Raw genomic sequence first — 55,785 nt, forward strand, 5'->3', positions numbered from 1 at the left:
CCGCGCTGGGCTTACCGCCACTGGAATTACGTGGTGGCTGCGGCGCGATAATCGGCTTTCCGGGCAGGTATGGCGTTGAGCGTGACGAGGCGTTTGCGCCCTGTGGCTGTCAGTGGCGCCTTCGGCTTTCCTGCCGGTTGAAGGCGCGGACGGAAGTCGCGGAAGACGAAGCAGCGGCGTGGGCCCGCTGGTCAGCGGTGTGATGGAGACACATGACTTCCCACTTGGCGATCTCGACGCGTTAGCGGGGCGGGGCAGCTCCGTCGCCTGCGCCTGGGGAGATCCGCCTGGCGAGCGCCGAAACTCCAGACCGGTGGTGTTCTTTCAGGCCTTAAATGAGGGCTCACGTTGCAACCGACCGTGGGGCGGCTGGTTGTCAGGTTTCACCCCGAAACATCCCGCCCAGGAAAGATCATGACAAAGATTAGCTTTTTCTGCGTGTTGGGTCTGCTCGCAAGCAGCCCAGCCTTAGCCCAAGGCTTGCCCGCCCCTGGGCAGTCCGGCGCGACAGGAGTTGTGATCCAAAGACAACCTAACACCACCGGAAATGATCGTGACATAGTTATAGCCCCCGGCCCCACAGGAGCGAGCACAATAACGACCGACTCCGCGGCCGGCGGCAATGCGGGCCATCCCGAGCGGGCGGTCCCGAACGGAAGCGCCAACGGGGGCGGCAGTCGGTAGTCTTCTACCCACGTTTGCTGGGATAGAGCGGAGACGGCGAGCGGCAACTGGCCAGGCCGCTCCGCCTCAGTGACGAAGCGCACCTTCTCCTCGCGTGTGAAGCGGCGGCGCTCCGGCCCGGTTCTCGGCACGCACCAGGCGGGGGAACGACAAGAGGTCGGAGCGGGCAGCGTCGGTTGCAGACAGCAGCTCGGCCTCGCTCAGCGGTTTGGCACCAGGGATATCCCTGAGGCGTCGGGAGGGGGCGAGCGATCGACGAGGAGTAGGCGACACGGACTTCGAAGTTCAAGGCAGGGACATTCAGACCCGGGGCTCGAGCGCAGGCAGCTCTCTGAACCGATGTGAACCCAGCCTTCCGAACAGCATACCGGCCCGTGGCGTCATCGAAGGCCACATCGTGAGGCCTGACACACGTCCGATCGAAGACCCCGCCGAAACATCGAAGATCAAGCTTGCCAGACAGGGGGCATCCATACACGCCCCTGGCGGCGATGTTCTTCGCGGGCTTCCTGCTGCTGCTCCTGCTCGAGGGAATGATCGGCTAGGCTGGATCCGGAATGCTGGCCGCGGGCGAAACCAAGTCCCTCCCGGACGAGGCCCACATCCTCCTCGTCGAGGACGACGACGGCATGCGCGTGCTCGTCAGCCGCATCCTGCGGGAGAGCGGCTTCCGGGTCACGGGCTGCCGCGGCGGCGCCGAGATGTGGTCGCTCCTGCCCGACACGCCGGTTGACCTCGTCCTCCTCGACGTCATGCTGCCGGGCGCGTCCGGGTTCGACCTGCTCAGGGCCCTGCGGGCGAAGGGCACCGTCCCGGTCATCATGCTGAGCGCCCGCAACGAGGAGGCAGACCGGGTGCTCGGCCTGGAACTGGGCGCCGACGACTACGTCGCCAAGCCGTTCGGGCGCCCGGAACTCCTCGCCCGGATCCGGGCGGTGCTCCGCCGGTCGGCCCTCGCGCCGGTGCCGAGCGCGGCGTCGCGGCCGGAATCCCTCGCCTTCGCCGGCTGGCGGCTCGACCTGCGCAGCCGCGCCCTGACCGATCCCGAAGGCGCCGCCGTCGACCTGTCGGGCGCCGAGCACGACCTGCTGCTGGTGTTCCTGGAACACCCGGGCCGGGTGCTCGGCCGCGAGCAGATCCTGGAGATGGGCCGCGGGCGGCTCGCCGCGCCGTCGGACCGCAGCGTCGACACGCTGGTCAGCCGGCTGCGGCGCAAGCTCGAACCGCCCGCGGGGACGGCCCCCGTCATCAAGACGGTGCGGGGCTCCGGCTACATGCTGGCCGCCAAGGTCGAGCGGGCATGAGGAGCCTCCTCGGCCTCGCCCGCAGCCTGGAGGGGCGCACCGTCGTCGTCCTGCTCCTGGCCGTGCTCCTCGTCCATGGCGGTGCGCTGGCGATCTACCGCCTCTCGGCGGCGGCCGCGGCCGACGAGGCCTTCGCCACCGAGGTCGCCCGCCAGCTCGTCATCGCACGCGAGGCCGTGTCGCGACGCCCGCCGGAGGAGCGGGCCGACGAGGCCAAGGCCCTCTCGTCGAAGCATTTCGAGGTCGGCTGGGAGCGGGGCCCGCCCGCCGAAGCCATCGGGACGGACGCGGCGCTGCGCGACCTGCGCGACCGCGTCCTCGAGGTCGAACCCGTGCTCGGCCCAGGGCTGGCGCTCGCCCTGGCCGCGCCGGACGAGCCGCTGCGCCAGCGGGACCTCCGCGGCGCCTTCCCGCTCCCGGACGGCGGCTACCTGACCTTCCGCTCTGCCCATGCGCCGGGCCTCGCCCGCCTAGGGCCGTGGGCCCTCCTCGCGACGGCGATGGCCATCCTGGTCGGTGTCGCAGCCGTGGTCGTGGTGCACCGCATCGCCGGGCCCCTGCGCGAGTTGACCCGCGCCACAGGGCGGATCGGGCGGGGGGCGGTCGTGCCGGTGCCGGAGGTCGGGCCGGACGAGACGCGCGGGATCGGGCGCGCCCTGAACGCAATGCAGGCGCGCATCCACGGCCTCGTGGCGAAGCGGACGCAGGCGCTGGCGGCGGTCTCGCACGACCTGAGAACGCCCATCGCCAGGCTGCGCCTGCGCCTCGACCGGGTCGAGGACGCCGACGAGCGCCGCGCGATAGCGGCGGACCTCGACGAGATGCAGGCCATGGTCGAGGCCACCCTGGCGTACGTGCGCGGCGGCGATGACCCGGAGGCGCAGCAGGTCGCCAACGTCGCGAGTCTCCTGATGGCGGTGGCGGACACCTCGACGGACGCCGGCCGGGATGTCGCGTATGCCGGCCCCGGCCGGGCGCTGGCGGAGGTGCGGCCGGTCGCCCTCCGGCGGGCGTTTGAGAACCTCGTCGACAACGGCGTGCGCTACGGCGGCCGCGTGCGCATCGCCCTGGGCTTCGACGACGACGCCCTCGTGGTCCATGTCGACGACGACGGCCCCGGCATCCCGCCGGGGGACGTCGCCCGGGCGTTCGAGCCGTTCGTGCGGCTGGAGGCGTCGCGGAACCGGAACACCGGCGGGACCGGCCTGGGGCTGACCATCGCGAGGCGGGCGGTCGAGGCCGAGGGCGGCCGCCTCGGCCTGTCGAACCGGCCGGGGGGAGGCCTGCGGGCCGAGATCCGCCTGCCCGGGACGGGGGGGCGCGGCCGCGGCGGCGTCCCCCCGGCCGACCCTTAGCGCGCGGTCGCCGGCGCGTCGGGGTGCGCGTCCGGCTGCGCCGAACGCTCGTTGGACACGTAGGCGCTACCTGGCAGTGCCAGAGTCAGGAGGAAGGTGGCCCCCGCCAGCGCCGCGGAGAGCGCGGCTGGCACGAGGAAGGCGTCGGGCCCGAGCAGCCTCTGCAGGAAGCCGCCCGCGACCGCACCCGAGGTCAGGCCCGCCCAGAGCGGCGCCTGGAGCCAGAAGGAGGGCGCGGGCTCGTGCAGGATCATGTTCGCGAGCCCGGTCCCGAAACGCACGACCGTGCCCGTGACGTAGGTCAGCGCCAGGCTTCGGCCGCCCTCGTCCTGCAGCGTCGCGTTAAGGATGCCCAACGCCAGGACGACCGGGTATGCGTGCAGCGGGAACGCTTCCGGCCCCTCTGGCAGGAAATTGCCGATGGACAGCAGCACGGCCTGGACGCCAAGCAGGACTGACAGGCGCCACCGGCCGGCCCAAGCCGCCAGCAGCGTCCCGGCGAAGGCGCCGAAGCAGAACAGCGAGATGGTGCTGCCGAAGCGTATGGCTCCCGACCAGTCGAACCCGCTGGCCGCGACCCCGAAGCGGGTTGTGTTCCCGCTCATGAACGACATGAACAGCTGCGAGTGCTCGAGGAACCCGATCGAGTCCGCGGAGCCCGCCAGCGCAGCCAGCGCAATGGCGAGCGGCACGCGCGTCGCGGGGCTCGACGGGAAGGATTTGTCCATTTGTGACCTATGATCTTCGGGGGGCTTCCGGCCGCGCTCGGTCGCGCCGGGGGCCCCTTGGGTTAAGCCCGCCCCTTGGCCGCGGCTTTTCCGGACGGTGACGAAGTGTGTCGACGCAATCGTCCGGGCGGCGAACCGAATCCGATGCCCGTGCGCAGGGCGGACACACTTCGTCACGAACGTGGCGACCGACAGACATACGGGCCGTCTATCTCGGGTCCTGAAGCGGTCGATTCGGCCGCGGACCGAACAGGAGATGGACCCATGAAGAGGACGCTCGCTGCCGCTCTCGCCGCCGCGACGCTCGCGGCGGCCGCGATGCCCGCGCTCGCGATCGACGGGCACGGAAACGCGGCGAACCCCGAGCGCGCGGTCCCGAACACCGGCGGCGTCTCCGGTGGACCCGCCCACCGCGACGATCCGCGGGTCCGTGAGTCGCAGGAGAGGCGGCCTGACGGCACGCCGGCGCACGGCGCCAACGACGGCCACGCCCACGGGCACAGCCAGGACGTTACCGGCAAGAGGTGACAGCCGCGTGGGCGGTGGGGGCGAGGGGTGGAGATGACGTCATGCGACTGCTGCCCCTCCTCGTCGTCTTCGCGGTTCTCGCTGCGGGCATCGGCTACGCGCTCGCTTGAGCCGACTCGCGCGACAAAGGGTTCACGGTGTGTAGTCTGCCCCTCAAGCACGCCGTGGAACGCCCGCCCCGACGCGAGTCGGGGCGGGTACGTCGGGGTGCCCGGACACCCTCGCCCCGGCCGGCGCCCTGGATGGCGACGGCTTGCGGTAAAATCCTCGAATTGGTCATAAGGGCGGTGATGCCAGCGACGCGGAGCCATAGGTCCTTCGGGGCGATCACGGGGTGGTGGGCGACCGACGCGCGTGCGCTTGCCCTGGTCCTAGCGTTCGTCGTCGCGGCGCCGACCGCCGGACTGGCCGCCGACCTAGCGTAACACTAATGATCAGCAGGGGCACGATCACATGGAGCTCGCCGTGGCATCGGAGGGGGCGGTCAGCGAGAAGGCCGTCGACCCGGGGGTGCATTGCCGCTGCCATGGCGCCGTCAATCCGCATGGGCCGACTGCGGCCACGCCGGACCTGGCCTGGCGCCTGAGCTTCGCGCGGCTGGCCGCGTCCGTCCGCTCGGTCTTTCCGGGCCGCCTGCCGAGACCCCCGCGCGCCTGAGTCGACGCTGCCTCGGGCGCGCCCGCGTCGAGCTGACTGCTTCCGGAGCGTCGCTGCACGTCACCCAGCATAAACGACCGCGCCGTCCGTGACGGCGCACGGTCTCGGCCGAGCGTGGTCCGCTAACGAGGTGTCTCACTCAACCATCGGGCGCAGGGGATGCAGGCTGCGATTAACTCTTCACTAACTATGATCGCTAACTATTCATTGAGACATTGCGGGTTCAGACTCCGATCCCCTGCTCGGTTTTCGGGAGAGCGTGGATGGCAAAGGCCGAAGGCATCACGGGGTCTGCCGTCGCGGCGGCAGGCCTGCGGGTGCAGCAGGGCCGCCTGCGGGTCATGACCGAGAATCTCGCCAACGCAAACAGCACCGCGAGCACGCCCGGCGGCGACCCCTACCGGCGCAGGATCGCGGTATTCGATCCGGTCGGGGCTGACGCAGAGCCGGTCGGTCGCGTCGTGCACGACACCAGCCCGTTCCGCTCGATCTCAAGTCCCGGGCATCCCGCTGCCGACGAGCAGGGCAATCTGAAGCTGCCAAACGTCAACCCTGCCAAAGAGATGGCCGGGTTGCGCGCAGCGATGGGGGCCTACGAGGCGAACCTGAGGGTGATCGCAACCCTCGACGATCTCAACAGCCGCACAATCGACCTGCTGAAGGTCTGAGTTCCGTCACCCCTTCGAGATACTTTTACCGTTCGACAGGGACTGCGCGAGATCGGCCCGGCGACGGCGTTTGTCGGCCAGGGCGTGCAGCACCGCCCTCCACACCGGCTCGGGCCGCTCGGGGTCGAGAAGCTCGCCTTCGCTCAGCGGCGGCACGACCTCATGACTTGGCCCGTCGAGCGGAACCAGGGTACGCCCGGCTGCCTGGCGCAGCACCTCGATCGCGGCGATCAGTGAGCCCGTGTGGGTGCGCGTTCTCGCCACCTCCTCCGGCGAAACGCCGAGGTGCTCGCCCAGAAGCGCGTGGCGCAAGCCGAGGATCCCCGCCGTAACCGCTTGATCGATCGCATGGCCAGGCACGGCTTCGACGGCCAGATCGCATTCCGTATCCAGACCCATCGAGCGGTTGTTCAGGTTGGATGAGCCGATTTTGAGCAGGCGGTCGTCGACGATCAGCACCTTGGCATGCACGTAGATCGGCTGCCCGGCTGCGGTCACGGGACGGTAGATGCGGAAGCGTCCGAAGCGGTCCGCGGAGCGGATGTGCGCCAGCGCCCGGTCCCGTCCCCGTCCCATGGCCGCTTCCTCAAGCCAACCCATGGCACGGTCGGGATTGATCACGACGATCTCGGGCCCGTCCGGCTCCCGCAGACGGGCCGCCATGGCCTCGGCGATACAGCGTGCGGCAAAGTACTGGCTCTCGATGTAGATCGTGTCGCGCGCTGCCGCGATGGCGGCGAGGTAGAGTCGTTCGATCTCATGCACGTCCGGGCGGCCGTGATAGGCCGGCGCGGTCCGAGCAATTCCCACCTCCACGTCGCGCAGAAGCGGCCTCAGCCCGTCGGGCCACGGATCTTGCGCCGGTGGACCGGGCGGCGCGATCCGCTCGCCGGTGGCGTGATACCAGCGCTCGCGCGCTAGGGCACCGAGGGCTGCGGCGGCGGCGCCGTCGACTGCGACTGTGGCGTCGTGGAAAGGCGCGTAGCCGTGTCCCGACGGACGCACCCGGCGCGCGTCCTGGTCGGCATGGTCGCGGGTGTCCCAGCGGTCGTCCGTCATGTCGATGCCGCCGCAGAAGGCGAGCACGTCGTCGATCACGACGATCTTCTGGTGATGCGAGGCCCCGGGCGGGTGGGCGCTGTCGAGCCGGAACCGGAAGCCGCGGGCCCGCATCCAGTTCATGAGGTAGAGCGGCGTCGTGCCGCGCGCCAGCGTCCCGAGGACCCCCAGGTTCCACTGCAGCACGCGGATGCTCAGCTCCGGTCGACGCCGGCCGAGTTCGGACAGGAACGGGCCGAGTTCCTCCGGCAGGCCCGGCAATGGGTGGTCGGGGTCGAGCTTGATGCGGGTGTCGAACTCCCAGCCGATAAACAGGACCGCGTGGCGGGCGCGTAGGAGGGCGCTGCGCAGATGCGCGAAGTAGGCGGCGGCATCCACGATCGGGGCAAAGCGCGTCGCCCGCTCGATCCGCCAGCAGGTCAAGCCGGACTGCAGCAACGTCGGTGTGCCGAAGACGGGTGCCGTATGGGATGGATGATGCATCGGTGCGTTCAACTCCCAGGCAACGCTCGGTCCCCTAGCGTCCGGCGATGAAGCGCCGACAACTGTTCGAGCGTCCGCGTGTGAACCCGCCTTCGCTTAGTGCGTTCCCGATCCGAGCTGTGGGGGTGCTCGACCGCCACGCAAGATTGCGTCCCGAGGAGGATCCGCTGGTCGATTGGATCGTGACCGCGATCGAGCGGGCCGGCTACCTCGGCGTCTTCCTGCTGATGTTGATCGACAACATCTTTCCGCCGATCCCCTCCGAGGTGATCATGCCACTGGCAGGTTTTGCCGCGGCGCGCGGCCAGCTCAGTCTCGTCGGCGTGTTCCTCGCCGGCACCGCCGGATCGCTCTGCGGCGCGCTGCTCTGGTACGGCGTGGGGTGCTGGCTCGGACGCGAGCGCCTGCGGCGCTTCGCGGCCCGGCACGGGCGCTGGCTGACCCTGGGCCCGGCCGAGGTCGATCGGGCCGGTGCCTGGTTCGCCCAGCGCGGCGGCGTCACCGTCCTGGTCGGTCGCGTCATCCCAGGCGTGCGCAGCCTGATCTCGGTGCCGGCCGGGGTTGCCGGCATGCCGCTCACGCCCTTTCTGGCCTACTCGGCGCTCGGCACGGTCGTCTGGACCGGGCTGCTGACGGGGGCCGGCTACGGGCTTGGCGAGAATTACCGTCTCGTGGGCCGCTTCGTCGAGCCGATCGGCAACGGCGTGCTGATCCTGGCTATGCTGCTCTACCTCTACCGCGTCGCCACCTTCGAGCGCGGGAGCGATGCCCGGGGCTGAGGCACGGCAAGCCCTTGCCGGGGCCGGCAAGGGGCGAGTTGCAGAAGCGCGGACGAGCGAGCCGTAACGTTCTGCGGAGGAGTGTGGGTGAGACGCTTTTTGATCCTGGTCGCCCTTGCGGTCACGGCGACCCTTCCGGCCGTCATCCTGCGTTTGGGCGGCTGGCAGCCGAGCCCCTTTGTCGATGTCGCCGCCTTCGGCATCGCCATCCTGGCCGCGGGTTTCCTGCTGTCCTGGGGAGCGGAGACGGCCGAGCAGCACATCTCGCAAGGCCTCATCCTGGCAGCCGTCGCCCTGGTGACTGTGCTGCCGGAATATGCGATCGACATCTACTACGCCTACATGGCTGGCGCCTCCGGCCCAAACTCGCAGTACGTCCAGTACGCGGCCGCCAACATGACGGGCGCCAATCGGCTGCTCGTCGGCCTGGCCTGGCCCCTGATGGTGCTGCTGCACTGGATGAAGGACCGACACCGCTCGATCGACCTCGCGCCCGGCAACGCCGTCGAGGTCGGGTTCCTGCTGCTTGCCAGCCTGTACGCTTTCGTGATCGTGCTCAAGCGCAGCATCTCGCTGCTCGATTTCGTCGTGCTCATCGCGATCTTCGGCGCCTATGTCTGGCGCGCGCGCAATCTGCAGAAAAGCGACAACCCGGAGGAGGCGGAGGAGCCGGGGCCGGCCGCGGCGCTGAACACGCTCTCTCCCGGCCTGCAATGGACCGCCATGGTTGGCCTCGTGGCCGTGGCCGGCGGCGTCATCCTGGTCTCGGCCGAGCCCTTCGCCGAGGCGATGGTGAGCACGGGCCGCCTCATCGGACTCAACGAGTTCCTGCTGATCCAGTGGCTGGCGCCCCTGGCCAGCGAGGCGCCGGCGATCACGGTGGCGGTGCTGTTCGTGCGCGCCAATCGTGCCGGCGACGGGCTGATCGCCATGATTAGCGACAAGATCAACCAGTGGACGCTGCTCGTCGGCATGCTGCCGCTCGCCCTGAGCATCGGCGCGGGCGCGATCAGCCCCTTGCCGCTCGATGCGCGCCAAGGCGAGGAGTTCTTCCTGACAGCTGCCCAGTCGCTGCTCGGCATCGCGCTCCTGCTGCGCCTGCGCCTCGGGCTCTGGTCCGCGCTGGCGCTGGCCGCGCTGTTCACCGTCCAGGTCGGGCTGGCCTTCGTCTACCGCAACGACGAGGCACGTACGATCGCGACGCTGACCTGGTTGGCCTGGGCCTACCTCGGGCTGGCCGGCCTTCTGTTCCTGATCGATGGGCGGCGGCTGTTTACCCTTCTGCGCGGTGCCGTCATGGGCGATTTTTCGAAGCTCGAGCCGCCCGGGAGCGAAGGCGACTCGGACGTGCAGCGGAGCGAGCGAGAAGCCAGTTCCATCGCGGGCTGACCCGGTACGATCCGGGCGGAGCGCAGGCCCCGCCCGGGTCTGTCATGCCTTACTTGTTCGGCATGATCTTTCCGTCGGCCCCAACCCTGATCTCCTGCGACTGGCTGCCGGTCACCACCGTGATCTTGTACTGCACACTGTCGGCCGCGCGCTCGACCTCCGCCTCGGCCGCTTTGCCGCCCGCCTTCTGCTCGGCGGTCGCCACCGCCTGCTTCAGGCTCGCGGGGGCATTCTGTACGTCGGAGGGCTTCAGACGGATGAAGTAGCTCTCGATCGGGTGGTTGTCGCTCTTGATCACCTGACCCGAATTGGCGTCGATGTGGTGATCGGTGAGCTTGCCGTCGCTGCCGAGCACCTTGATCTCGTAATACGATTTGCCGCCCTCATTCTCGAAGTCCGCCTCGATCGCGCGGCCCGGCCCCTTGCTCTCGGCCGTGTCGAGAGCCTGGGCGAGCGAGACCTTCGCGGCCTGTAGGCCCTCGTGCTCGCGCTCCTTGTGACCGGTGGTGCCGTGGGCGGGTTGCGCAGCGCCCGGAGGTGTGGCGGCAGGAGCGGGCGCCTGAGGCGCCGGACCCGTCTGGGCCGCGGCCAAGCCGGTCAGGACGAGAAGCGGTGCGAGAGAAAGGGCAAATCGGGACATGGCGTCTCCTGTGGCTCAGTGGACAGCCGCAAAGCTGTGCCGCCTCAACGCAGGAGGGACAGGGCGGTTCGCAACCGCGGCTTTCCCGTGCGATGATGAAGCGAAATCCGGCTTGGCGGTACCGTACACCGGGCTACGCGTTCAGGTTCGGCTCCGGTGCCCGGAGCGGATGTTCGGGACGGCTGTGACCGCGACCAGGGGCAACGGAACTGCGACAAGCCGAGCTGGTGAGGACGGTTCATCCGCGAGAATACAGATGCCGAACATCAACTACGCCTTCGTCGCCGGTCTCATCATGCTCGCTTCGGGCGCACCCGGAGCACAGGGCGCGCGCGCTCAACCGCTGGATGCCTATGAGGCTGCGAACGGCTTCCGTGGCTCAGATGTCGCGTCTGTGATCACCCGCATCGTCGAGCGTCAGTTGCTGGCAATCCCGGGGGTGCGTTCTGTCCACGACCTGCATGTGCGCTCGATCACCTCCGGCATCGACACCATGAGCGCCCACGTCGTCGTAGCCGACATGGCCGAGGCCGCGCGCATCCTCAAAGCGGTGCAGCAGATCATGGCGGCCGAGTTCAACACGCGCCACGTCACCGTGCAGGTCGAGAACGAGGTTCTGCAGGAAGAGGAGAAGCTGCGAAAGACCTGAGCGCGTGCGAAAGCCGCCTGCTCGGCCCTATGAAAACGACATCGGATGGCCGATCTGCTCGGCTGCTGTCCCGTGTTCCGAGAGCGTCCATTGCCGCAAACCTTCATGCTCGACTGGCCGGCAGTAGCAGAAAACGGCGCACTCCCATTTCGGACGGCATGATCAACGAGGGAGCGATGCGGAAAGGCTTGCTCTATACCTGCCTCGGAGCATCGCTGCCATTCCTATCCAGCTGTGGCGGCGCGGCGCTGCCCGGTATTCAGCTTGGCTTGGGCGACAGCGGCAGTACGTTTGGCTTCGACTCGCTACCTTTCGAGATCCGGCGTGCGGACGACAGCGTCCTTACGGGTCACGCGTCCGTCCGCCTCTTGCGCCTCGCCTTTTTCACTCGCAACGCGAAGGGATTGGTCGCGTGCAGCGGCGGATCTACGCTCGATCTCAAGGGCTCGCCTGTACCTGTGAGCGTAGACTGTACCGGTAGCGGCATCCTGTAAGGGACCGTGACGACGGCGCGCGCTGATCGCGGTGAGGGTACCTTCACCGAGCCGTCCAGACGTATCGCTACGTTCCGCTACGGTGCACTGCTCGCATCGACTGCGGGCGACTGAAGGAGCCTGTGAGAGGATCGCAAGCGATGGAAATGTGGACTCGACCGCTATCATAGGGATGTCGTTGCCACTGACGGATCGGAGTTCATGTTAGATCACCACCACGACCACGGCGGCCAGCACGACCATGCGGACCACCCTCACGGACACGGGGCAGGTCATAGTCATGCGCCTGCCGACTTTGGCAAGGCGTTCGCCATCGGCGTGGTCCTGAACGTCACCATCGTTCTCATTCAAGCTGTTTACGGCTATCTCAGCAACTCCATGGCATTGTTGGCGGATGCCGCCCACAATTTTTCAGATGTGTTGGGCCTACTCGTCGCTTGGTCGGCAGCAATCCTCGGCAAGCGCGCGCCGACGGCGCGCTTCACGTATGGTTTGAAGGGGACATCCATTCTCGCTGCGCTCTTCAACGCCGTCTTCCTTCTCGTGACGATTGGGGCCTTGAGCTGGGAAGCAGTGCAGCGCCTGTTCCACCCCGAACCCGTCGCCGGCAAGACCGTCATGATCGTAGCTACGGCAGCCTTGGTCCTCAACGGCTTCACGGCGTGGCTGTTCGCGTCGGGACGAAAGGGCGATCTCAACATCAGAGGCGCCTTTCTGCACATGGCAGCGGATGCTGGCGTTTCAGCCGGTGTCGTCGTTGCCGGATTGGTAATTCTGCTGACGGGCTGGCTCTGGCTTGATCCCGTGGTCAGCCTCGTCATCAACGCGGTCATTGTCTGGGGAACCTGGGGCCTTCTGCGTGACAGCGTGACGATGTCGCTGGCAGCCGTTCCCCCCGGCATCGAGCTCTCCACTATCCGTGACTATCTCGCCTCCCGGACCGGCGTGAGGGAGTTGCACGATCTCCACGTCTGGCCCTTGAGCACAACGGAGACAGCGCTCACAGCTCACCTTATCATGCCGGATGGCTATCCGGGCGACCAGTATTTGATACAAATAGGTCGATAACTCCAAGAAAAGTTCGCGATCAATCACACAACATTACAAGTCGAAACTGATGAGTCATCGGTCTGTCCTCTTAATCGGTCCGGGGCGGCCTAGGTACAAGCCCGTGCTTTCCCATATCGATCCTGCTGAGATCGGGCAGGCCGGAAAGGACCAACTGTGCTGAAGAGAGGCGGCAACAGAATAGCCACGCGTAAACCTCGCTCCCTCCAGCGGGTCAGTCGTTTGGTCCGGCTGCAGGCGATGATTTTGTCTGCTCTGGCCCGTTGCATCAAGGGCACGGTCGTGTGGGGTCTCCGAACCGGCCTATTCGGGATCGCACCTGCCATGATCGGGTTGCGTGTCACCTGGAGGCTGCGACGACGCGTTGTAGGCCTTTTCGCGGTCCGCCGCGGAAGCCGTTCGGCGCTGGCCGATCAGAACTCGGTACCCTCCATGTCTGAAGAGCGCCTCGCCGCAGCACGCCTGCGCATAGCACAACTCAACTATGTAAGGATAACCCACATTATTTCCAAGTTTGCTCTTCTGAGCCTGTTTGCAGTTTTGTCGAAGCCGGAGACGGCAGCCAAGACCCTTGCAAGCTTGCTTTTCATGTCTGCATTTCTGAGCGCTGTGCTTGCCTTGCATTCCCGAGCGAGACTTACGTCTTCTGTTCTGAGTTGCTGGGACGAGACGGCATTTTTCCTGTTATTCGCGTTAATCGTTCGCAGCATGACCGTCGCGCACGCGATTTAGGTTATTTATCTATGGATATTTATTCGGCGCAGCAAAACATCACGTGCTTGAATATCTTCAGACGCTCGATCCGACCTGCTACTGGGCTCGTTGATCAGGGTATTGTGATCGCGCCGAGCCAGCACGTCCAGGTTCTGCTGCAGGCCGGTGTACCGCCCTCAATTTCCGAGAGATCGATCTGAAGCCTATGCGGTCAAGGTTGTGGGTAGAAGTTGCACGATGCGGATAGCGGGTGGCGATAACCTGCACCTCGGGCGAGCGCGCCGGCTCGACCGCACCCGGCCGCACGATCATCGAATCGTCCGAAGCCGGACCTATCCGCCACGCTCCTGCGTTAAAGCCCGGATCCTCTGCAACGCGCGGGTAAATCATGGCGATCGATGTCCAGTCCGAACTGCGTCGCCCCTTAACCTTAAGTCTAGCCGTCGTGGCGGCCGTTCTTTTAGTCTGGCTGGTCATCGTCACTGCCGTGCATGCCAAGCACCGCCGAGCTTTCGAGCGGAGCATCAGCTCGCTCCAGGCGGAGCAGGTCAACCTGCAGAACGAGCTGGCTCAGCAGCGACTGACCACTGGCACCTTGTCGACCTTGCAGGCCAGGATCGCGACGGCAGAACAGCAGGGGCGTCAAGCCACTCAGGACGTCGAGCAGCTGCAAGCCCGGCTCGCGACGCTGCGCCAGGATCAGGAGGCAGCCGAGCGGAAGACGAGTGCAGCAACTGAAGAGCAGCAGGCGCAGATACAGCGCCTCAGCGATCTGCAGGCTCAGATTCAGGAGGCCGAGCAGAAGATTGCGCCATTGCGTGAGGTCGCGGACAAAGCCGATCAGGCTGCCAAGACCCGTACCCAAGATCTGGCGAATGTCGGAGCGCGGCTGGAGGAAGCACGCGAGCAGGAGGCCTTGCTACGGGGCAGCCTCGCAACCCTGATGCAGGAGAGCGCGGTCAAGTCGGCGGAACTCGCCCAGGCCGAGCAGAGCCAGCAGACGGCTCGCGAGGGGTCAGCAGCCGCGCAGAAGGCGCTTTCGGACGCGAAGGCCGAGATTGAGAAGGCATCCAGGCAACGCGCTGACCTCGAGCAAGTGATCAGTAGCTTGAGCGCCGACCGGACTAAGCTGACGGCCGATATCGATCAATCAAGCCAGCAGCTTCAACAGGCTCGGAACAGTCTCACATCTGCGCAGAAGGATGTGGCCACCGCTCAGGCGGACCGCGACCGTGTCGCCGTTGAGCGCAGTCAAACTGAGGCTGCGGTCAAGAAGCTTCAGGACACTCGGGACAGGTTGAGCACGGAAATAGAAGCTCTGCAGAACCGGCAGGCTGACGCGCAGGCCCAACTGTCCACGCTTAGCGACAGCATGGCTCGACGAAACACGGAACTAGCGGATCTTGACAAGCAGATACACTCAGTCCGCCAGGAGCTGGCAGATGTTCAAAGCCAGCTGGCAGGTCGTCGCAAGCAGCTCTCCGAAGAGCCTGCTCCTATAACGCCACCAGAGCATCAGGCGGCTGAACCGAAGCCACAATGAGTGTAACCGTCAGGCCGAGATACGTTCGCTGACGGCTTATCAACGGGTACCGAAGTCTGGTCCTCCTTCATGCGGAGAGCGCCAGGCCACGACGCCGTTTTCCCCTCGTTCTCGGGTCTCTTAGTATCATGCATGTTGAACCGGTCAGCGACGCGGTCGTCATCAAGGTCGCGCCTCGCTCGGCCTGCACGCGCTGATCGGGATGGTAAATGCCGTCGCAGCGCCACCACGGGCTGACGGCGAGGACGCCGCAGATCCGCTCCACCAGAGCCGACCCTCTTGAATAGGATTAAGCAGATGCCTCCCGGCTGACCTGTTCAGCGGCATCTTGCACGGCGCGCGCCCAGTGCGGACAGGTGTGTGACTTGAGATCAGCTCGGTGCCTTCGTTCCTGAACGTGCTGGCAGCGTTGCACGAACGCGTCCGTCCACACCGCGGCCGCCGCAAGCCCATCTTCCGCCTGCGGGTGGATCTCGAAGTCCGAGAGTCCGCACACGGGGCATACGATTGATCCCATGAGAGCCTCCACTCACACCTCGACCTCGGTGCCGACCTCCATCACCTGACGGGCCGGCACGCAAAAGTAGCTCGCCGTCTCCTCGGCATTGCGCTGCATCAGTGCGAAGATCTCCTCGCGCCAACCCGCCATACCGGGATGCTTCTCAGAGGCGACGACCGTCTCGTGGCTGATGAAGTAGCTCAGGCGGTCCACGTCGACGCCCGGCAGCCTACCGTCCTCTCCCGCCCGCCTCAAGGCGCGCGGGACGTGCACGGTGTCCATGAAGCCGAAGCGCAGGATGACCCGCGTGACATCCTGAGCGATCGGCACCACCGCGACCTGCTCGGCCTCGGAGGCATGCGGCACGTCCAGGGTCTGCACCGTGATCAGCAGCACGCGCTCGTGCAGCACCTCAAGGTGGCGCACGAAATTCATCAGCGGCAATGGCATGCCATCTTCGGCCGAGGTCAAGAACGCCCCTGTGCCCGGGATGCGCGGCAGATGCTTGGCTTCGGCCCGACGCAGGAATTCTTCCTCAGGCATGCGCAGCTGCACCCGAGCCGCTTCCACAAGCTGCGTACCGCGCCGCCACGTCAGCATCAGGAAGGCCACGCCCGCCGCCAACAGCAGCGGAAACCAGCCACCCTCGAACAGCTTCAGCGTGTTGGCGCTGAAGAAGGTCAGATCCACGAGCAGGAAGGCGCCATTGACGGCGAGCACGAGGGCGAGGTTGAAGCCCCAGTGCACGGCGATCAGCGCCGCCAAGACGGTGGTGATCACCATCAGCAATGACACCGCGATACCGTAGGCGCCCGCGAGCGCGTCCGACGAGCCGAAGGCCAGCACAGCGCCCAGCGTCGCGATCGCCAAGAGCCAGTTGACGATCGGCACGTAGATCTGCCCGGCTTCCTCGCCGGAGGTGTGGACGATGCGCATGCGCGGGAAGAAGCCAAGCTTGATCGCCTGCTCGGTCAAGGAGAACGCACCGGAGATGATGGCTTGGGAGGCGATCACCGTGGCGAGCGTGGCGAACGCCACGAGCAGGTAGTGGATCCAGCCCGGCGCGAGCTGGAAGAACGGGTTGTCGACCGCCTCCGGGTTCGAGAGCAGCAGCGCGCCCTGGCCGAGGTAGTTCAGCACGAGGGCGGGCAGCACGATCGTGAACCACGCCATACGGATCGGTGCGCGCCCGAAATGGCCGAGATCGGCGTACATCGCCTCGCCGCCCGTGACCGCCAGGAAGGCCGCACCCAGCATGGCGAAGCTGACCGGCAGATGCGCGGTGACTAGGTAATGGACGGCGTGGAACGGGTTCAGAGCCGCCAGGATCTCTGGGTTCTGTCGGATGCCGGCCGCGCCAACGACCGCGATGGTGGCAAACCACAGCAGCATGACGGGTCCGAACAGGCGCCCGATGAAGCCGGTTCCCTTCCGCTGGACCGAGAACAGACCGATCAGGATGACGACGGTGGCCGGCACCACGAAGGGCGTCACGCCGGGGGCATCGACCTTCAAGCCCTCGACGGCCGAGAGCACCGAGATGGCCGGGGTGATCGCTCCGTCGCCGTAGAGCAGCGCGGCGCCGATCAGGCCGACGACGAGCAAGAGGGCGCGCCAAGAGCGGGGAGGTGCGTGCCGGGCACCGAGCAGGGCGAGCATGGCCACGATGCCGCCCTCGCCATGATTGTCCGCGCGCAGGATTAAGATGGCATACTTAAGCGCGACGATGAGGAACAGCGACCAGAGAATGAGGGAGACGGAGCCGAGCACCGCGTCTTGCTGGAGGGGGCCACTTGCGGCTGCGACCTTGACGGTCTCCTTGAGCGCATAGAGCGGACTGGTGCCGATATCGCCGTAGACGATGCCGAGTGCGCCCAGGGACAGAGCGACGGAGGCGGTTCGTGCCGGGAGCTGTGCTTCGTTTGCCTGGATCGCGACAGCCACCGGTTGAACTCCGCTCACGACGAGCCGAGCGCGACGGGCGCTGCGCTTGAGGGCTCTCCTGGGTTCAGACGCCTGGAGAGCCGAAATAGATCCGCGCGATCGGCGGCGGATATGCCCCAATGTCCGCACAGCTCTCCAGCCGTCAGATCGGGAAAGGAGAAGTTGGTGTTTTAGGCCCTTGGACCGATCATCTCAGAAAGAGAATTTGAGTCTATTACCTGCTCTGTTATCTATTCAAAATTTTTAAGAGGTTGCCGGGGAGGGACTGCGAGCCGGCCGGTTAAGTACATCGCTGTCGATGAACTAGGCCGGATTTTGTAATGTTGGATAACGCTGTGCGCTCGCCCCCAAGCTTATCGGATGAGCTGAACCTCGACGCCGACTGCGCCGGCAACCTCGGCCAACCAGGCGTTGGCGGTGAGCGCGACCGCGGTCGTGCGGGCGGCCAGCGCGAGGCAGAGCCGGTCCCCGATCCCGGGTCCCTTAGACAAGATCAGCGGCTTGAGCAGGGCCGCGCGAACAGCCAGGTCGTCGACCGGCGTAAGAGGGTACACGAGGCCATCCCGTAGCGCCCGCACCGTTGCCTCATCGGCCCCGTTGCGCACCATCCATCCGGCGACCTCGCCGAAGCTCACGCTCGTCATCGTAGTGGTCCCAGTAAAGGCTTGACGCACCTGCTCCCAGCCAAGCTCCTGGCGGCAGATAGGTGAGCAGCGCCGAGGCATCGAGGACGCTACGCGTCACGAACAAGCTCCGCCGTGATTGCGCTCACCTGATCTTGCGTGCCTACCGATGTCTCCTCTTCCGGACCGGCCTCCGCGCGGCGAGCCACGAGGAAGGCGGCGACCGAGGCGTCGTCACCGGCCAGGTATGAAGAAGCCTGGGCCTGCAGCGCCGCCATGGCTGTGGCGACAGAACGAACCCGCAGCTCACCGTCCACCAGGGTCAGCACGACCGGACCTCCGTAATCCAGATCGAGAGCCCTGCGAGCCTGAGCAGGGATGATCAGGCGACCAACTAAGTCGATCTTGGAAAGTGTGGTGCTCAGGACGTGATACCTCGCTGTGCACGATGTGATCGGCCTTCCATCATGAGCTGGTATGGTCAGCACTCAGTATCTACCATAAATCGGCATAATGGCATTCTCGTCGGATCCACCATGGTTCTCATCCGCAAGGGCATGGCCGGAACCGACCGGTTTCGGCCATGCCGTATGTGATTGGCCGAAATATAGCCTTGCGGTGGTTTCGGCCACGGTCTAGTTTCGGCCACTGTTTTCGGCCGAATCTCGATCATGCCCCGCACCTTCGCCTACCTCCGTGTGTCGACTCTCGGACAGACCACCGACAATCAGCGGCAGGAGATCGCGGCCGCGGGCTTCCAGGTCGAGCAGCAGCGGGTGATCACCGAGACGGTGTCGGGCAGCGTCGCCACCGACCAGCGTAAGGGCTTCGTCCGCCTGCTCGACCGGCTCGAGCGGGACGACGTCCTCGTCGTGACCAAGCTCGACCGATTGGGCCGCAACGCCATGGACGTCGGCGGCACGATCAAGCGCCTCGACGCCCTCGGGGTGCGGGTGCACTGCCTCGCTCTCGGCGGCGTCGACCTGACCAGCTCGACCGGAAAGCTGACGATGGGCGTGATCAACGCGGTTGCCGAGTTCGAGCGCGACCTCTTGATCGAGCGCACCCAGGCGGGTCTCGCCCGGGCGCGCGCCGAGGGCAAGACGCTCGGCCGGCCGGCGAGCCTGACGCCGGAGCGGCGGCGCGAGGCCGAGCGGTTCCTGCGCGAGGGCCGGGGCGCCTCGGCCGTGGCGCGCGAGCTCAAGGTCAGCCGGACCACGATCCGGCGCGTGCAGGAGGGGCTGCGCGCACGCGAGACTCAGGAGCGATCTGGCTAAACGGCGACCGGATGGCCCGCTGATCGCTGCGATGACATACTGGCGTCGGCTGCAGCGGAGGATTCACGTCATGCGCGAGCCGAAGTTTGAGAGCGTGCGCGAGATGATGCTCGCGATGATGAGCACCACGCTCACGCAGATCGTCGCCACGAACGCGCGGGCGGACGAGTTGGTCCAGGCTGCCCACGAGAGTGCCGATCCCTCCCTCGCCGCAGCGATGCAGGATCACGGTCGCCGCTACCGCATCGAGGTCTTGGAGCTGCAAGGTCGGCTGGCGACGCTGAGCGGCGACTACACCCGACGCTTCCACGCGGAGATCTGAACCGTGCTGTCTTCTGATGAGGATGAGAACTCCAACCCGCCAGGATCCCAAACCTACCGGCGGCTTCGTGAGATCGCCGATCTGCTCGGCAAACCCGTAGGGGCGTTCCTCGGGTCGCAGCCTGACGAGGATATCGCGCTGCTCGAGCTGCTGCGCTTGTGGGGAACGATCACCGATCCCGTGGGTCGGCGGCGCGTTCTTGACCTCGCGCGCCAAGAGGCGAAGTGCAGCAACTACGAGGACGATAGCTGAACCCGGTCGGCGGCCATACCATAGCACCGGAGGACCGGTTCGATACTTGTCCCGACAGCCGTAATTTCGGGGGAATGATGAGGCTGCAGGAGCAGGCCGCCCGTGGAAAAGCCAGTGCTATGTACGGGCGTCTTGATCCTGCCTCGCGACCAATCCTCTGCAACGTTTAAGATGGCTTCCCGTTGTTGCGCGGGCTGCTACCGCGCAGCCTGACGTGCGGGGTTCGCCGATGACATCTTCGAAGCTTGATCGCACCCCGCCGAGCCGGGAGCAAACGAACGCTCTCATATGGACGGTAGGGCTGGCCACCGCTCTTCTCGGCGTCGTGGCCCTGCCGCGGCGTGGAGCCCGTACAAGCCCCGCCGAGCTCCCGCGGCGCGGAGACGATCAGGCTAAAGCGGCACGGAAGCCTTCCCCGTCTCACACCGGCACCGCGGCTCAGGAGGTGGCGCGCACGCAGGCCGACCGCGGCCGACGAGCATCGAAGCCGACCGAGATCCCCGTCAAGGGCTGGAAGGACATCGCTCTACGTACCTATCACGACATCGGCGAGAACCGGCTGTCGCTGATCGCGGCGGGCGTCACCTTCTTCACACTGCTGGCGATCTTCCCGGCGGTGGCGGCTCTCGTGTCCTGCTACGGGCTCATCGCCGACGCCGCGACCATCAACGAACAGCTCACCAGCCTTCAAGGCATCCTGCCCCAAGGGGCCATCGAGATCATCGGCGACCAGGTCAAGCGGCTCAACGAGAATGGCAACACCACCCTCGGCCTCAGCCTGATCATCGGTGTCGCCCTGTCGGTCTGGAGCGCCAACGGCGGCGTGAAGCACGTCTTCGACGCGCTCAACCTCGTCTACAATGAGCGCGAGAAGCGCAATTTCTTCGTGCTCAACCTCATCTCCCTCGCCTTCACGGCAGGCGCGCTGCTGTTCCTCGTTCTAGCGCTGGCGGCGATCGTGGTCCTGCCGATGGTGCTCGCGTATGTCGGCATCGGCAAGGAAGCATTGTGGCTGAACCTGCTTCGCTGGCCTGTGCTCCTGCTCGCCGTGCTCGGTGGCTTGGCGGTCCTCTACCGCTACGGGCCCAGCCGGGACGCGCCGCGCTGGCGCTGGGTGACGCCGGGGGGCGCCCTGGCGGCCGTGTTCTGGCTCGTCGCCTCGGCCCTGTTCTCCTGGTACGTCGCCCATTTCGGCAGCTACAACAAGACCTACGGCTCGCTCGGGGCGGCGATCGGCTTCATGACCTGGATCTGGCTCTCGACCATGATCGTGCTGGCCGGCGCCCAGGTGAACGCCGAGACGGAGCACCAGACCGCCGAGGACACCACCGTCGGCAAACCGCAACCCCTAGGCGCGCGCCGGGCTCGCATGGCCGACACGGTGGGCACCGCCCCAGAATAGAAGCATCTCGCCGATCCGGACGTGACTCGTTCTAGACACGCCTCACTTGGATGAGCGGTCCCGAAATTTTGGCCGACCGGCATCGAACTCGCCGGGATTGTTCGATCCCTCGGAGCGATCGCGCGTCGGGTGTCGAACTACCGGTAAGCGGTTCGTCTCGGTCTTGCGACGCTTGACGTGCGTGCCCGGTACGCCGAGACCGAATGACTTGGTCAAGGTGGAGCGCTGCTCGGCGTAGCTCGGAGCGACCATCGGGTAGTCCGCCGGCAGGCCGTAATGCTCCCGGTAGCTGCGCGGGTCGAGCCCGTGGCTGGTCAGGTGGCGCTTGAGCGTCTTGTAAGTCTTGCCGTCGATGAAGCTGACGATCCCGTCGTGCCGGACCGACTTGCGGATCTGAGTCGCGCTCGGCTTCTCGACACCCGTGGCTGGTTTCCTTGCAACTGCAGTGCCGCCAGAGGTCAACCCGCAAATCGCGCTGTGTACGCTCCCAAGTAGGTTCGGAAGCTCAGATGTGGATACGGAATTGTTAGAGACGTAAGCGGCCACGATACCGCTGGCGAGTTCGATCAAATTGGGGGCAGGCCCCATGGATTCTTCCGTCACTTTATTCCTGCCTCAATCCTATCTCTCTCTCGCGAACGTGCGGAGGGCGATCTGTACATTACTATCTACGCTATGAAGTCAAGATGCTAAACCGCGATAGACTTGTGATCATTTTACAAACCAATTAGCTTGTCCGCGCTGGCATCGCTAGGCAGTGCTCGCTACGTGAGCCTCATTCCCCCATGGAATGAGGCGGGATCGGCCGCGGGTTGCTGCGCCGATCGGCTTCGTCGATCTCCGGCCTCAGTCGATCGATGCGCTGATATGCCCGTTGGGGCAGCAGGCAGCTCTTGCGGTACCATAGTCGTTCGGCAACGACGCTGGTAGACTCCACGGATGTCTGGCTGTGAGGCCTCCCTTGCCTTCAGCGCGCTTTCAAATGCGGTCCACGTGTTGTTCGGACGGCCGAACACGTCGCGCGGAGTCTGGCGATCTCCTCGATCGTCCCGGAACTGCGGGTGCACAACTCGATAAGCAACGGCTCATAGGCGTCACCAGCTCGGCACGCCTTCTCGACTCTTCGGCACAGGTCCGCCAGCGAGCAGAAGCCGACCATGCTCGTCGCCGAAATCATGGCGTGAGCATCCCCGGCGACCTGTTCACGATCATGCGCCAGCGACGACGGTCCGAACCGCTGGGCGAGTTCATCCGCCAGCATCGTCAGAAGGCCGACCATCCGCTCGTGACCGACCACCTCCTTCAAGTCCTCGAACACTGGGAGGTCGATCGTCGCGCGCGTCTCACCGCTCGCGTTGCCTCCTACCGTCCAGCGATCGACAACAGCCAACAACGCGTCGCGCCGGAAGGGCTTGCCGACGTGATCGTCCATACCCGCCGCTCCGAACTCGGCGACCTGCTGCGGAAGGACGTTGGCCGTGAGCGCCACGATCGGCACCCGCGTTGCCTTATCGCCGAGCGCCCGGATCTGCCGCGTAGCGGAAAGTCCGTCCGTCCCGGGCATCTGCACGTCCATCAGCACGAGGTCGTAGGCGTTCGCCTGCACGGCCGCGATCGCGGCAGCACCGTCGCCAACCACGTCTACTGAGTGCCCGGCTCGCTCCAGGATCACTCGGGCAAGGTCCTGATTGAGTGGCACGTCCTCGACCAGCAACAGACGCCTGCCCGCGCGGGTACCCCTGATGGATGACGTCTCCGCGGCAATGGCTGGTCCGGTTGCGAGGGGCAGGTCGAGTGCGAACCAGAACGTCGAGCCGCGGTCTAACTCGCTCTCAACCCCGATCGAACCGCCCATGCGTTCGACGAGTGCCTTCGAGATCGCCAGCCCCAGCCCGCTCCCGCCGTAATCGCGCCCGATCGAGCCATCCACTTGGCTGAAGCGCTGGAACAGACGGTCGCGCTTGGCCGGCGAGATGCCGATGCCGGTGTCCTGGACCGAGAAGCGCAGGTGGACCCCACCGCCCGTGACCTGCGCATCGATGCGCAGGTCGATGCAGCCCTGTGCGGTGAATTTCACGGCGTTGTTAAGCAGGTTCAACAGCACCTGCCGCAAGCGGTCCTCGTCGCCCAGCAGCCATCCAGGCACAGCAGGATCGAAGCTGACGCCGAGCGCTAGCCCCTTCGCCTCGGCTGAGCCCCGCACGATCGAGACCGTGTTGTCGATCAGCGCGGCCGGCGCGAACGGCCGCGGCACGATTTCAACCTGTCCGGCCTCAAGCTTCGAGAAGTCGAGCACGTCGTTGACCACGGTCAGCAGCGCTGAGCCTGCGGTTCGGATGCGCTCGGCATGCTGGTGCGCGCTCGGACTCAGGTTCGGCTCCTCGCAGAGGAGGTCAGCGTATCCGATCACCCCGTTGAGCGGGGTCCGGATCTCATGGCTCATGGCGGCCAGGAACTCCGACTTCGCCCGGCTCGCCGCCTCAGCCAGTTCTCGCGCCGCCTCGGCCTCCTGCGTGCGCTCGGCAACCCGTTCTGCCAGAGTGGCATTCAGGTCGCGTAGGGCGTTCTCGGCCGTGTTGCGCGCAGTATCGTCGCGGATCGTGAGCACCGCGCCGATCTGCGCGCCGTCCTGATCGACAAGCGGCAGAGCGTTGCCGGTGGCGAGGACCTCAGTCCCGTCCGGGCGCCGGATCCGCCAGCGTGCATCCCGCGCCGCGTGCCCGCCCACAGCACGGGCGAGCGGCAGGTCGCGCGGCGGATATGGCCGGCCATCCTCCGTGTACAGGCGGTAGGTGTCGCTGTAGGCGTCCGGCTCCACGTCGAGCCGAGCCACGCCGTGGATCTCGGCCGCCGCCGTGTTGACTAAGGTAATCTTGCCAGCAGCATCCGTGACGATGACACCCTCGGCGAGTTGCGCCAGAATGGCCGCGCTCGTAGCGGTGGTGACGTCCACACGTTCGCGCGCCTCCTGCAACTGGGCCTGGATCACGGAGCGGTAGCGTGCCTCGCTCTCGCGAAGAGCCTCTTCCATGGCCCTGCGCTGGGTGATGTCGCGCAGCGCTGCGACATATCCGTCCGCTCGGCCTGTTGCCGCATCACGGGTGAGATTGAAAGAGATCTCCAGCCAGACCCAGTGATCGTCGCGGTGGCGGTAGCGCTGACATGTCAGGGCTCGCTCGACGCGTCCGCTCGTGAGGTCATCCAGGATGCCGCGATACGCTTCGGCCTCTTCAGGATGAATGAAATCCAACGGTCGAGTGCCGACCATGTCCTCCGGCGTATAGCCGAGTACAAGTGTCACGGCAGGCGAGACGTATTGGCGGCATGTGGTCAGGTCGGACCAGATGATGATGTCGGTCGTGTTCTCGGCCAGCAGCCGGTAGCGATGCTCACTTTCCTGAACGGCGCGCTCCGCCAGCCTGTGTTGGGTGACATCCGTGAAGGTAACGATCCATCCGCCCTCTGCGCGATCGGAGCGCCGGACCTCCAAGGTCGTCCCATTCGGCAGCGGCAAGTCGTAGACGGCGGGCAGATGCTGAAGGCCGACCTTCGTCAATTTGTTCTTGAGGATTGACGGGATCCCTGTGAAGTCACCACGCTCGGCGTGGTAGTCGCGGATGTCCACCAGTGCCGCCCCGTCGTGCAGAACGGTTGCGGGCAGATCGAGAAGCTCGGCAGCGCTGCTGTTGAAGGCGCGCACGCGCTCGTCGGCATCGAGGACCACGAGTCCCTGGTCCATGCTGTCGAGCGTGCTGCCGAGCACCTCGTCAACCTCACGCAGGCGCTCTTGGATGCGCACCTGATCAGTCACGTCCAGGACGATGCCGTGAATGGCCGTCACGTCACCGTTCCAGTCCCGCTGAGGCACGCCGCGGACCATGACGAGCCGCATGTCGCCATCCGGCCGGATCACGCGGGCCTGCCCTTGGTAGCCGTCGCGGCTGTCAGGATCAGTGCCCGCGATCACGCGCTCGATCCGCGCGCGTAGGGCAGCACGCTCGTCGGGATGGTAGAAGCCGAGATGCTGGTCGAGCGGCAGTATGCCACTGGCCGGCATCGGCGCGCCGAACACCATCGCGACGCCATCAGACCAGACGATGGTGCGGTCGGCGGCGTTGATACGCCAGTACCCGAACGAGGCGGCGGCCTCAGCGATGCGCTGAGCATCATGTGCGGCTCGAAGTGCAGCCTTGCGCTCGGCGAGGATATGGTTGGCCTGTTCTAGTTTGGCGGTAATGCGCCGCCGCTCGTCGAGTTCGGCGGCTTGAGCCTGCTTAGCCTCGTGCAGCCGCAGATGGGCGACGACGGCCTCGGCCATGTCGTGCAGCTGGCGGATCTGCTCGTCAGAGAACGTCCGCGGCACCGTGTCGATGACGCAGAGCGATCCGATCCGAAGGTCGGGTCTAAGCGAGAGCGGTACGCCCGCGTAGAAGCGGATATGCGGCTCGCCGAGCACAAGTGGATTGTCGGTGAAGCGTGGATCGGCGGCGGCATCCTCGACGATGACTGCCGCGTCGGACAGGATCGTGTAGTTGCAGAACGCCACGTCCCGCGGCGTACCGTCCACATCGAGGCCGCACTTGGCCTTGAACCATTGCAGATCCTCCTCGACGAGGGAGATCAGGGCGATCGGCACCGCGAAGACGGAGCGCGCGAGGCGGCAGACCGCCTCGAAATGGGGCTCGGGTTGGGTGCCGACGATCGCGAGATCCCGCAGCGTGGCGAGACGCACCTCCTCGTTCGGTGGTACGGGAAACATGGGCCTGCCCTCCTCGCGGTCCATGGCACACAAGCCGGCGCTTCCGCCCATTCTTCAGTCGCATATTGAAGCCTTGCAGGTACTTACGGAACCGTTCGTGTGTTGGCGCTGACCTGCCGAACGAGCCTTCAGGGCACCGAAAAGCCGCAGCCGGAAGAAGCCTACGGAGTAAGATCGCTCAGCACGGGGGCTCGTCGCCAAGGACGGCAGATCCTTCGGCAAAGGCGGACGGCATGACCGGCCTGAGAGGCTCTGCGCCGGCACGAGCGCCTGTGAACCTGGTTTTATAGCCAAGCTGTGGCAGAGTTGGCTCATGCCGATCCGGCCCGAGCATCGCTTCTTCTACCCCATCGACTGGCCGCAGCTCTCGGCGGTGATCCGCTTTCGGCGCGCTGGCGGTCGTTGCGAAACTTGCAAGCGCCCGCACGGGCGGATCGTATTCCATCTCGGGGATGGTCGCTGGTGGGATGATGAGGTCGGCGCCTGGCGCGACGGACGTGCCCGGGTTGTGCGCGTTACCGTCGGTGCCGACGATGTGCTTGGGCACGTGCGCCGCACACGGGTGGTGCTGGCGACCGCGCATCGCGACCACGACACCAGCAACAATGCGGGAACGAACCTCGCCGCGTTCTGCCAACGCTGCCATATGATCCACGATCGGCCCGAGCATCGCCGGCGGCGTTGGCTCACCCTGTTTCGGCGCAAGGCACTGGGAGACCTGTTTCGAGGACCCTACGCCTGAACGAACGCCCCAGTCAGACCTACGTCCTGAGAGGCAGTTTGACAGACTGCGCTTGAAGCGTACTTACCCCGCATGGATTTCGACTGGCATCAAGCCAAGAGCGACGCGTGCCGGCGCGAGCGGGGGTTCGATTTTGCCTACGCAGCGCGCATCTTCGCTGGTCCTGTGCTGGAGCAGGTGGACGACCGCCGGGACTATGGGGAGATGCGCATGCGGGCGCTCGGTGAGATCGACGGATCGCTCTACGTCGTCGTGTTCACCGACCACCTCGACAGGAATGGTGCATCGGTTCGCTGGATCGTCTCGGCCCGTCGGGCCCATCAGAAGGAGCGCCGAAAATGGTCAAGCGATCGCTAGAGAGCATCCTGGCTGCGGCTCCCAACCTGGATCGGGAGCGCCTCGAAGCGACGACGGAAGAGGAGATCCGGCGGCAGGCGCGCGAGGACGGTGAGGATCCGGACGCTTCTACGAATGGCTACATCCTGGTGCCCGCACCGGCGGATCTGCGTCGGTCGCTCGACATGACACAGGAGGCGTTCGCCGCTTTCCTGCGCGTGCCGATTGGGACGGTGAGAAACTGGGAGCAAGGGCGCACGCCACCCGATCCGGCCGCACGCGCGCTGCTGGCGCTCGTGGCGGCTGACCCGGCACACGCCATCGCAGTGCTCGGGAAACCGACCTCTAGCCCACCGGAGGGGCGAAGCCGTGCCCGACGGTTTGCTTGAATGCAAACGGGATGCAGATACCGGTGCTCTACCGTTCGTAGGACTCATGGGTCGAGCGTGCGAAGGAGAGCTGACGCTCCATTCCGCGATCCTGTCCGGTTCGCTCGCGGCGTTGCCGCTTGCGATCCTTCTCGTTCGAGATCGGATCAGCCGACACGTCATGAGTTCTGTCGGAAAATAGCTCCGGAAGCGTAGAACGGCGTACCGTCACCCGAGCCTCAGGCGTCTGCGCCTTGCGCAAGGCCGCGAGGACCCACGCTTCGAAAGCCTGGGCTTCCCCCTCGTCCGCTCGGGCGTCGATCGCGAGATGCACGTCTGCAGCTGGATACCGAGCGACGACGTGGGCGAGCGCGCTACCGGTCTCCGGGCCATCGCCGCCCAGGCCATAGATCAGGGCACGGTCCGGCTGCCCATCCTGCTGATACAGGCTCAAAGCCTCGGTCTGCGTTCGGGCCACGTAGATCCGCTTCGGTGAGCGTCGATCCCCCAGCTGGATCAACCCCGTCGTACCCTGCTGCCCCTTCTCCACCCCCTCACCGGTCCCATCGATCTGCTCGATCCCCGAGAGGCGGCCGCTCTGATCCCGGCGGGCGAACACGATCCGGCCTCGAGGATCGATCAGGACATCGGCGCGGAGCCGTTCCAGGGTCAGCGGCAGCAGACCCCGTATCGCGGTCGCGGCAATCCGGATCTCCCGCCTCAGACCCTGCCACAGGATCGCGGCGAGCTGGCCGATACGCCCATGCCGCCTCGGAGTATCTGAGGCGAACGGGAGCGCGCGACCTGCCCGGCTCGGCCGCGGGACCGGGTACGCTGCGGGGGCATTCAGGCGCTCCCCCATGCGCCGCCGCAAGGACTGGGCAGCCGGTGACGGTGTCCCCACAGAGGCCGGGGCGATCCCGGAGATCGCCTCCTTCCAAGACCCCGCGCGCTCCAGTCCCATCCTGCCGTCGCGCCGCAGGGGGATAGCGCGCACCTGGGCCGGCGCATCGCACCAGGTGCGCAGGTCGGCTCCAGCGAAGTCGGCGACGTTCGCCTTGCCGCCGCTGCGTGCGGCGTCCGACAAAAAGGCCTGCCGGATCTCGCTCTGGCCGATGGACGCGATCTTGGGGTGCGCAGCTTCCCGACCGCCCGGCAGGCCACGCTCCTCTGGCCGAACCCCGGAGCGTGCCGCCTCCAGCCGGTCCCGGATCCGCGCCGTGTCGACGTAGAGCCGCACGGTGCGCCGGTGCCGCGTCATTGCCACGTAGGTCGCCTCCGCGCCCGCGCCGCGCAGGTCGGCGACGTACGCCTCGTCCACCGTCACGCCTTGCGCCGCGTGCGTGGTCATGGCGTAGCTGTGCTGAAGCCGAGGCACCCGTGGCTCGCCCGGTTTTCGGGACCCGACTAACGCGCTCGACAGGGCGCTCAGCCGGACCCCGTTCTTCACTAGCCGCAGCGTCAGCACCGGGTCGGTCGGATCGCCGGAGATCGCCTCGACCCGCGCCAGGTCGGCGTTGCGGATCGTCTGGTCGCCGATCTTCACGCTCTCGCCGAATATCACCTCGTCCCCGACCGTCAGGGCCAACGCCTCGGCTCGGCCGCCGCCGCGCGGGATCGCGACAATCTCCACGTCCTCCCCCTCCGGCAGCAGCCCCTCACGCTTGAGCCGGGCGCGGATCCGCGCGTTGAGCTCGCGCACGTCCTTGTTCCAGCCGGTCAGCACCGCCCGCGTCCGCTCCGCCCCTTCGAGATCGAGGCGGCTGTCCACGTAGGCGTCGACCAGCGCCTGGATCGTGGCCTCGCGGTTCGCCCCCCAGTTGATCGCGCCGCCGCGATCGTAGGCCTCCAACGCGCTCGCGGTCCGGCCCGCGGCGAAGTCGATGCTGGCCGCCCGCATCCAGGCCCCCTCCGCCTCGCTGCGCCCGCGCTGCCGCTGGATCTCGTCCATCCGGCTCGTGCCCAGCGCCCTGACCAGAAGCCGCATCGGTGCGCCCGCCGGCACCGGGACGAGCTGGCGCGTGTCGCCGCTCAAGACCAGCTTGGCTCCGGCGACAGCCGTCGCCTCGACCAGGGCGGCGAGATCGCGCGTGCCGATCATCCCGGCCTCGTCGGCGATTACCACCGCCCGCGGCCCCAGCGCGATCTCACCCTTGTCGATCCGGTTGAGGAACCCGGTCACCGCCCGCGCCATCGCCTCGGCGGTGGCCGTATCATTGCGGATCACGTCGACCGCCTTCCAGCTCGGCGCGATCACCCAGACCTCGCCGTCGCAGGCCCGCACTGCCTCGGCGACGCTGGCCATCGCGTACGACTTGCCCGATCCGGCGCTACCCTCGACCACGCTCACCCCGTCGCGGTTGAGCGCGTGCCGGACCGCCGCCCGCTGCTCCGGGCGCAGGCTCGGGCGGTCCGCCAGGACTCGCGTCACCACCTCGGCCGGGACGAACGCCCGCTCGTCCTGCCTGGCGTAGGCCACGCGCAGCATGGTCTGCTCGACAGCTATCATCGCGGGCGTCGCGTAGACGGGCCGGCCCTCGGCCGAGCGCCCGACCTCCACCACCCTGCCGTCCTGGCGCATGCGCTCCACCTGCTCTAGGACGGCGTCCGCTCCGGCTTCGCATTGCAGCGCCTCGGCGGTCAGGCGGACGAGCTCGCGCCCCGCCAGCACCGCCTGCATCTCGAGGGTCGCGGCGAGGCCGGCCTCGGCCAGGCGCTGCAGCCGCTCAGCGGGCGCGCCAGCCCGCGTATCGCGGATCCCGTCCGCCGCGATCTGCACGCCCTCGAACAGCGCCGCGCGCGTCCAGCCGGATTGGACCAATTGCCGGTCCCACTCGGCTTCCAGGCTTGTCAGCGGCCTCTCCCGGTCCTTGGCCGCCCGCGTGTCGAAGGCGGCGGCCTGCGCTGCGACCCGGTCGTCGGCCGTGTCGAACCCCTGCTCCTGCGCCGCCCGCTCGATCGCCATGCGCCGCTTGGAGAACAGCTCCAGCACGGGCTCGGCCACGCCGGCGACTTCGAAGTTGCGCCCGCTCCTGACCGCCTCGCAGCCGAGCTCTGCCCTGAGACCCTCGGCCAGCTCGCTCCGGTACAAGGCCGCGATCCCGCCGGCGTTCAGCAGGATCTCGCGGTTGTCGAGGCCACCGGTCGTGCCGTCGGCCCGCACGCACAGGTTCAGCAGGACGGCGTGGCTGTGGAGGTGCGGATCCTGCGCCCGCGAGGTGAAGTGCCGGTACACCGCCGCGCTCACCCCGCCGGCCGGCGCCCGCTCCCGGCCCTGCGCCCCGGTGCGGGTCACGATCAGGCCGGCTTCGTGCGCGTAGTCGAGCGCCCGGCGCACCGCGCGGTCATGCGCCGCCAGGATCCGGGCGCGCTCCTCTGGTCCGGCGAACGCCGCCAGCACGCTCACGCTCTTGGGTGCGGCGAACTGGAGATCGTAGCCGACGCTGCGCCGGCCGTTGGCCGACGCGCGGACCAGGGGTTTCAGGCTTTGCGGGTTGCGGCCGGCCGCGAGGTCGCGCAGCACGCGCCCGTCGACCTCGGCCCCGTCCGGGCAGGACCGGAACGGATCGGCGGGATCGCTCGGGCTGGCTTTGGACCCGCGCGTCCACCACACGCCGTTGGCCTCGCCCGCGCCGTTATCCGTGTAGTAGGCGACTTGATCGCGGCCTTCCGTGTGGCCCCAGCGCAGCGTCGCCAACGCCCGGTCGAACGCCTCGGTGTAGGCCTCCTCGAAGGCGGCGGCGCCCTCCGAGGCGGTCCCGGCCGCCACTTTACGGGCGTACGCCGCGGCCGTGTCGTCGAGGGGGCTGTCGGGCGCGCTCAATCCGGCCTCACGCCGGATCTGGCGCGCCATCGACTCGTAGTACTCGACGCTCGTGATCCGCGTGCAGGTCATCATCGCCTGAGCACCCGCTCGCGTCTAGGCTTGGCTCGCATCGCCGCTCGCTCGGGCCTCTGCCCGGTACAGGTCGACGATGAAGTCGCTGATAACCTGGATCTGATCGCGCATCTCGGCCGCACTGACCCAGGCCTCGCGGGCGCTCGACGCCGCCGCATCCGCGAGCTCGGCCAGCCGCGCCACAGTCTCGGATGGGCCGAGCGCCGCGGTGAGCGCCTCCTCGACGAACAGGTACGGCTCGATCCCGCGCGCCCGGGCTGCCGCCGCCACAGCATCCCAAAGCGCCTCGTCCACGGACACACGGACGGGACGGCGGGCCATGGGTGGGCTCCTGACATTCAAGCTGTACGATCTGGCAACAGCTTAGCAGGAAGCTAGGCCGTCAAACAGCACCATCGGTGCGTGATGTGTCTGGATTTTGGGTCGTAGGGCCTGGGTTATCCACAGGGCGCCCGCGGCTATCGTGGCCGTAAGCTCGGACGTGGTATGATGCCGATCATTCAGGATGGTGGGTTTGAGCGGTTCGCAGATCCAGTCAGGCTCGGTGAGAGGCCTGACGGAGCGGACTGCGAGGATCGCGCGAGGAGTGATGGAGATGGGTGAGGCCGTCGAATCCGATCCCTACAGCGAGCTCCGCGCCTTCCTGCGCGAGGAGATCAAGCACGCCCCAAGCCGCAAGCCCACCGCCTACGAGGCGGTCAAGGCCGTGCTCCCGGAGATCAAGGAACTCAAGGCCAAGTGCAAGACCGACGCCGAGATCCGTGAACTCCTTGCCCGGATGGGCGTCAAGCTCAGCGTCGCCACGCTGCGGCAGTACGTCCAGACTGCCACGCGCGAGCTCGCCGGCCACAAGCCCGTGCGACGGCGCGGCAAGGCCAAGGCGAAGTCACCCGCTAAGACTTCGCAGGCGCCCACAGAACACCGGCCCGGTCCGCAGCCACGCTCCACCGCCGCGCGCGATCAGGTGCCGGCGCGCGGGCAGTCTCCCGCCTCGCCCGCCCTCGGGCACAGGATGAGCAACAAGGATCTTTAGGCCGCGGAAGGCAGGCCTGGACACCGGATCGGAAGGGCAGCATGGCAAGGGCACAACAGGCGCGCAAGGACACCGCCCCACAGCAGAAGCGGGCCGTCCTGGTCACTTCTGAGAAGGGCGGCGTCGGCAAGAGCGTGACCGCCCGCACCCTCGTAGAGTACCTGCGCGAGGGCGGCACGCGCGTGGCGGCCTACGACGCCGACGGCAGCGTCGGCGGCCTCGTCCGGGTTCTCGGGACCCGGGACGGGGCGGGCGAAGTCCTGGACGAGCAGGATCCGACCGTCGGCGTGGGTTACTACAACATCCGCGACGCCGCCGAGAGCCACACCCTGCTTAACTGCCTCGGAACGCAGGAGCCCCTGATCGTCCACGATCTCGCCGGCGGCAGCTTGGCCGACCTGACGCGCATCACCGACATGGGCGAGGGGCTCGACGACCTGCTGGCCGCCGTCGACGAGAATGGCTACCGGCTCGTCGTCCTGCATCTAATCTCGTCGGAGGTCGCCGCGACCCAATCGGTCGCCCGCTGGATCGAGCTGGTCGGCGACCGGGTCGATCATGTCGCCGTTCGCAACACCCGCTGGGGCAAGGCAGAGTCCGATTTCCCCTTCTGGCACGGCTACACCGACGGCGACGGTCAGGAACGGGGCGGCAAGGTCCGCAAACGTCTGCTCGAGGAACTCGGCGGCCTCGAGATCAGCCTTCCCGCCCTGCCGGCCGGCACGTTCGCCAAGGTCGACGCCGACGACCTGCCGTTCTCGACAGCCGCCTCCGCATCACGCCTGACCATCGTCGAGCGCTCGCACGTCGCACGATACCGGCGCGAGTCCGCGGCCGCCTTCGAGCTGCTGCGTTCCCTCCTCGGCCTCTGAGGCGAGGTCCAGCCCGCTGATCTTGACCCCGCCCCGCGATGCGTCCCGACGCCAAGCTCAATTTCGACCTGGCAGCCGAGGTCTTCGGCCTCGACCCGGCGCTCCGCGACCAGACGTGGCGGCGGATGATGGACCTCGGGGTCAATCCCGACGATCCCCTCTGGGTCTATCTCGCGGTCACGGGGCTGTTGGAGAAGGCGGCCCGGACCATCCCGGAGGCGATCGACGCGGTCCCCGAACGGGTCGAGCAGGCGGCCAGGCGCGCCGTCGGCCCGGTGGCCCAGGCCGCCAGCGCCCGGGTCGAGGCGGCCCACGCCACGCTCGCGGAAACGACCGGCGCGGCGGTCGCGGCGAGCGCGAGCGAGCATTTCAGGAGGATGGAGCGCACCGGAGCGCGCGAGGTCGGCCTTTGGGCGGCCGGGATCGTCCTGGCCAGCGGTGTCGTATGCGGCGGTGTCGGCTACAGGATCGGGCGGGCCGAGGCCACGAGCGTAGCCGCGCAGTGGTCGGCACTTGCCACGCGCGCGGACGGATCCGAGTGGCTCAAGTTGATCGCCGCCAACCCGGACATGCGCGAGCAGATGGTCAAGTCCTGCGGACCGCTGCAGCGCAAGACCGATCCGACGCAGAAGCGGCAGTACTGCGAGTTCCCGCTTTGGATCGAGGGCACCATGCCGCGGGTCGGGGGGTTCTGGGACGCATCGTACTTCGCCTTGCGGGACTGGCTGACGGACTGGGGACCAGCCTGGCTGATCATCGCAGCCGGGTTTGCTGCACTCGTGGGTCGCCGCGTGCTGCGGGTTGTCGTCACGTGGCAGCCCGTAGCCTGGCTGCTGAAGTGAGCCGAGACGCACGGCCGAACGGCCTCCGCTGCGAGTCGGGATCATTTCGCTTCGCCAGGCCGGTGGTGCGCTGGATTGTTCGTCCGATGCAGAACCGCCAACCGGCGCCAGCCGTGATCGCGCTGTCGTGATCGAGCCGGGAACAGACTGACCTGAGCGGACCCGTCGAAGGCTTGGTCGGCTCCCTTCGCGCGGATCCAGGCGCCGCGTTCGACAAGGCGCACGTGTGCATGGCCGCCCCTCGGATCAGGCGCGTCGGCATCTACCTGGGGCGCGGCACCTCGGGCATAGCGCCGTCCCTGCCCTCGACCGGAGCGCACCGATGACGCTCGCCGACCTCGACAAGCCCGCCGACCTCACCCTGTGGCCCGGCGACACGCCGGCTCACGTCGCCGCGACGTGCCGGTTCCCGACGCTGCGCGCGGCCCTGGCCGCCGCGGCCGAGGCGATCGACGCCGAGAACGCCGCGCCCTGGATCATCACGGACGCCGGCGACATCCTCGCGCCCAACTGGATCCGTGCCAACGCCGGATCGGGCTGCCTGCAATAACAGACCGTGAGCCAGCACTAAGCGGTGCCCCGTTTCCTACAGCACCGCCTCTCACACGGCCTCCCGGCCCGAGCTTATAGGCGACGTGCGAGGAACTAGCCGCTGCCCGCCGGTGTGCGTGTGTCCGCCTGCAACACTGCCGAGAGACGCGACGACCGCATGGCCATGGGTAGGACTGCTGTAGGCATCACTATCTTCGTATTGTTGTCGGGTCAGAATTTGATTTCCTCACTCTAGGCCGTCGTTAATCCCACCTGACCCAAATATTGGGCTAGAGACGTGGTTTACCAGACGCGTCGAAGCCGAATTCTTTCGGATCTTCGCCGATCTCCATCAGTCCATCGACGATTCCGGCCACAAGCCCGGTTCGGGCCTTGGTCGGGACGAACGTCAGTCCTTCGCGCAAGGCCTGCCGCCAAGCCGGACCTCGGCCCCACGCCTCAGCGTAAGCCGTGGCGAGGTCGCGCGCCCGCCGCGTCATGGCCAGGGCTTGCCCGAGAACGGCAGCCTGGAGAGCGTCCTTGTCGCGCTTCAGCCGCCCGAGCGGATCGTCCCGCCTGCGGCTCGCGACGATGAGTTTGTGGACGGCGAAGCGCTCGGGTGCCGGCACCACGACGTTGACCCCACCGCCGTACAGGAGCACCGCTCGGACCGGCTCGTGGATCAGGAAGTCTAAAAAACGAAGTGGGTGGGCCGCGGCCCCGCCCAGCGCGGGCATGCCGGCTGGCTTGCCGTCGTGGTCGGCGCTTCCGCGGTTCGGCGTCAGGAACTCGACCTCGTAGCCCTTCGCGTTCCGGAACTTGGTCGAGCGCCGCCCGTCAGCCTGATGCGGGAGATCGCGAAAGGTCGCGTCGACCGAGCGCAGGACGTCGAGCATCGGCGGCAGGCTGTCGTCGACCGCGGCCGACACGGAGTGGAACTGCGCGAAGTCGGCGTCGCCGGTCTGCAGGGCGGCGTTCGGCAGCCGCACGCCGAGGATGCCCGGGTAGCACTGGAAGGCGACGGTTCCGACCAGAACACCGCGAAGACGGAACAGGCCGGCCTCCGAGAGCGCGCGCACCACGTCGCCCGAGAACCGCTCGGGCGCCGGCAATCCCGCTTCCCGGACGAGGGTCGAGACCAGCTTACGCCGGGCTTTGAGGTCGCCTTTGATCGTTTGGAAGCGCTCGACGCAGTCCGTGACCTGCGCGTCGTGCTTGGGACCGACGTAGCGGCGCTTGACGCCGTCCGGTCCGGGCAAGTCGAAGTACCAGTAGGCGCGGCCATTGACCGGCACGGTCACGAAGCGGCCCGCGATCGGGAAGTCGGCTTCGAACGCGCCATCGAGGCTGCGCTGGCACAGCTCGGCGTAGAGCGTCCGATACGCCAAGTCGATTTCTCTCATCCCCGCCACCCCGCTATAATCTTTTAGCGAAAGATTTATAGCACGTTCGGCGACGAAGGATGCGCCCTGTTATAACTTAATTGTGAAAACATTATAACAGAGCGCGGTAGCAGACCGAGGCCGATCCTACGCTCTCGGCTTCACCGGCCGAGACCGAAGCGCGACGTTGCGACGAGCGTAGGGTTACGACCATTCCCACAGTTTCTTGATCTCATCGCTGTCCCTGGCCTTGCATCGGCTGACGGCAGGCCCCGCAGACGAGCGGAGTTTCCGGCTTTGCCCAGGCATTCGCATTGCAAGCTGGACAGGTGTACTTCGTCTTGCTGGCCGCCTTCTTCTCCCGCGTCTCACGATCGGTCTCATTCCCCAACTCGACGAAGGGCACCATGTTCGTCCGCGCAGCGAGCAAGTCGGCGCAGGCGCGCGCGAAGCGCCCCCCCTCCTCGATGAAGTGGCTGACGCGCTGACCCGTCTCCTTGCCGCCCGGCTCGCCCGTGTCGGACGGGATCAGCCCCACGGCCCGCATCATCCGCGCCCACTCCGTGTTGTGGTACCTGCCCCGGGACGGCGTGCCGAAATGCGCCTGCTCCAGGTGGACCATCTCGTGCACGAGCGTCGAGAGGATCTCCTCGGTGGTGCGCTCGGCGAAATGGCTCGGGTTGAGCGCGATCTCATCGGTAATCGCCGTGCCGTCGCGGGTGGTGAAGCGCCGGCCGGAGAAGTAGCCGTAGGCCTGCTTCCTGCGCTGCAGGGTGAGGAGACAAGGTGGTAACTGGCCCGAGAATAGCCGCGCGTTGAAGAACGCGTAGGCGTCGATCAGCGCGGAATAGGTCCGAGCGGTCGGGTCGGTTGGATCGTACGAAACAAAAACTGCCGGTTCGTTCTGGATCGTCGGCCGGTCGTTCGTACCGCGCACGCCGTCACCGCCCAGCGACGGATCGCCATTTAACGTGGGATCGGGACGAGTATTTTCATCTTCAGGTTGTGACACAGCGCCGCCTCGTCGAAAGACGAGTCCGGTTCACGCCAGCCACGTAGGGCCCCGGGTCTCACAGCGCCTGAAGAAAGCATCCCTCAGCGACCGGTATGACCCGATCGACTGGCTCATCCGCATGACGTCCACGAACGGGACTGTCGGATGCCGGGGGCAAAGGACCGGTCGGACGGTTCTCCGGGTCGAGGCTCGACCCGGAGAACCGTCCGCCGCGCCAGCACAGGCCGACCCGGAGGATGAACGCCGCAGAGCAGCGCGAACTTCTCGAGCTGCCGATCTCAGGACAGCGGCAGCCCACAGCCCCAGCGCGTTCGTCGCCTGGGCCTTTCTCTGCTGCCACAGACCGCCAGGAGGGTCCAAGCCGTCGGTGCCGGTCGAGGCCTCGTCGGCGAAGGTTATCCACCGGCAAGACGGCCGGGCGCTCTGTGCGCGGTGGTGTCGGGGTTTGGACCGGCGGCCACGCATCGGGACCGGGCCCGCCCGGCCCCGCGTCGCCCCACGCAGAGGGCTCACCCGCGGGCGCTCTCCTGTTCCAGCACCGCGGGTGTACCGGGCGCGGGATGACCTGGAGCCGATCGCCCGGATCGCGGGGTCCTGACTTGGCTCGAGATGCGCGACGAGAGGACGCTCGACCCGAGCCCGCCGCGCGGCTATGGCCCGGCTGTGTGACGCCAACTACGATTGCCGCCTGACGACGATTGGGATGGCCGGTTCGACGTGAGGGCGCGCAGCCTTCCCCCGCGATCACGGGGGAAGGCTGATGCCGGGCTTGCACGTCACCGACCGACAGGTCCGGCGCTTCATGACCTCACGACGGGAAGGCCACACGCAGGCTGTCGCGGCAGCCCAGGCCGGCTTCAGCGAGCGCACCGGGCGGCGCATCGAGGCCGGTCCGACCCTGCCGAGCCAGAAGCCCCCACGCACCTATCGCACCCGCGCCGATCCCTTCGCCGATGTCTGGCGGGAGGAACTCGTGCCTCTTCTGGAAGCCGTGCCCCACATCCGGGCCACCAGCCTGCTCGAAGAACTCGACCGCCGCCATCCCGGGCGCTTCGGCGAGGGCGTGCTGCGCTCCCTGCAGCGGCGTGTCGCCCACTGGCGCGCCACCGAGGGGCCCGAGCGCGAGCTGATCTTCCGCCAGGAACATCCGCCCGGGCGACAGGCGCTCTCAGACTTCACCGACGGATCCAAGCTCGGCGTCACCTTGGCGGGCCGTCCCTTCCCGCATCTGCTCTACCACTTCTGGCTCGCCTACTCGGGCTGGCGTTCGCTCAAGGCGATCTGCGGCGGGGAGAGCTTCACCGCGCTCACCGAAGGTCTGCAGGATGCCCTCTGGCAGCTCGGCGGCGTGCCCCGCGAGCACCGCACCGATCGGCTCTCGGCCGCCTACCGCAACCTCGCCACCCGCGACGACGAAGCCGAGGCCTACGCCGCCTTCTGCCGGCACTACGGCCTGGAGCCGACCCGCAACAATGCCGGTCTCGCCCACGAGAACGGATCGGTGGAGGCGGCTCACGGTCATCTCAAGCTCGGCCTGAGCGAGGCGCTGGAGTTGCGCGGCTCGAAGGACTTCGCCGATCTGGCCGCCTATCAGGCGTTCCTGCAGGACTACGCTTTGCGCAGGAACGCCGCCGTGCGCGACGCCCTGGCGGTGGAGCGCACCGCCCTCGCGCCGCTGCCCACCTACCGCACCAGCGACTACAGCGTCGCCAGCGCGGGCGTGACGCGCTTCGGCACCATCTCGGTGCGCAACGTCCTCTACACCGTCCCCTCGCGCCTCGTGGGCTGCCGCCTCACGGTGCACGTCTACGACGACCGCCTCGTCTGCCACCTGGGGCTCACCCCCGTGCTGACGCTGGCGCGCCGGCACTTCAAGCGCGGCGGCCCGCTCCTGCGCGTCGTCGACTATCGTCACCTCGTCCACGCCCTCGTGAGGAAGCCGCAGGCCTTCCGGCACCCGGTGTTCCGCGAGGACCTGTTCCCCCGCACGGCCTTCCGACGGGCCTGGGACGTCCTCGACGCCGGCCTCGACCTGCGTCAGGCCTGCCGCGTCTACGTCGGGCTCCTGCACCTGGCTGCTACCCACGCCTGCGAGGGCCAGCTCGCCGACCACCTCGATGCCGTCATCGATGCCGGTCGCCTGCCCGATCTCGATACGGCGCGCGCCGCCGTCGCACCGCGCGCGTCGAGCACGCCGCTCGTGCACGTCAGCGCGCCGGATCCGACCGCCTACGACCGCCTGCTGCCCTCCCTCAGCGTCACCCCGGATCCCACGCCATGACCAAGACCGACGCCGCCAAGCTGCCGGTGATGCTCACCAGCCTGCGCCTGCCGACCATCGCCCGCCTCTGGCAGGACCTCGGGGCCCGCGCCGACCGCGAGGGCTGGGGCGCGGCCCGCTACCTCGCCACCCTGTGCGAGCACGAAGTCCAGGAGCGTCACACCCGCCGCATCGCTCGCCATCTCGCCGAGGCGGACCTGCCCACCGGCAAGACGCTGCAGAGCTTCGAGTTCGCCTCCGTGCCGAGCCTGCGCAAGGCCCATGTGCTCGCGCTCGCCGGCGGCGATGCCTGGCTCGATCAGGGGGCCAACATCCTGCTGTTTGGCCCCTCCGGCACCGGCAAGTCTCATCTGGCCGCCGCCATCGGAACGGCGCTCGTCGAGAACGGCCACCGCGTCCTGTTCACCCGCACCACCGACCTCGTCCAGAGGCTGCAGGCGGCCCGGCGTGACCTCGCCCTGCCCGGCCTTCTGGCCAAGCTCGACCGCTACGACTGCCTGATCCTCGACGATCTCGGCTACGTGCGGAAGGATCAGGCGGAGACCAGCGTGCTGTTCGAACTCATCGCCGAGCGCTACGAGCGGCGCTCGCTGATCGCCACCTGCAATCAGCCCTTCAGCGCATGGGATCAGATCTTCCCCGACCCAGCCATGACCGTGGCGGCCATCGATCGGCTCGTCCACCATGCCACCATCCTGGAACTCAACACCGAGAGCTACCGTCGTCGCGCAGCAACCAGAGCCGGGGCAGAGGCCTCGACAGCGGCCTAGAGCTGTTGCCGTTTAGGTTGGGTCATAAGCGTCGTATCCGGCGGCGGTGATGTAGTTACGGCATTCAGCTGGGGTGAAGGCTGCGAAGGCCCGGGCGATGGCCGCCCAAAGGTCTGGGACGGTTCGGGCCGCGGCGGTGCGCAGCAGCGCCTTAAGCTTTGAGAAGGCCTGCTCGATCGGGTTGAAGTCGGGCGAGTAGGCCGGGAGGTAAAGGAGCCGCGCGCCGGCCGCCTCGATGGCTTCGCGCACGCCGACGACTTTGTGGGATTGCAGGTTGTCGAGGATGACGGTGTCGCCGGGCTTCAGCACTGGGACCAGGATGTCGGTGACGTAGGCGCGGAAGCGCGCGCCGTTGGTGGCCCCGTCGAACAGGGTGGTGGCGACCAAGCCGCTGGTACGCAGGGCGGCGGTGACGGTGGTGGTCTTGTAATGGCCCTGAGGCACGAGGAGCCGGCAGCGTTCGCCGCGTGGAGCCCGACCGTAGGTGCGGGCCATGTTCGTGGCGGTCGCCGTCTCGTCGAGGAAGACGACAGCATCGGGGTCGAGGTCGAGTTGGCTCTCGAACCACGCCTCCCGTGCGGCTCTCACGTCCGAACGCTCCTGCTCGGCCGCGTAGACAGCCCCTTTTTACGGGTGATCCGATGCCGGGCGAAGAACCGCCACAGCCCGCTGACGCTCGTGCGGACCCCCTGTTCGGCCAGGAGATCACGCACCTCGTGCAGGAAGGCCTGCGGCCGCTCCCGATCGATCTGAAGGATCCGCTCAGCGTGCGCTTCGATGGCCGGTGCGGGTCGCTGCCCGCACGAGGGCCGGGGTGCGATCGCGCCCTCCGCCTGGAAGCGTTCATGCCAGCGGATCGCGCTGGATGGGCCGATACCGAAGCGCCGAGCTGCTTGTCGGCGCGAAGCTCCCGCTTCGATCGCCGCGATCACGCGTTCTCGCAGATCCACCGATAGCGCTGACGGCATCCCGACCTCCTCGGAAAGCCCAACAGCGAATCAGATCCGCAGACTGCCCGCTACCCCCAACGATTCAACCCAGCCGGACACGGCTCTAATCGTCGCCGGGGCCCGGGATAGTTGACGCCGCCTCCGAGCCTGTCTGCTCTGGGGGCCATGATGTTCGAGCCTCCCAATGCCTTGCAGATCCACGTGGCGATCGACGGGATCGAGCCCGCGGTCTGGCGTCGCCTCGTGGTCCCGTACACGTGGCATCTGGGCGAGCTGCACCTGGCCATCCAGGCGGCCTTCAACTGGTGGAACTCCCATCTGCACGAGTTCCGGATCGGCGGCCTGCGCTACGGCGATCCCGATGCGGATGAGTGGGGCAGCGCCGATGATCCGCGCGTGTTCGACGAGCGCGAGGTGCGCCTGCTCGACTTCGATCGCGAGCCTGGGCTGGGCTTCACCTATCTCTACGACTTCGGCGACGACTGGTACCACACCGTCACGCTGGAACGGCCCCTGGTCCTCGAAGCACGGCCGCGCCACGCCACCTGTCTCGACGGAGCCCGGGCCCGGCCGCCGGAGGACGTCGGCGGGCTCGGTGGCTACGCGAACTTCCTGGCCATCATGGCCGATGCTGACGACCCCGAGCATGCCGAGATCCGTCGCTGGTGCGGCGGCCACTTCGATCCCGACTGGTTCGATCGCGCCGTCGTCGACAAGGACCTGAAGAGCGCCCTCAAACCCAATGTCCGCCGACGCCTGCACCAGCCCAAACCGATACGTCCCGAGCGGCCATCGTAATCGACGCTCTCAGGACATCGAAATTGTCGTTGCACACCCGGCAGACGCGCTGGCGCTGCCGCCCTCCGGGCGACCGCCATCGCCGTGCGTGAGCTACGCTCGTGAGCAGACCCAATACCGCGCAGATCCGCCTGCTCGCGTACTTGGCGCAGGCGCCGGGTGCGGGGTTCGTCGCGGTGAACCAGGTCGACCGGGCCCGGGCGGTTCGCGCGGGCGACGAGCTGTTCCTGCCCTCGCTCGTGGCGCGGGGTTGGGCCGAGATGGACGCGCGACGCACCGGCTACGCGCGCATCACCGATGCCGGACGCTCGGCTCTGGCTGACCTAGACTGAGGGCAACGGGAGGGCGACGGAGGCTTCGGGAGCGGAACGGAGGATCACAGGCCGGCGGATCCGCAGCGCTCGCCTCGCGCTCGGCTGGGCGTTGCAAGGGCTCGCGAGCGGGGCGAAGCTACTGCCGAGCGTCGTGGACCGGGCCGAGCGCTGCCCCGGTGAGCCGGTGATCACGCAGCTGAACGCCCTGATGCGGGCCCGGCGCACCGCCGCGGTACCGATCGCAGCCAGAATACCCGGTGAGCCGCACCCCATAATCAGACAGGGGCCGCACCTGCCGTTTCGCGGGCTCGCCCGCGGACGTTACCGTGCAGGAGCGGTCGTGCTCGTGCCCATACCGACGCCTGGGTGGGAGGTTCCGGTACCGGGCACTGTTGCGGCGCCAGCTGTACCCATGGTCGAACCGGTGGCTGAGCCAGTCGTCCGCTCGTTCATCTTCTCGCTGTTGCTCTTGACGGAGCCCGGGTTGTTCATATTGCCCGTAGCGCTGCCTCCGCCGGCCGGCTGCTGAGCGTAGGCTGTGCCGGTCAGAGCGACCGCGAGAGCGACCGCGAGGCCGCAAGTTTTGAGGCGCATAGGCGTTTCCTCAACTATCCCGTGTTCGGGTTCGAATGCAAACGCCGGCTGCGCTGCCTTTGTTCAGTAGAAAGTGACGCCTGCGGCTGGGGATATGGGCGCTGCGCCCTTACTTCGGCGAACAGCTGGTGAGCCGCATCCACACGAAACCCGCTATCCAGCGCGCTGGGCGCTCCAACGGCCGGTGCAGGTGACCAGTCCGCCGGACGTGTGCCACGTACCGTTGCCGCTGCCCCTGACGTCCAGGCTGCCGGAGATCGGGACCCTGTTGGCCCCGCTGGTAATCGTGGCCTGCACGGATCCGGTCGACGACACGCCGCCGTCGATCTCGACCTCTCGGCCCGGGACCGAGGCGTCACTGTCCTTGATCCGGACTTGGTAGCGCGTGCGCGTCGCGCAGGGCCTTTGAGCCGTGATGGCGATGATGGTCCAGGATCCGTCGTACCGGTTCGGCACGCGCACCATCCTCGCCGCGGCACCGGCTGGATGGAGAGCGCCAGTCAGGAGGACGGCCGCGAAGATCGAGGTGGGGATACGCGCCACAGACAGCTCCGGGAGATTTCGGCAGCCGAACTTGACCGGCCGCTCACAGAACGGCCCGTCCACCGACACGGTTTCCCGGATCCGCGCGCGCTCCCGGCCGTGAAGGGTGTTGCGTGCGTCATGGCTCTCGGCTGCGTCGTACCGGTCCTCCCGGGGTTCGCGCCAGTGGCCACGCGCCAGGGCCGGATCTGCCCGGTCCGGTCCCCCTATCGCCGGACGGCGGCATTGGCGGTTGGTTCAGTCCGCCGCGAGACTTCGCGGGCGCGGCAGCTTGCGTGGAGCGGCCCGGGGCGCAGCGTGAGGAATCGAGAGCGCCTTCCCCGTTCCAACTGAGCTTGCAGTCTGACGCCTGTATGCGGCCCGACTTTGACTAAGCCCAACGGGGTCGAAGCGCATCGCGGGCGGAGGCCGCCCGACGGGTCTGGGCTCTCGTAGCGTCCACTGAACGCGCGACCCGAAGGCTGCCGGAATGGCGAACGGGCCGCTCCACCTGAATGAGGACAGCCCGTCGCCGAGACTCAACATCGGAGCACGATGTCAACGCGTGCCTCAGGGAAACTGCAGACCGCAGCGCCGGTTCCCACCCACGCCGCCGACGCTACGTGGCATCGACAGATTGCGGGCCCGTCGAGCGCACGCGTGCGGAGTGATGCCGAGCGATGGTGGCCCGTGGCGGGAGCCGCGCAAGGGCCGAGAGCTGTGTGTGTCGGCCGGGGACCTCGGATCCACCGTTCAGGCGGCGCTGGCCGGCCGGGCGTTGCCGCGCAGGCAGGCGACGGCCTCGCGGATCTCGACGGCGTGATCGACGAGCCTCCGCTTCAATCGATGGGCCTCGGCCACGGTGTCCGGCAAGCGCCTGAGCCGGTCCTCCAGGTCGCCCGTGCGCAGACCGCGCGCGAGCTCGTCCAGGCGCGCCAGCATCTCGGTGAAAGAAAGTTCAGGCTGGTGGGTCTCTGGGGTCATGGTGTGATCTCCGTACGGTTCAGTGGGTGGTGCTCGGGTCGTGGGATGCGACGACCGCGACGGTGAGGCTGCGCCCGTCCGCGAACGTCAGGGTGAGTGGCCCAACCGCGGCCTCCGGGCCGAAGATCGGTCCGCCGGCGGCGTCGCTGAGCCGGACGAGGCCCTCCGGCCAAGGGGCCGACTGGTCCGGTGCGGCGCGCGCGGCCCGATCCGGGATAGCCAGCAGGGTCAGGGTCTGTTCCAAGCCGCACTCGATCGCACGCGCGGTCGACTCCGCCCGCCGCTTCGCCGCTTCGAGACAGGCCTCGGCCGCGTCCGCGACCGCCTCGCAGCCGGCGATGCCTAACCGGTGCACGGATCGCTCGAACTCATCCAACGCCGCCTGCAGCTCGGTCCAGGTGGCCTCGGCGCGTGCGGCCGAGCCGTCCAGCAGGGTGAGAACGAGATGGCGCGCCTCCGAGGGCGTCGGCAGGCTCGCCCAGGCGACGATGTCGGCGATGGTTGCAGCGTCGGTGCGGTGCCCGACCGCAGCCACCACCGGCACGGTGAGCGTGGTGATCGCCGCCGCGACCTCGCGGGCGCCGAGCGCGCCGGCCGGGCTGCCACCGCCGCGCACCAGCAGCACCAGGCCGCGATCCTCGCGGCCCCGGTGCAGGGCGGCGGCCTCGTCCAGGCGTCGTATCAGGGCAGGCACCGCCCCGGGCCCGTCAAACCGGCATTCCAGGTCGTCGACCTGCAGGATACCGGCGGCCGCCAGGGCTTGCAGCGTCGCGGCGACGTCGTCCCAACCCTGGCCTGGCGGGTGCAGCACGCTGACGCGCTCGAGGTGGGCCGGGCTCGACAGCCGGCGCTGCGCCTCGAGCAGACCCGCCCGCCTCAGACCATCGAGGATGCGGGCGCGCTCCAGTTCGGCCTCGGACACCCGCCGCGCCGGCTCGATCGCACTGACGTTGAGCCGCAGCCGGGCGTCCGACAGCCAGGAGGCCGTGCAGGTCAGCGTGATGTCCCGATGTTCGAGCTCCGTTGGATCGAACGGCCGCTCGAGCGCGGCGGCGATCGCGTCGCGAGCGTCCGCACCGATGCGGGCGTTCAGGACCGGCGCGTTGCTGCCGAGGAAGCCATGCGTTGGCCGAAGCTCGAGATCGTGGCTGCCGTGCCACCGGGGCAGCACTCGGGTGACGGTGGCGCAGACGCGAAACCGCCGCGGCAGCCCGGTGCGCACGGCGCTGCCGGCGCGGGCCCAGAGCTCGTGCAGATCGAGGACCGGCCCTTCCGGGTCCGGTGGCGGCGCGCGGCCGGACCGGGACCGCTCGGGTGGTGGCTCGCTCTCGAGTGTGGCCGGCGGGGCGCGGCGGAATTCGTGGATACGCATAGGGGTTCGAGGTTCGGATCTTTGAGGAAGAGGGACCGGGACAGGGGTGAGCCGTCCCGGGGCCGGCCCGGGCGCGACACGCGTCCGGGCCGCGCGGAGGATCAGAACGGCGCGTCCGAGGGCCACGCCTCAATGCCGGGGGCCATGCGGGGGCGGGTGAGCACCTCCTCGATCCGGTCGAGCCGGGGCCGGTCGGCCCGGGTGAGCTCGCCGCGCAGCACCTCCTCGATCGCAGCCTGCACCGCGCCGGGGATCGGGGAAGAGCGCCAGGCGAGCGCGTCGACGAGCGTCGGCACCGGCCCGGCGAGCGTGATCAGCGCTCCGCCGAGATCGCATGCGGCCTCGACCACGCGCGGGTCGCTGAACGCCCGCCCGCCGGTCCGACGATCGCCGGTGACGACCAGCACCGCGTCCGCGCCGGTCCACTGGATGAACTCCGCCGCATCGCGCAGGGCCTGATGCACGGCATCGGCATCATCGAGGTCGACCGGCCGCACGGCGAGAGACACGATCCGGCATTCGTCCAGGTTCTGGAGCTGTAGCGCCAGGGCAGCCCAGCGCGGGCCGTCGTCCTCGGGTACCAGGGCGAAGAGCTGGCGCAGCCGTTCAGGGGCGCGACTCTGCCACCACCTGCCTTGCTCTTCCAGGGATCGACGGAGCTCCGCGTCGGCGGCGGCTTGGGCCGGCGTCGGCCAGTCGCTGGCGGAGATCACGAGGCGCGGCCCGAGCCGGGCGTCGTATTCGAGGTCGAAGCGGATCGGGATCGGCTCACCAGGCCGGATCCAGGACGGACCGAGGCCGATCAGGCCGAGCGCGGAAGCCAGGAGTTCCTGTCGGACGAAGACGTGTCCGTAGTTCGGCCGGCTCGGGTCCGGGCCTGACAGCGCGGCCCGGAGACCGGGCTTGTGCCGGTGCGGCAGGATCTCGAGCAGCGCTTCCAACCCCTCCTGTGAGGCTGGTGGGCGTGCGGGATCATGCGCGCCGGCGGGCACGGTGTTGGTCATTGTGAGGTTCCTCAGGTGCGAGGGGAGCGGAGCGAGCCCGAGCGGTCACCGCGGCGCGTCGGCGCCGGGTGACTGTCGTGTTCGTCTTTCCCGGGATTTTCGTCGGACGACCCGACGCCCCCTTCCTCCGTCCCTGCTAAGGCCGGCGCGCAGGCGAGCGGCCCACCTCCAGAATCTCAATTCCTCCCGTCCTCTGGGTCACACCCATGGACCGATCAGGCCCTCATCCGATGTCCGGACAGACTACGCCCCTCGAGCGCCCACCGAGCCGGTGCGTTCGTCAGATCGTCCGGCGTCAGACCCTCAGCGCATGGCTCGGCCCGTGCCACCACCCGCGCGGATTCGCGTCTGATCGGATCGATCGAGGTCGCCCGCTGCCCTCCGGCAGCATTTTGACGTTTCCGTTTTCCCCGGTTCTGACAGGGTTAGAACTCCAGTAGGCGTGCTGGTCACGCTTTTGACCCCTCCCCCTCGAAGTGTGGATGGTTCGGCCTGCCCTTCTCGCTTCGAGAGCGGATCGCCGTGCCGCGCCAGCCGGATCCAGGCGAGCCACTCGGCCGAAATGATGCGGGCTACGTTCGTATCGTTGCGGAAGCCCGTGATCTGGCGCTCCTCGACGGTCAGCAGCCCGAGCCGACGCGCCTCGCGGATCGCGTTCTTCACGGTGGAGCGGCACACACCTGCGACCGCAGCCATGTTCTCGATCGAAAGCCGACAGTCCTTCCGGCGCACGGTCTCGGCCGCCACGAGGGCGAGAACCGCCTGCTCGGCCAGTGTGAACCGGGCCGCGAGCCCCGGCGGAAGCCGCCCCGAGGCAGCCCAGCGGCGACGGCGCTCCATCGAGGCATCTGTGCGCGGGCGCGAGCCGACGGCCCTCCTAGCTGACGCTGCGCGATCTTGAGCGGGCGGGCTATCGCTTTTGTTAGAGGTAGCTGGCGCGGCCAGGGAAACCCGTCGGGACGCCGGCGCGTCGGTGCGTGCCTCGATCAGCCCGGACAGCGCCTCGGCCTCGGCCTCGGTGATCTTCCCTTCGCTATAGGCGCGCCAGAGCGCAGCCGTCACGGTCGGCAGCGCGGCTTGGGGGGCTATCTCCGCCTGTCGGCGGATCTCCTCAGCAAACATCGTCCTGGCCCTTCGCAGGGCCGCGGCAGAGCAAGGGATGCCCACTGTGTGGGTACCCTTTCCACAAAGCACGACTTCATCGTTGGCGGAATTGGCGTTCCGCCTTGACACCCGGGGGTGCCATGTGGCTTGTGAGGGATTGGAAACGGTCCTCACAGACCACTCGATTTCGCGGGCTCCTCGTTTGGCGACGGGGGGCCCGTAGTCGTTTCAGGGTCTCGTTTCCGCGGCGATCATCTCCTTCCCCGACTCACGACTCGACAGATCGAGCGTAACCGGGACCGCTCATGTCGTCCGGGCGACGCTGCTAAGTCAACGTCGCGGCCTGAACCGGTCCGTCGAAATCCTGTAACCCTGAGGGGCAGGTGGGCTTCAGGCCATCTACCCATTCGAACCTTCGCCCTGATGTCCATCAGGTCCATCGCCCATCAACCCACCCGCTCTTACGGGCTCAAGGGTTTATGGGTGCTCACCCCTGAGCCCAGAAGCCCAAAGGGGAGCTTGCCCATCGGGGCGCTAGGGTTAAGGGTTCGTTGACCATTTGGGCTTCAGCTCGCTTGGGCGCTGGGGAAGGCGCGCAACAGGGAGCTGGGGCAATGGCGGTCATATCCGTTTGCTCGACCAAGGGCGGCGTCGGGAAGACAACGCTCGTGATCTGTCTGGCGGACGCCTACGCGCGCCAGGGCGGTAGTGTCGCCATCATCGACGCGGATCCGAATGGGCATGTCGCCTCCTGGCGCGAGCGCGCCGGAGAAGACTGTCGCGTTGACGTCATCGCTGACGTGACCGAGAAGACGGTCCTCGACCGGATTTCCGACGCCGCCTCGCGCTACAGCCTCGTGTTCGTGGATCTCGAAGGCGCGGCCTCGCAGGCCGTCACGTATGCCATTGCCGAGAGCGACCTCGTGCTGATCCCGTCCAAGGTCTCGGGCATGGACCTGCAGGAGGTGTTCCGCACGTACGAGGTGGTGCAGCGCGCGGAGAAGATGCTGCGCCGGCCGATCCCCGCTCGAGTGGCTCTCACGCAGATGTCACCTCTGCAGAGCCGCGTGGCGCAGCACGCCCGGCAGGAGATCCAGTCCGCCAGCATTCCGGTCCTGCGTACCGAAGTCATCCAGCGGGCGGCCTATCAGTCAATCCACTTCACCGGCGCTACGCCCGCCCACCCGGACGGCGATCCCAAGGCCCTCCAGGAGGTTGCCGGCGCGCTGGGTGAGCTCCTCGAGGTCTTGGCAGTCCATCAGCAGGCGGCCTGAGCACGATGATAAAGCCCGCCTTCCAGCCCGCACCGCGCCCGCGACCCCGGATCTCGCCCGAGGATGCTCAGCAGCTCGCTGTGGCTACCAGCGACCTGGGCTTCACCCGGCCCTCGTCCGCGCCCGAGGCGCGGGTCGAGGAGCCGGTGCATCCAACAGCTGAGCCCATGCCTGCTGCAGCCTCAGCAGTCCCGATTGCCCAAGAACCCAAAGTCCCACTTGCCCCTGCTGCGCCTGCCAAGGGTACGGCCCTTAAATTCGAGGTGCCGGATACGGTGTGGACAGCGTTGCGCCAGGAAGCGCTAAACCGCCGGGTCACGGTAAAGTACCTCGTGCTCGAGGCCCTCGCCGCGAAGGGCTACAACGTCGATCTATCCGCGGTACCCGAGGACGGGAGACGCCTGCGATGATCGAGGCCGCCCTTGTTGCAGTCCTGGCAGCGGCCTTGAGCGCGGCGGCAGCCGGCGCGGTTAGCGGATCCGGTACTGAATGACCACCGCGGCCTTCCTCGTCATGCTGGCCGGGACGCTGGGCACTATCGGCATCGCGGTTCTCGCCCTCGAATGGGCGCCACTGCGCCGACGGTAATATCCTTACCCGATGCCCATCACCTCGCCCTTGAACTCGAGGTGGCGGAGCTGCGCCAACAGCTGGCGGCTGCTCAGGACATGCGGGTGGAAACCGCGGCGGATGCTGGGCGGCTTCATGCCGAGAACACCGCGTTGGGGGACGAGCTTGCCCGTATGCGCGCCGAGGCAGCCGTGCGGCAGATCTCTGCCACCGTACGGGGCAGGGCAGTTGCCTGACCGGATCGAGAGAGCATGCCGATCCGGCCCGAGCACTGCTTCTTCTACCCCATCGACTGGCCGCAGCTCTCGATCGCGATCCGGTTCGGGCGAGCGAGAGGCTGCTGTGAGGGCTGCGGACGGCCGCACGGGCGGATGGTCTACCACCTCGGCGATGGCCGCTGGTGGGACGCAGATGTCGGACGCTGGCGTGACGGCTGGGGGAGACGGATCCGGATCGCAGCAGGGATCGACATCCTCGGTCAGGCTCGACGAACGCGGGTCATTCTTGCCGCTGCCCATCGCGATCACGACACCTCGAACAACACTGACGCCAACCTCGCTGCCTTCTGCCAGCGCTGCCATATGATCCACGACCGGCTGGAGCATCAGAGGCGGCGATGGCGCACGCTGTTTCGCCGGAAGGCATTGGGTGATCTGTTCGGCGGCCCCTATGCCTAAGGCCGGCTTGCTTCCTGATGGTTCTCACTGCGGTCCGCCCGCCACGAGATGAACAACACCCTGGCGGACGCTCCTAGCCTGAAGGTCTCGGCGCGCATCGCATGCGGCGCCGGCACCGGAGAGGAGGTCAGCCATGAGACATCACGGCACCAGCCCCCGAACGTCGCGCATCGCTGATGCGGACCAGGACGGTCCACCCAACCACGACCGGCAGGGATAGTGGCTCTTCGAGCGGCAATCGACACTCCGGATCGAAGAGCGTGGGCCCTGCAACAACTCGCCGCCTCAGGTCGGCGGGTTTTTTCATGAGCTGATGCTGGCACTACGCCCGTGGCGCAGGCTCTGCCGTTCGCTTTCTGTACCTAGTGTGCTCCGAGCGCGGCAGCCGTGCTCAAGGGCCTCTGATACACCGGTTGGGCCTCTGGATGCCGCCTATGCCTACCCGCCCGATCCTTGTTCGCATTGCCCTCGCCGTGGCGCTGGTGGCTGTCTTGGTGGCGCTGGCCGACGGCGTGGCTCAACATGAGCTCCGGCAGGCGATCGGCGGCACAACCATAGCCGCTGCTGTGATGGACGCGCAGCCGTCCGGCGCGTCCGATGAGTAATCAAACGATACCTGTCCGAGGCATGGTCCTCCTCGCGATCCTGGCCGGGCCGGTCTCGGCCCTGGCGGCCGAGCCGGCCGAACTGCCAGCCTTGGAGCGGACATGGCATGGCTGCGTACGCGAGGCCTACGACCGGCAGCCGGAACGCGGCAGCCGACCCGGTCGTGAGCGGAACGCCCTGGACGAGTGCAAGCCCCACGAGGACGCCTACGTGGCGGCCTTGATGGCAGCCCGCCCCAACGACGACTTGCCCCTGAATGGGTGGGCGCGGACGTGGGCGGCGTACGTGTCGTTCGTGATGGATCCGGTGCAGGCTTGGATCAAGGCGCTGCGGCCTTGAGGAATTCCGCTAACAGCTGCTGAAGAGAGCCAAGCCAAACTCGGGTGCCGCCATTCGCATAAGGGCTGGCTATGGAACATCGCTGATCGCGGCAGGCCAATCAACTCAGTCCTATGGCTGGTCTCAGAACGGGTAGTATCGGAGTGAGGTCAGGCCGGTGACGAGGTGGTTGGACGGCTGGACACCGGACGCCCCCTGGAACGCGTCGCGCTCGGTGTAGGAGACCTGGGCCCCGGCCACGAGGCGGCCGTAGCTGCCCTTGTACAGGTCGTGCCAGAAGCCGCCGGTGATCTGACGGATGTCGCGGCTCTCCGCCTGGCAGGTTCCGCTCGCCGCGCCCTCGACGTCGCAGCCCGTCACCACCAGAGTGGGCGAGCCGTAGCCCGTGGTGTCGAAGGCGCCCGCCCGCGCCACGTGCTCCCAGCCGGCATAGACGTAGACGTCGGTGCCGGGCTGGACATGGGCGACCGCGCCGGCGAGCAGCTGGAAGGTGGGCAGCGGCGCGATCGACCCATCGGCCTTCAGCGCGAAATCCGGCAGCTGCGCCGAGCCGTAGCGGCCGATGCCCTGGCCGACGAGGCCGCTGACCTGGAGGTCGAGGCGTTTGTCGATCACCGGCACCGTCGCGGCGCCGCCGATGCCGTAGCCGAGTGCGGTGTCGGACCGACCGGGGAGGCGGACCGCGGCGGTGAGGTTGGTCGGGCTCAGCCGGTCGTCGAAGAAGCGCACCAGACCCTTGAGCTCGAAGTGGCCAAAACCCGGCTCGAGGGCGAGCTTGCCGATGATGTCGGGGGCGCTGTTGTTCGAATAGGTGGTGGCATTGTTGAGTAGGCCCGCCGCGTCGCCGGTGTTGTTGACGTTGACGAGGCTCGGGGCCGCGAAGGGGCTCGGCGGCAGCACGCTCTGGGGCGATTCCGCGGACAATCCGGCCCACAGCCCCGGGGCGATGTCCTTGACCACGCGCACCTGCGGGTTGCGGGTCCAGTTGAAGCCCGGCACGTATTGCGCGTCGATGGTGAGCGGGATCTGCTCCTTGAGCGGCGTGATGCCCGACAGGTCCGTGGTGATCAGGCTCCAGGCCTGCCCGGCTAGGACGTGCCAGCCGGTATCGAGGGCGTCGACGCTGGCGAAGATCTGCCGAATGCGCGGCGTGTAGCTGTTGCTCTCGCGCGAGTTCGAGGTGGTGCCGGCCGCCAGGAAGTCGATCTCGTAATAGCCCGATATCTGGAGCGTCGGCTCGACCTTCGCGGTGAACAGCCCGCTCAGGCGACTCTGCCGGGCGGAGAAGCGGAACTCGCTCTCGCGCGAGCGGGGGCCGTTGCGGAACGGGATGCCGTTGAAGTCGGTGGCGACGTCCGAGACGACGTTGGGATTGCGGAAGATGCCCGCGAGCTCGACGAAGCCCCCGGGGGTGAAGCAGATCGCCGGTCCGAGCGCGTAGCTGCCGGCGTTGCAGACGAGGTCGTTGGCGAGGATCACCGGGGCGCGCGCGCTGACGGCGGGCCGCGCCCCGCCGGGGCCGCCCACCTGGGCCACGCGCTGCTGGTGCTCGGTCCGGGCGGCGAGCCGGGTCTGCTCCCGCGACAGGACCCGGCGCTCCCGGGTCTCGCCGGCGAGCGCCGCCCGCTGGGTCCCCGCCTGCCGGCGCAGGGCGGCGAGTTCCTGCTGCATGGCCTGCATCTGCCGCTGCATCGCGTCCATCCGGGCCGCCATCTCGGCGACGCTCTGAGCGCGGGCCGGCAGCGGGGCCGAAAGCGGGGCCGCAATCGTGATCGAGGCGATCAGAGCCCCGAGCCGGGGAGATGGGCGATGGGGCGACGGCATCACGGGTATTCTCCGACGCAGGGTGCCGGGTCCAGCACCGGATGCCAGATATGGTTCGCACCGTTCTGCGTCGCCTCGTGCAACGACGCGCTCGCTTGAATTGTTCTGGGTAGCGTCCATCATGTGAGGATGCCTCCTGCGGGTCAAGGTTCCCGACGCTGTCATGATGTCTCCCTCCTTGATCGCTTGTTGCGTTGTGCGCGAGCGTGGAGCGCCTCGATCATCTCCGGGGTCGGGGTGATCTGCCAGGGCTGCCCCTTCGCTGATTGCCGTCCGCTCAGGTCGCCGCGAGCCAGGTACTTGAACACCGTCTGCTCCCTCACCCCGAGCACAACGGCCGCTCCCCGGATCGAGTAGTCCTCGTCCGGCCAGCGCGGTGGATTGGCGCTCACGCCGTTGATCTCGACCGTGGCAATGCCGAAGCGCTGCCGCAGCAGCCAGACGTTGCCGCCCGCGAACGCACAGCCGCGTGCCGCGACGAAGCCCTCGGCGTTCAGCCGCGCCGCGACCGCCTTGTTCATCAGCCCCGCAGGGTTGAGCGCCGTGATCCGGTCCCGCAGACGGTCGAGATCGATGTAGTCGCGATAGGTGTGGACGCGCCGCTGCACGCAATGCTCGCTCGTCGCTCCAGTCTACCAGACGATCTTGAGCCAGACCTGACCGCGCGTCGGCTTTCGGTCGATTTCGTCCTCTAATGGATCGATGGGCGGCAGCTCGATCCTGAGCGTTCGACGCTTTCGGGTGCCTGCGTTCTCTCCGTTCTCGTGCGGCACTTGATGGGGTCAGCCGGGTGCAGAGCGGCTCGGTTGAAAGCGCAGCCGGCACAAGGCCGCATGCTAAAAAAATCGATGCCATCTTCTGCTCCCTCCCTCGGGCGTCGCTCCCGCTCGGGAGTTCGGTTCGGCCTCCTGGCCGGGGATGTCAGCCGCTACGCAGGCCTGAACTCGGAGCCCTGCCGCAGCATCGCGTGCATGATGATCGCCAGCCGGCACGAGCACGATGCGTGCCTTGCGCATCGTCCAGCGCTTCGCGATGGCCAGAGCCCGAGCCTTCAGCTTCAGGGGCTGCCTGCAGCGCGTCAGCATCACGTCGGCGGCTTCGTACAGCAGCGTTCTGCCCCGCCGGTCGACGCACTTCGAGATGCTGCACGGTGTCGTCGACTTCGCCCGACTGGTAACGCCGTGGGACAAGACCGAGATGCGGCCCGACGTCGCGAGAGCGTTTGAAGCGCTCAGGATCGTCGATGGCTGCCCGTGCTGGCGGCCCTCGCCGACACCGTGCAGGATCTTCGAGGGGAGAGGGGCGGCCCTGCGCTCCCTGACCGGGCAGATCGACACCACGACCCCGAACGGACGGTTGATCTTCCACATCTTCGGAGCACCAGGTCCGTTCGAACGCGATCTCATTTGCGAGCGCACGCGGGTCGGGCTGAGCGCCGCCGCAGCCCGCTAGCGGCAAGGGCGGCCGCAAGCCCGTAGTCACCCCAGGGATTTTGCGCACAGCCCCGGTGCTGATCGGGCAGGGCCTGAAGGTGCGCGAAGCGGCCGCCTGCCGGAAGGTTAGCAAAAGCGCCCTCTATGAGGCATTGGCCGAATATGAAGCCAACATCGATCGTGAGGCTCGATGCAAAACGCAGCAGCGCTCGGGCGGGGCTGGCCGATAACCCGGACCGAGGCGGAGGCGCTTCGGTTGACGTTCAATAAACGCCACCCCAAGGTCATCCGATGAACCGAACGAAAACTCCGATCCTGAGCATTGCGGCGGCAGCCCTTGCCATTCTGTTATCAACTCCTGCTACGGCCGAGACGGTCAAGATCGTTGGCCTCGGCGCCTCGAGCTGCGCCCGCTTCAATCAGGAAATCGGAGAAAATCCCGCGCTTCAGCGTGATTACTTCGCGTGGGCGCAGGGCTTCATGAGCGGCGCATTGATCCGGGCGCCTCAGGGCGTGGACGAGGGACTTGATCTCACACCGCCATCCTTCCCGCTGCAGGAGCAAGTGGGCTTCCTGCGAGCCTTCTGCGCCAAGAACCAGGATCAGGACTACATGGACGCGGTGCGCGCTTTATATCACCGCCTGCGAGGGCCCAAAACTTAAGTTCAGCTTACAAGCAGACTAAATTGAACCCTGCTGCTGAGTAAGTCTTTGTAATCCTCGATCAGTTCCACAGCACGATGTTGTTGAGCGCAAGGCGCGCGCCAAATGGAGGCCTCGCGATCAACAGGTGATGGATAATCAATCAGACGCTTTTAGTGCCGCTCTTCATGGTGTCCGCCGCCGTCGTGGCCTTCACGCCGCTCCTCGTGGAGCCCTTCCCGACGTTCATGGTGACCGCTATCGCGACGTTCCTCCACCACGGCAGGACCGTGGCCCCCGCCCTGAACCTGTATCCCACCCGGGTTGACGTCGACGTGCTGAGCCATGGCTGTCGCTGGTGCGAGCGCGAGTACCGACGTCAGCAGCAAAACCGTAGGCGTTTTCATTGTCACCGTGACCTCCCTTGTCTTTATCGCGAATACTAACGCTCAAGCCGGAATTAGGATCCGTATTCTCTCTGACGCCAAATGGGACGTACCCATACACTCTGGATCGCAGCGGGGAACTTGAGTGGGCCTTCGTAGAGGTGGCGGTCGCGACGATGCTGGGCGGCTCGCGCCACAGTCTCACCGGGCGCTCCCCGCCCTGCCTTGTTCCGGGGCACGCTCATCACCGCCACCTCGGTCGCGTCGACCGCGGGGCTGATGGTTCGCTGGGGCGGAGCAGGGTCAGTAGCCCTGTCCTCCATGACTGCCATGGCCGCCGAAGGAGCGTCTGTGACCTCCCCCATAGCCAAAGCCGCGGCCAAACCCTCCGTGGCGGCCGTAAGACCGTCCATGGCCACCAGAATAGCCGTGCCGGCCGGAGCCGCCGTGGCGACCGTAGGATCCGCCGTAGCCGCGGGAATGACCATAGCCATGACCCTGA

Annotated in this window: 53 protein-coding genes and 2 pseudogenes; 34 read left to right on the forward strand and 21 right to left on the reverse strand. The window is 67.5% G+C overall.

Features of this window, described 5'->3' with window-relative positions; translation table 11 throughout:
* The 3 genes from MTDSW087_RS30600 to MTDSW087_RS16610 form a co-directional block, all read left to right on the forward strand.
* On the forward strand, nt 1-203 hold a 203-nt coding region (locus tag MTDSW087_RS30600; RefSeq protein WP_210248295.1), incomplete at its 5' end, for a hypothetical protein.
* A 1,038-nt stretch (nt 204-1,241) separates the two neighbouring features.
* The gene (locus MTDSW087_RS16605; RefSeq protein WP_142583738.1) at nt 1,242-1,988 is read left to right on the forward strand and encodes a response regulator transcription factor; all 747 of its coding nucleotides are present in this window, start codon (nt 1,242-1,244) and stop codon (nt 1,986-1,988) included.
* A complete protein-coding gene (locus MTDSW087_RS16610; RefSeq protein ID WP_053622014.1) occupies nt 1,985-3,343 on the forward strand; it encodes an ATP-binding protein in 1,359 nt (452 codons plus the stop codon). Before MTDSW087_RS16605 ends, MTDSW087_RS16610 begins: the two co-directional genes overlap by 4 nt.
* On the opposite strand, the gene MTDSW087_RS16615 is transcribed toward MTDSW087_RS16610, so the two are convergent.
* Nucleotides 3,340-4,071: a YoaK family protein gene (locus MTDSW087_RS16615; protein ID WP_053609002.1), complete on the reverse strand. Its 732-nt coding sequence runs from the start codon at nt 4,069-4,071 to the stop codon at nt 3,340-3,342. The two genes, MTDSW087_RS16610 and MTDSW087_RS16615, sit on opposite strands and share 4 nt — an antisense overlap.
* A 264-nt stretch (nt 4,072-4,335) precedes the next feature.
* Here MTDSW087_RS16615 and MTDSW087_RS16620 point away from each other — a divergent pair, with 264 nt between their 5' ends.
* From MTDSW087_RS16620 to flgC, 3 genes are all read left to right on the forward strand, one after another.
* Nucleotides 4,336-4,599, forward strand: coding sequence for a hypothetical protein (locus MTDSW087_RS16620; RefSeq protein WP_053622013.1), 264 nt, complete (start codon nt 4,336-4,338; stop codon nt 4,597-4,599).
* Between the two features lie 453 nt (nt 4,600-5,052).
* Nucleotides 5,053-5,256 (forward strand): hypothetical protein, encoded by a 204-nt coding sequence (locus MTDSW087_RS30865; protein ID WP_238178957.1) that lies wholly within the window; start codon nt 5,053-5,055, stop codon nt 5,254-5,256.
* A gap of 263 nt (nt 5,257-5,519) precedes the next feature.
* Nucleotides 5,520-5,924: a flagellar basal body rod protein FlgC gene (flgC, locus tag MTDSW087_RS16630; RefSeq protein ID WP_053622012.1), complete on the forward strand. Its 405-nt coding sequence runs from the start codon at nt 5,520-5,522 to the stop codon at nt 5,922-5,924.
* A 6-nt stretch (nt 5,925-5,930) separates the two neighbouring features.
* Here flgC and MTDSW087_RS16635 read toward each other — a convergent pair whose 3' ends face one another.
* Nucleotides 5,931-7,478: a phospholipase D-like domain-containing protein gene (locus tag MTDSW087_RS16635; protein WP_238178955.1), complete on the reverse strand. Its 1,548-nt coding sequence runs from the start codon at nt 7,476-7,478 to the stop codon at nt 5,931-5,933.
* Between the two features lie 113 nt (nt 7,479-7,591).
* Here MTDSW087_RS16635 and MTDSW087_RS16640 point away from each other — a divergent pair, with 113 nt between their 5' ends.
* Together MTDSW087_RS16640 and MTDSW087_RS16645 are read left to right on the forward strand one after the other, a co-directional pair.
* Nucleotides 7,592-8,245, forward strand: a complete 654-nt coding sequence (locus MTDSW087_RS16640) for a DedA family protein (RefSeq protein WP_238178954.1) — start codon at nt 7,592-7,594, stop codon at nt 8,243-8,245.
* A gap of 87 nt (nt 8,246-8,332) precedes the next feature.
* Nucleotides 8,333-9,634, forward strand: coding sequence for a sodium:proton exchanger (locus MTDSW087_RS16645; protein WP_083461060.1), 1,302 nt, complete (start codon nt 8,333-8,335; stop codon nt 9,632-9,634).
* Nucleotides 9,635-9,683: 49 nt separating this feature from the next.
* Here the strand turns inward: MTDSW087_RS16645 and MTDSW087_RS16650 are convergent, their stop codons facing one another.
* Nucleotides 9,684-10,274, reverse strand: coding sequence for a PepSY domain-containing protein (locus MTDSW087_RS16650; protein WP_053622010.1), 591 nt, complete (start codon nt 10,272-10,274; stop codon nt 9,684-9,686).
* Nucleotides 10,275-10,530: 256 nt separating this feature from the next.
* On the opposite strand from MTDSW087_RS16650, the gene MTDSW087_RS16655 reads away from it, so the two are divergent.
* The 4 genes and pseudogenes from MTDSW087_RS16655 (at nt 10,531) to MTDSW087_RS16670 (ending at nt 14,742) form a co-directional block, all read left to right on the forward strand.
* The gene (locus MTDSW087_RS16655; RefSeq protein ID WP_053611568.1) at nt 10,531-10,923 is read left to right on the forward strand and encodes a cation transporter dimerization domain-containing protein; all 393 of its coding nucleotides are present in this window, start codon (nt 10,531-10,533) and stop codon (nt 10,921-10,923) included.
* Nucleotides 10,924-11,618: 695 nt separating this feature from the next.
* Nucleotides 11,619-12,578 (forward strand): annotated as a pseudogene (locus tag MTDSW087_RS16660) (cation diffusion facilitator family transporter).
* A 339-nt stretch (nt 12,579-12,917) separates the two neighbouring features.
* The gene (locus MTDSW087_RS16665) at nt 12,918-13,217 is read left to right on the forward strand and encodes a hypothetical protein (protein ID WP_144765832.1); all 300 of its coding nucleotides are present in this window, start codon (nt 12,918-12,920) and stop codon (nt 13,215-13,217) included.
* A gap of 370 nt (nt 13,218-13,587) precedes the next feature.
* Nucleotides 13,588-14,742 carry a coiled-coil domain-containing protein gene (locus MTDSW087_RS16670; protein WP_053622009.1) on the forward strand — a complete coding sequence of 385 codons (1,155 nt, stop codon included), beginning with the start codon at nt 13,588-13,590 and terminating at the stop codon, nt 14,740-14,742.
* A gap of 529 nt (nt 14,743-15,271) precedes the next feature.
* Here the strand turns inward: MTDSW087_RS16670 and MTDSW087_RS16675 are convergent.
* The 3 genes from MTDSW087_RS16675 to MTDSW087_RS16685 form a co-directional block, all read right to left on the reverse strand.
* Entirely contained in the window at nt 15,272-17,185 is a 1,914-nt protein-coding gene (locus tag MTDSW087_RS16675) for a potassium transporter Kup (RefSeq protein WP_370881419.1), read from the reverse strand.
* Between the two features lie 353 nt (nt 17,186-17,538).
* Nucleotides 17,539-17,829, reverse strand: a complete 291-nt coding sequence (locus MTDSW087_RS16680) for a PIN domain-containing protein (RefSeq protein ID WP_053611565.1) — start codon at nt 17,827-17,829, stop codon at nt 17,539-17,541.
* An 89-nt stretch (nt 17,830-17,918) separates the two neighbouring features.
* Nucleotides 17,919-18,137: a hypothetical protein gene (locus MTDSW087_RS16685; protein WP_053611564.1), complete on the reverse strand. Its 219-nt coding sequence runs from the start codon at nt 18,135-18,137 to the stop codon at nt 17,919-17,921.
* A 342-nt stretch (nt 18,138-18,479) separates the two neighbouring features.
* Here MTDSW087_RS16685 and MTDSW087_RS16690 point away from each other — a divergent pair, with 342 nt between their 5' ends.
* From MTDSW087_RS16690 to MTDSW087_RS16705, 4 genes are all read left to right on the forward strand, one after another.
* Nucleotides 18,480-19,085, forward strand: coding sequence for a recombinase family protein (locus MTDSW087_RS16690; protein WP_144765834.1), 606 nt, complete (start codon nt 18,480-18,482; stop codon nt 19,083-19,085).
* Between the two features lie 70 nt (nt 19,086-19,155).
* Nucleotides 19,156-19,407, forward strand: a complete 252-nt coding sequence (locus MTDSW087_RS16695) for a hypothetical protein (RefSeq protein WP_144765836.1) — start codon at nt 19,156-19,158, stop codon at nt 19,405-19,407.
* A gap of 3 nt (nt 19,408-19,410) precedes the next feature.
* Nucleotides 19,411-19,659: a hypothetical protein gene (locus MTDSW087_RS16700; RefSeq protein ID WP_144765838.1), complete on the forward strand. Its 249-nt coding sequence runs from the start codon at nt 19,411-19,413 to the stop codon at nt 19,657-19,659.
* A gap of 229 nt (nt 19,660-19,888) precedes the next feature.
* Entirely contained in the window at nt 19,889-21,061 is a 1,173-nt protein-coding gene (locus MTDSW087_RS16705) for a YihY/virulence factor BrkB family protein (RefSeq protein ID WP_144765841.1), read from the forward strand.
* Between the two features lie 42 nt (nt 21,062-21,103).
* Here the strand turns inward: MTDSW087_RS16705 and MTDSW087_RS16710 are convergent, their stop codons facing one another.
* Both MTDSW087_RS16710 and MTDSW087_RS16715 read right to left on the reverse strand, forming a co-directional pair.
* Nucleotides 21,104-21,664 carry a Ros/MucR family transcriptional regulator gene (locus tag MTDSW087_RS16710; RefSeq protein WP_144765843.1) on the reverse strand — a complete coding sequence of 187 codons (561 nt, stop codon included), beginning with the start codon at nt 21,662-21,664 and terminating at the stop codon, nt 21,104-21,106.
* A gap of 364 nt (nt 21,665-22,028) precedes the next feature.
* Nucleotides 22,029-25,820 carry a PAS domain S-box protein gene (locus MTDSW087_RS16715; RefSeq protein ID WP_186383876.1) on the reverse strand — a complete coding sequence of 1,264 codons (3,792 nt, stop codon included), beginning with the start codon at nt 25,818-25,820 and terminating at the stop codon, nt 22,029-22,031.
* A 313-nt stretch (nt 25,821-26,133) separates the two neighbouring features.
* Here MTDSW087_RS16715 and MTDSW087_RS16720 point away from each other — a divergent pair, with 313 nt between their 5' ends.
* From MTDSW087_RS16720 to MTDSW087_RS16730, 3 genes are all read left to right on the forward strand, one after another.
* Nucleotides 26,134-26,562, forward strand: coding sequence for a hypothetical protein (locus MTDSW087_RS16720; protein WP_144765847.1), 429 nt, complete (start codon nt 26,134-26,136; stop codon nt 26,560-26,562).
* A 72-nt stretch (nt 26,563-26,634) separates the two neighbouring features.
* Nucleotides 26,635-26,919, forward strand: a complete 285-nt coding sequence (locus tag MTDSW087_RS16725; protein WP_144765849.1) for a BrnT family toxin — start codon at nt 26,635-26,637, stop codon at nt 26,917-26,919.
* Nucleotides 26,901-27,287: a helix-turn-helix domain-containing protein gene (locus MTDSW087_RS16730; protein WP_144765851.1), complete on the forward strand. Its 387-nt coding sequence runs from the start codon at nt 26,901-26,903 to the stop codon at nt 27,285-27,287. The genes MTDSW087_RS16725 and MTDSW087_RS16730 overlap by 19 nt, the downstream gene beginning before the upstream one ends.
* Nucleotides 27,288-27,315: 28 nt before the next feature.
* Here MTDSW087_RS16730 and mobF read toward each other — a convergent pair whose 3' ends face one another.
* A complete protein-coding gene (gene mobF, locus MTDSW087_RS16735) occupies nt 27,316-31,164 on the reverse strand; it encodes a MobF family relaxase (protein WP_144765853.1) in 3,849 nt (1,282 codons plus the stop codon).
* Between the two features lie 21 nt (nt 31,165-31,185).
* On the reverse strand, nt 31,186-31,485 hold the full coding sequence (locus MTDSW087_RS16740; protein ID WP_144765855.1) for a hypothetical protein: 300 nt from the start codon (nt 31,483-31,485) through the stop codon (nt 31,186-31,188).
* A 274-nt stretch (nt 31,486-31,759) separates the two neighbouring features.
* Between MTDSW087_RS16740 and MTDSW087_RS16745 the strand changes: the two genes are divergently transcribed.
* The 4 genes from MTDSW087_RS16745 to MTDSW087_RS16760 all read left to right on the forward strand — a co-directional run bounded on the left by MTDSW087_RS16745 (nt 31,760) and on the right by MTDSW087_RS16760 (nt 34,461).
* Entirely contained in the window at nt 31,760-32,197 is a 438-nt protein-coding gene (locus MTDSW087_RS16745; protein WP_144765857.1) for a hypothetical protein, read from the forward strand.
* Between the two features lie 41 nt (nt 32,198-32,238).
* Entirely contained in the window at nt 32,239-33,069 is an 831-nt protein-coding gene (locus MTDSW087_RS16750; RefSeq protein WP_144765860.1) for a nucleotide-binding protein, read from the forward strand.
* A gap of 38 nt (nt 33,070-33,107) precedes the next feature.
* Nucleotides 33,108-33,911 (forward strand): hypothetical protein, encoded by an 804-nt coding sequence (locus tag MTDSW087_RS16755; RefSeq protein ID WP_144765861.1) that lies wholly within the window; start codon nt 33,108-33,110, stop codon nt 33,909-33,911.
* A 322-nt stretch (nt 33,912-34,233) separates the two neighbouring features.
* Nucleotides 34,234-34,461, forward strand: a complete 228-nt coding sequence (locus MTDSW087_RS16760; RefSeq protein ID WP_053608724.1) for a hypothetical protein — start codon at nt 34,234-34,236, stop codon at nt 34,459-34,461.
* Between the two features lie 271 nt (nt 34,462-34,732).
* On the opposite strand, the gene MTDSW087_RS16765 is transcribed toward MTDSW087_RS16760, so the two are convergent.
* Complete coding sequence (locus MTDSW087_RS16765; RefSeq protein ID WP_144765863.1) at nt 34,733-35,845, reverse strand: nucleotidyltransferase family protein; 1,113 nt, start codon at nt 35,843-35,845, stop codon at nt 34,733-34,735.
* A 211-nt stretch (nt 35,846-36,056) separates the two neighbouring features.
* Nucleotides 36,057-36,836 (reverse strand): SprT-like domain-containing protein, encoded by a 780-nt coding sequence (locus MTDSW087_RS16770; protein WP_078947006.1) that lies wholly within the window; start codon nt 36,834-36,836, stop codon nt 36,057-36,059.
* 763 nt (nt 36,837-37,599) lie between these two features.
* Here MTDSW087_RS16770 and istA point away from each other — a divergent pair.
* A complete protein-coding gene (gene istA, locus MTDSW087_RS16775) occupies nt 37,600-39,120 on the forward strand; it encodes an IS21 family transposase (RefSeq protein ID WP_144765865.1) in 1,521 nt (506 codons plus the stop codon).
* Entirely contained in the window at nt 39,117-39,890 is a 774-nt protein-coding gene (istB, locus tag MTDSW087_RS16780; protein ID WP_144765867.1) for an IS21-like element helper ATPase IstB, read from the forward strand. The genes istA and istB overlap by 4 nt, the downstream gene beginning before the upstream one ends.
* A 12-nt stretch (nt 39,891-39,902) precedes the next feature.
* Here istB and MTDSW087_RS16785 read toward each other — a convergent pair.
* A protein-coding gene (locus tag MTDSW087_RS16785) for an IS630 family transposase (protein ID WP_144765868.1) occupies nt 39,903-40,858 on the reverse strand; the annotation gives its coding sequence in 2 pieces (ribosomal slippage) (nt 39,903-40,507 and nt 40,507-40,858; 957 coding nt in all).
* Nucleotides 40,859-41,008: 150 nt separating this feature from the next.
* Between MTDSW087_RS16785 and MTDSW087_RS16790 the strand changes: the two genes are divergently transcribed.
* Complete coding sequence (locus MTDSW087_RS16790; RefSeq protein WP_144765874.1) at nt 41,009-41,638, forward strand: plasmid pRiA4b ORF-3 family protein; 630 nt, start codon at nt 41,009-41,011, stop codon at nt 41,636-41,638.
* Between the two features lie 101 nt (nt 41,639-41,739).
* Nucleotides 41,740-41,970 carry a hypothetical protein gene (locus tag MTDSW087_RS16795; RefSeq protein WP_053608431.1) on the forward strand — a complete coding sequence of 77 codons (231 nt, stop codon included), beginning with the start codon at nt 41,740-41,742 and terminating at the stop codon, nt 41,968-41,970.
* A 729-nt stretch (nt 41,971-42,699) separates the two neighbouring features.
* Here the strand turns inward: MTDSW087_RS16795 and MTDSW087_RS16805 are convergent.
* From MTDSW087_RS16805 to MTDSW087_RS16825, 5 genes are all read right to left on the reverse strand, one after another.
* Nucleotides 42,700-43,152, reverse strand: a complete 453-nt coding sequence (locus MTDSW087_RS16805) for a heme utilization protein (RefSeq protein WP_238178972.1) — start codon at nt 43,150-43,152, stop codon at nt 42,700-42,702.
* 669 nt (nt 43,153-43,821) lie between these two features.
* Nucleotides 43,822-44,052: a hypothetical protein gene (locus tag MTDSW087_RS16810; RefSeq protein WP_144765870.1), complete on the reverse strand. Its 231-nt coding sequence runs from the start codon at nt 44,050-44,052 to the stop codon at nt 43,822-43,824.
* A gap of 19 nt (nt 44,053-44,071) precedes the next feature.
* Entirely contained in the window at nt 44,072-45,424 is a 1,353-nt protein-coding gene (locus tag MTDSW087_RS16815) for an exodeoxyribonuclease VII large subunit (RefSeq protein WP_053608429.1), read from the reverse strand.
* Between the two features lie 101 nt (nt 45,425-45,525).
* Nucleotides 45,526-46,428, reverse strand: coding sequence for a hypothetical protein (locus MTDSW087_RS16820; protein WP_142584640.1), 903 nt, complete (start codon nt 46,426-46,428; stop codon nt 45,526-45,528).
* A 303-nt stretch (nt 46,429-46,731) separates the two neighbouring features.
* A complete protein-coding gene (locus MTDSW087_RS16825; protein ID WP_053608427.1) occupies nt 46,732-47,550 on the reverse strand; it encodes a helix-turn-helix domain-containing protein in 819 nt (272 codons plus the stop codon).
* 596 nt (nt 47,551-48,146) lie between these two features.
* Here MTDSW087_RS16825 and MTDSW087_RS16830 point away from each other — a divergent pair.
* The 5 genes from MTDSW087_RS16830 to MTDSW087_RS16845 all read left to right on the forward strand — a co-directional run bounded on the left by MTDSW087_RS16830 (nt 48,147) and on the right by MTDSW087_RS16845 (nt 50,998).
* Complete coding sequence (locus MTDSW087_RS16830) at nt 48,147-48,806, forward strand: ParA family protein (RefSeq protein WP_053608426.1); 660 nt, start codon at nt 48,147-48,149, stop codon at nt 48,804-48,806.
* 563 nt (nt 48,807-49,369) lie between these two features.
* Nucleotides 49,370-49,612 (forward strand): hypothetical protein, encoded by a 243-nt coding sequence (locus MTDSW087_RS30605; RefSeq protein ID WP_078946958.1) that lies wholly within the window; start codon nt 49,370-49,372, stop codon nt 49,610-49,612.
* A 15-nt stretch (nt 49,613-49,627) separates the two neighbouring features.
* Nucleotides 49,628-50,053, forward strand: a complete 426-nt coding sequence (locus MTDSW087_RS16840; RefSeq protein WP_053608425.1) for a hypothetical protein — start codon at nt 49,628-49,630, stop codon at nt 50,051-50,053.
* Nucleotides 50,054-50,487: 434 nt separating this feature from the next.
* Nucleotides 50,488-50,658 (forward strand): hypothetical protein, encoded by a 171-nt coding sequence (locus MTDSW087_RS30205; RefSeq protein ID WP_163006263.1) that lies wholly within the window; start codon nt 50,488-50,490, stop codon nt 50,656-50,658.
* 22 nt (nt 50,659-50,680) lie between these two features.
* The gene (locus MTDSW087_RS16845; protein WP_238178970.1) at nt 50,681-50,998 is read left to right on the forward strand and encodes a hypothetical protein; all 318 of its coding nucleotides are present in this window, start codon (nt 50,681-50,683) and stop codon (nt 50,996-50,998) included.
* A gap of 123 nt (nt 50,999-51,121) precedes the next feature.
* On the opposite strand, the gene MTDSW087_RS16850 is transcribed toward MTDSW087_RS16845, so the two are convergent.
* From MTDSW087_RS16850 to MTDSW087_RS16860, 3 genes and pseudogenes are all read right to left on the reverse strand, one after another.
* Nucleotides 51,122-52,822 carry a hypothetical protein gene (locus MTDSW087_RS16850; protein ID WP_142585897.1) on the reverse strand — a complete coding sequence of 567 codons (1,701 nt, stop codon included), beginning with the start codon at nt 52,820-52,822 and terminating at the stop codon, nt 51,122-51,124.
* A gap of 161 nt (nt 52,823-52,983) precedes the next feature.
* On the reverse strand, nt 52,984-53,430 hold the full coding sequence (locus tag MTDSW087_RS16855; RefSeq protein ID WP_142585896.1) for a hypothetical protein: 447 nt from the start codon (nt 53,428-53,430) through the stop codon (nt 52,984-52,986).
* A gap of 320 nt (nt 53,431-53,750) precedes the next feature.
* Nucleotides 53,751-54,073 (reverse strand): annotated as a pseudogene (locus MTDSW087_RS16860) (transposase); the annotation flags it as partial.
* Between MTDSW087_RS16860 and MTDSW087_RS31445 the strand changes: the two are divergent.
* Both MTDSW087_RS31445 and MTDSW087_RS16870 read left to right on the forward strand, forming a co-directional pair.
* Nucleotides 54,020-54,274: a recombinase family protein gene (locus MTDSW087_RS31445; RefSeq protein WP_142585899.1), complete on the forward strand. Its 255-nt coding sequence runs from the start codon at nt 54,020-54,022 to the stop codon at nt 54,272-54,274. The pseudogene MTDSW087_RS16860 and the gene MTDSW087_RS31445 sit on opposite strands and share 54 nt — an antisense overlap.
* 272 nt (nt 54,275-54,546) lie before the next feature.
* Nucleotides 54,547-54,918 (forward strand): hypothetical protein, encoded by a 372-nt coding sequence (locus tag MTDSW087_RS16870; protein WP_053622086.1) that lies wholly within the window; start codon nt 54,547-54,549, stop codon nt 54,916-54,918.
* The last annotated feature ends 867 nt before the right edge of the window (nt 54,919-55,785 follow it).

This window comes from Methylobacterium dankookense, from assembly GCF_902141855.1.
Classification (GTDB): domain Bacteria; phylum Pseudomonadota; class Alphaproteobacteria; order Rhizobiales; family Beijerinckiaceae; genus Methylobacterium; species Methylobacterium dankookense.

What these genes read in the sequence shown, in the direction of transcription:
- MTDSW087_RS16765 (WP_144765863.1), bottom strand. Translation starts at nt 35,845, where the DNA reads ATGAGAGAAATCGACTTGGCGTATCGGACGCTCTACGCCGAGCTGTGC.
- MTDSW087_RS16745 (WP_144765857.1), top strand. Translation starts at nt 31,760, where the DNA reads ATGGGTGAGGCCGTCGAATCCGATCCCTACAGCGAGCTCCGCGCCTTC.
- MTDSW087_RS16830 (WP_053608426.1), top strand. Translation starts at nt 48,147, where the DNA reads ATGGCGGTCATATCCGTTTGCTCGACCAAGGGCGGCGTCGGGAAGACA.
- MTDSW087_RS16715 (WP_186383876.1), bottom strand. Translation starts at nt 25,820, where the DNA reads ATGTTTCCCGTACCACCGAACGAGGAGGTGCGTCTCGCCACGCTGCGG.
- MTDSW087_RS16670 (WP_053622009.1), top strand. Translation starts at nt 13,588, where the DNA reads ATGGCGATCGATGTCCAGTCCGAACTGCGTCGCCCCTTAACCTTAAGT.
- MTDSW087_RS16810 (WP_144765870.1), bottom strand. Translation starts at nt 44,052, where the DNA reads ATGACCCCAGAGACCCACCAGCCTGAACTTTCTTTCACCGAGATGCTG.
- MTDSW087_RS16825 (WP_053608427.1), bottom strand. Translation starts at nt 47,550, where the DNA reads ATGTTTGCTGAGGAGATCCGCCGACAGGCGGAGATAGCCCCCCAAGCC.
- MTDSW087_RS16620 (WP_053622013.1), top strand. Translation starts at nt 4,336, where the DNA reads ATGAAGAGGACGCTCGCTGCCGCTCTCGCCGCCGCGACGCTCGCGGCG.
- MTDSW087_RS16730 (WP_144765851.1), top strand. Translation starts at nt 26,901, where the DNA reads ATGGTCAAGCGATCGCTAGAGAGCATCCTGGCTGCGGCTCCCAACCTG.
- MTDSW087_RS16680 (WP_053611565.1), bottom strand. Translation starts at nt 17,829, where the DNA reads ATGACGAGCGTGAGCTTCGGCGAGGTCGCCGGATGGATGGTGCGCAAC.
- MTDSW087_RS16725 (WP_144765849.1), top strand. Translation starts at nt 26,635, where the DNA reads ATGGATTTCGACTGGCATCAAGCCAAGAGCGACGCGTGCCGGCGCGAG.
- MTDSW087_RS16755 (WP_144765861.1), top strand. Translation starts at nt 33,108, where the DNA reads ATGCGTCCCGACGCCAAGCTCAATTTCGACCTGGCAGCCGAGGTCTTC.
- MTDSW087_RS16650 (WP_053622010.1), bottom strand. Translation starts at nt 10,274, where the DNA reads ATGTCCCGATTTGCCCTTTCTCTCGCACCGCTTCTCGTCCTGACCGGC.
- MTDSW087_RS16820 (WP_142584640.1), bottom strand. Translation starts at nt 46,428, where the DNA reads ATGACCAACACCGTGCCCGCCGGCGCGCATGATCCCGCACGCCCACCA.
- MTDSW087_RS16705 (WP_144765841.1), top strand. Translation starts at nt 19,889, where the DNA reads ATGACATCTTCGAAGCTTGATCGCACCCCGCCGAGCCGGGAGCAAACG.
- flgC (WP_053622012.1), top strand. Translation starts at nt 5,520, where the DNA reads ATGGCAAAGGCCGAAGGCATCACGGGGTCTGCCGTCGCGGCGGCAGGC.
- MTDSW087_RS16615 (WP_053609002.1), bottom strand. Translation starts at nt 4,071, where the DNA reads ATGGACAAATCCTTCCCGTCGAGCCCCGCGACGCGCGTGCCGCTCGCC.
- MTDSW087_RS16695 (WP_144765836.1), top strand. Translation starts at nt 19,156, where the DNA reads ATGCGCGAGCCGAAGTTTGAGAGCGTGCGCGAGATGATGCTCGCGATG.
- MTDSW087_RS16720 (WP_144765847.1), top strand. Translation starts at nt 26,134, where the DNA reads ATGCCGATCCGGCCCGAGCATCGCTTCTTCTACCCCATCGACTGGCCG.
- MTDSW087_RS30205 (WP_163006263.1), top strand. Translation starts at nt 50,488, where the DNA reads ATGCCTACCCGCCCGATCCTTGTTCGCATTGCCCTCGCCGTGGCGCTG.
- MTDSW087_RS16750 (WP_144765860.1), top strand. Translation starts at nt 32,239, where the DNA reads ATGGCAAGGGCACAACAGGCGCGCAAGGACACCGCCCCACAGCAGAAG.
- MTDSW087_RS16870 (WP_053622086.1), top strand. Translation starts at nt 54,547, where the DNA reads ATGAACCGAACGAAAACTCCGATCCTGAGCATTGCGGCGGCAGCCCTT.
- mobF (WP_144765853.1), bottom strand. Translation starts at nt 31,164, where the DNA reads ATGATGACCTGCACGCGGATCACGAGCGTCGAGTACTACGAGTCGATG.
- MTDSW087_RS16605 (WP_142583738.1), top strand. Translation starts at nt 1,242, where the DNA reads ATGCTGGCCGCGGGCGAAACCAAGTCCCTCCCGGACGAGGCCCACATC.
- MTDSW087_RS16840 (WP_053608425.1), top strand. Translation starts at nt 49,628, where the DNA reads ATGCCGATCCGGCCCGAGCACTGCTTCTTCTACCCCATCGACTGGCCG.
- MTDSW087_RS16850 (WP_142585897.1), bottom strand. Translation starts at nt 52,822, where the DNA reads ATGCCGTCGCCCCATCGCCCATCTCCCCGGCTCGGGGCTCTGATCGCC.
- MTDSW087_RS30865 (WP_238178957.1), top strand. Translation starts at nt 5,053, where the DNA reads ATGGAGCTCGCCGTGGCATCGGAGGGGGCGGTCAGCGAGAAGGCCGTC.
- MTDSW087_RS16815 (WP_053608429.1), bottom strand. Translation starts at nt 45,424, where the DNA reads ATGCGTATCCACGAATTCCGCCGCGCCCCGCCGGCCACACTCGAGAGC.
- MTDSW087_RS16845 (WP_238178970.1), top strand. Translation starts at nt 50,681, where the DNA reads ATGGTCCTCCTCGCGATCCTGGCCGGGCCGGTCTCGGCCCTGGCGGCC.
- MTDSW087_RS31445 (WP_142585899.1), top strand. Translation starts at nt 54,020, where the DNA reads ATGCGGCCCGACGTCGCGAGAGCGTTTGAAGCGCTCAGGATCGTCGAT.
- MTDSW087_RS16760 (WP_053608724.1), top strand. Translation starts at nt 34,234, where the DNA reads ATGACGCTCGCCGACCTCGACAAGCCCGCCGACCTCACCCTGTGGCCC.
- istB (WP_144765867.1), top strand. Translation starts at nt 39,117, where the DNA reads ATGACCAAGACCGACGCCGCCAAGCTGCCGGTGATGCTCACCAGCCTG.
- MTDSW087_RS16665 (WP_144765832.1), top strand. Translation starts at nt 12,918, where the DNA reads ATGTCTGAAGAGCGCCTCGCCGCAGCACGCCTGCGCATAGCACAACTC.
- MTDSW087_RS16740 (WP_144765855.1), bottom strand. Translation starts at nt 31,485, where the DNA reads ATGGCCCGCCGTCCCGTCCGTGTGTCCGTGGACGAGGCGCTTTGGGAT.
- MTDSW087_RS16610 (WP_053622014.1), top strand. Translation starts at nt 1,985, where the DNA reads ATGAGGAGCCTCCTCGGCCTCGCCCGCAGCCTGGAGGGGCGCACCGTC.
- MTDSW087_RS30605 (WP_078946958.1), top strand. Translation starts at nt 49,370, where the DNA reads ATGGGCGCCACTGCGCCGACGGTAATATCCTTACCCGATGCCCATCAC.
- MTDSW087_RS16690 (WP_144765834.1), top strand. Translation starts at nt 18,480, where the DNA reads ATGCCCCGCACCTTCGCCTACCTCCGTGTGTCGACTCTCGGACAGACC.
- MTDSW087_RS16790 (WP_144765874.1), top strand. Translation starts at nt 41,009, where the DNA reads ATGTTCGAGCCTCCCAATGCCTTGCAGATCCACGTGGCGATCGACGGG.
- istA (WP_144765865.1), top strand. Translation starts at nt 37,600, where the DNA reads ATGCCGGGCTTGCACGTCACCGACCGACAGGTCCGGCGCTTCATGACC.
- MTDSW087_RS16655 (WP_053611568.1), top strand. Translation starts at nt 10,531, where the DNA reads ATGCCGAACATCAACTACGCCTTCGTCGCCGGTCTCATCATGCTCGCT.